Here is a 54,108-nt window from a genome sequence, read left to right as displayed (position 1 = left end):
ACTGTTGCGCGCGTTACAGGGCGGTGCGATCTGCGCGTTGGGCACAGCATTGGGTGCAGTGCCGGTGTTGGTGATCCGGCGCATGCCCCAGGCGCTCAGCGACACGCTGCTCGGCTTTGGTGCCGGTGTGATGCTTGCGGCAACAGCATTTTCGCTGATCGCTCCGGGTATCTCTGCGGCCGAAAACCTCGGGCTGACCCCTTGGGCGGCCAGCGGGCTGATCAGTTTTGGCATCCTGCTGGGCGCGTTCGGGTTGTTCCTGGTGGATCGGAAAGTCTCCGGTGCGTCACCGGAAATGCTCGTTGGTACACCGCAGCGACCGGTCATCCCGCCACGGATCTGGTTGTTCGTGTTTGCCATCGTCGCTCACAACATTCCCGAAGGCATGGCTGTGGGTGTTTCGGCGGGGGGCGGCATGCCCGACGCCGACAGCCTGGCCATGGGCATCGCTTTGCAAGATGTGCCAGAAGGGTTAGTCATCGCGTTGGTATTGGCAGGGGCGGGCATGTCGCGAGTGAAGGCATTCCTGATCGGCGCGGCGTCCGGATTGGTCGAACCGGTCTTTGCCCTGTTGTGCGCCTGGCTGGTCAGCCTGGCCGAGTTGATCTTGCCGTTGGGCCTGGCATTGGCTGCTGGGGCCATGCTGTTGGTGGTCACCCATGAAGTCATCCCGGAGTCGCGCCGCCATGGTCACGACAAGTTGGCGAGCCTTGGCCTGCTGGTCGGGTTCTGTCTGATGATGGTGATGGATACAGCGCTGGCTTAGCGGGGGAGGGTGTAGCAGCGGCACAGGCCCGTTGCTACAGGATGCTCGTTACTCGCCTTCGTCGAAATAGTTGTTGATCAATGCCACCAGCGCATCGAGCGCTTCCTGTTCCTGTTCGCCTTCGGTGCTCAGGTGGATTTTGGTGCCCTTGCCCGCGGCGAGCATCATCATGGCCATGATGCTTTTGCCGTCGACCATGGACGTCGGTGTGCGTCCGGCCCTGATCTGGCAAGGAAACTGGCCCGCCACGCCAACGAACTTGGCGGAAGCGCGGGCATGCAGGCCCAGCTTGTTGATGATTTCAATTTCCAGAGCAGGCATCGCGATGTGAATCCTTTAGCTGAGGTCGCGGTGGCGGACCTGGACGTTCTTCAGAGTTTTTTGCAGGACCTGGCCCAGACGTTCAGTCAGGTAGACGGACCGATGATGTCCGCCTGTGCAACCAATGGCAATGGTGACGTAGGCGCGGTTGCTGGCGGCGAAGCGGGGCAACCATTTGAGCAGGTACGTGGAAATGTCCTGGTACATCTCCTCGACGTCCGGCTGGGCGGCCAGGTATTCGGCTACCGGCTGATCGAGCCCGGATTGCTCGCGCAATTCAGGCTTCCAATAAGGGTTGGGCAGGCAGCGTACGTCGAATACCAGGTCGGCATCTACCGGCATACCGCGCTTGAATCCGAAAGACTCCACGAGGAACGCCGTGCCGGGTTCTGGCTGGTTCAGCAGGCGCAGCTTGATGGTATCGCGCAACTGATACAGGTTAAGACTGGTGGTATTGACCTTGAGGTCAGCGAGGTCGGCAATCGGCCCGAGTAGTGCTGTCTCATCGGTGATTGCCTCGGCCAGTGAGCGATTGGCGCTGCTCAGTGGGTGACGGCGACGGGTTTCCGAAAAACGTTTGAGCAGCGTCTCTTCGTCGGCATCCAGATACAGCACATCCACCTGGATATGCCGGCTGCGGACTTCTTCGAGCAGTTCCGGGAAACGGCTCAAGTGGCTTGGCAGGTTACGTGCGTCAATGGAGACGGCCACCAGCGGTTGCGTCAGTTCGGTGTGGATCAGCGCGCGTTCAGCCAGTTCCGGCAGCAGCCCTGCGGGCAGGTTGTCGATGCAGTAGTAGCCGTTGTCTTCGAGCACATCGAGCGCGGTACTTTTACCTGAGCCGGAGCGGCCACTGACGATGATCAAGCGCATGATTAGTGCCCGTTTTGCTCGTCCAGGACAACCTGATACAAGGCTTCATTGCTCGCGGCGCTGCGCAGGCGATCACGGACTTCCTTGCGATCGAGCATGCTGGCGATCTGGCGGAGCAACTCAAGGTGCGCATCGGTAGCAGCTTCCGGGACCAGCAGCACGAACAACAGGTCTACCGGCGCGCCGTCGATGGCGTCGAAATCGATGGGTGCATCCAGGTGCATCAAGGCGCTGACGGGCGAGGTGCAACCCTTGAGCCGGCAGTGCGGAATGGCGATGCCGTTGCCAAAACCGGTCGAGCCGAGTTTTTCACGGGCGATCAGTGCCTCGAAGACATCTTGCATTTCCAGATCGGGGACTTCCCGTGCGATCAGGTTGGCAATTTGCTCAAGGGCTTTCTTTTTGCTGCCGCCCGGCACGTTCACGAGGGAACGGCCGGGGGTCAGTATGCTTTCAAGTCGGATCATGGGTAGGGAGTGTTAACGACCGGTTGCGCCCTGGAGGAGGCTCTGGGTCTTTTCCTTATGCTTTTTGAGTTGTTTATCCAGCTTGTCGGTCAGTGCGTCGATGGCCGCGTACATATCGGTATGTTCCGCGTTGGCGACCACTTCACCGCCAGGAATATGCAAGGTGGCTTCGATTTTCTGTTTGAGCTTTTCGACGGTCATCGTGACCTGGACATTGGTGATCTTGTCGAAGTGTCGCTCCAGCCGATCGAGTTTTTCGCCGATGTAGGTGCGAAGAGGTTCGGTCACTTCCAGTTGGTGTCCACTGATGTTGACTTGCATACAGCTTCTCCTTCGTTGCCAGTGCATAAAGCGGCAAACAAATGTTTGCCACTGGAACGCTGTGGCGTGGCCCTACATCAACCGCTTGCGTTCGCTCGAAGGCGCGATCCCGAGGGATTCGCGGTACTTGGCGACGGTGCGGCGAGCCACCTGAATGCCTTGTGCCTCCAGTAAACCAGCGATCTTGCTGTCACTCAACGGCTTTTTCTGATTTTCCGCCGCTACCAGTTTTTTGATGATCGCGCGGATCGCCGTGGACGAGCATTCACCGCCTTCGGAGGTGCTGACATGGCTGGAGAAAAAGTATTTCAGCTCATAAATACCCCGCGGGGTATGCATGAACTTTTGCGTCGTCACGCGGGATATCGTCGATTCGTGCATGCCCACCGCTTCGGCGATGTCATGCAACACCAGCGGTTTCATCGCTTCGTCGCCGTACTCCAGAAAACCGCGCTGATGCTCGACGATCTGGGTGGCTACTTTCATCAGTGTTTCGTTTCGGCTCTGCAGGCTCTTGATGAACCAGCGCGCTTCCTGCAACTGATTGCGCATGAAGGTGTTGTCGGCACTGGTGTCGGCGCGGCGCACGAAACCGGCGTACTGGGCGTTGACCCGCAGGCGTGGCACCGATTCCTGGTTCAGCTCCACCAGCCAACGCTCGTTGTCCTTGCGTACGATGACGTCGGGGACGACGTATTCGGCTTCGGTGGACTCGATTTGCGAGCCCGGGCGCGGGTTCAGGCTTTGCACCAGCTCGATCACCTGGCGCAGTTCGTCTTCCTTGAGCTTCATGCGGCGCATCAGCTGGCTGTAGTCGCGGCCGCCGAGCAGGTCGATGTAGTCGGTGACCAGACGCTTGGCCTCTGCCAGCCAGGGTGTCTTGGCGGGGAGCTGGCGCAATTGCAGCAGCAGGCACTCACCCAGGTTTCGGGCGGCGATGCCGGCAGGTTCGAATTGCTGGATGCGGTGCAGGACGGCTTCGATTTCGTCCAGTTCGATGTCCAGTTCCGGATCGAAGGCTTCGAGGATCTCCTCGAGCGTTTCGTCCAGGTAGCCCTGATTGTTGATGCAATCGATCAGGGTCACGGCGATCAAACGATCGGTATCGGACATCGGTGCCAGGTTCAACTGCCACAGCAGGTGACTTTGCAGGCTTTCGCCGGCCGATGTGCGGGTGGTGAAATCCCACTCGTCGTCATCGCTGCTGGGCAGGCTGCTGGCACTGGTCTGATAGACGTCTTCCCAAGCGGTGTCGACGGGCAGTTCGTTGGGAATACGCTCGTTCCAGTCGCCTTCTTCGAGGTTGTCGACCGTCGGCGCGCTTTCCTGGTAGGAGGTTTCCTGAGTGTCGGGGGTGGGCTTCTGTTCGACGTTGTCGGCCATCGGGTCGGTGTTGTCGAAGTCGTCGCCTTCCTCCTGGCGTTCGAGCATCGGATTGGACTCCAAGGCCTCCTGGATTTCCTGTTGCAGGTCCAGGGTCGACAATTGGAGCAGGCGGATGGCCTGTTGCAGCTGCGGTGTCATCGTCAGCTGCTGGCCCATTCTCAAGACTAGCGATGGTTTCATGGCAGGGGCTTAACACCTTTTTCCGGCGCACATGCGCCATCCACTACAGGGCGCCGAAGCGCCAAACATAAGCAAATTATATGCCTGAAACAGCAGCGTTTGCCTAGAGCGCTGTAACAATAAAAAAGCCTTGATTTTTTATTGATACAAGCGCTCGGTAGATCAGCCAGGGACCTCGACGCTTAAAGGCGGAACTCGTGGCCCAGGTACACTTCCTTGACCAGGTCGTTGGCCAGGATGGTTTCAGCGTCACCTTCGGCAATCAGTTGGCCATCGTTGACGATGTAGGCGGTTTCGCAGATATCCAGGGTCTCACGGACGTTGTGGTCGGTGATCAGCACGCCAATGCCTTTGGCCTTGAGGTGATGGATGATCTGCTTGATGTCACCGACCGAGATCGGGTCCACGCCGGCGAAAGGTTCGTCGAGCAGGATGAATTTCGGGCTGGTCGCCAGGGCGCGAGCAATTTCCACGCGGCGGCGTTCACCACCGGACAGGCTCATACCGAGGTTGTCGCGGATGTGGCTGATGTGGAATTCCTGCAACAGGCTTTCCAATTCCTTGCGACGGCCGGCCTTGTCGAGTTCCTTGCGGGTCTCGAGGATCGCCATGATGTTGTCGGCGACCGAGAGCTTGCGAAAGATCGACGCTTCCTGCGGCAGATAGCCGATACCGGCTTTTGCGCGGCCGTGCATCGGCTGGTGGCTGACGTCGAGGTCATCGATCAGGACGCGGCCCTGATCGGCCTGGACCAGGCCAACGATCATGTAGAAGCAGGTGGTCTTGCCGGCGCCGTTAGGGCCAAGCAGGCCGACGATCTGACCGCTGTCGATGGACAGGCTGACGTCGCGCACGACCTGGCGGCTCTTGTAGCTCTTGGCCAGATGCTGAGCTTTCAGAGTTGCCATTTACGGGGCCTTTTGCTCTTCGGTTTTCTTTTTAGGCTGGATCACCATGTCGATACGCGGACGCGACTCTGTCACGTTGGTACCCGTGGCGCGGCCGGCACTGGCAAGTTTCTTGTTGGTGTCATAGACGATTTTCTCGCCCTGGGTCACGTTGCCGTCCTTGTCGATGACCTTGGCGCGGTCGATCAGCACGACGCGGTCCTGCGTGGCGTGGTACTGGATGGTCACGCCGTAGCCCTGCACCGGCTTGGTGTCGCCCGCCGTTTGCAGTTGCTCGAAGTAGGCGAGGTTGCCCACCGAGGTCACCACGTCGATGTCACCGTTGGGCGCCCGGGTCATGGTGACCTTGTTGCCGGTGACCTTCATCGAGCCCTGGGTGATGACCACGTCGCCCGTATAGGTGGCCACGCCGTTCTTGTCGTCCAGTTGGGCGTCGTCGGCCTGGATGCGGATAGGCTGCTGCTGATCGTTCGGCAGAGACCAGGCGCTCACGCTTCCCAGTGCTGCGCTCAGACCGAGCAAAATAGGGAGGGTTTTAACGAGCCTCATACTGTCCTCTTACGTTCGATAGCAGGTGAATCCTGCTGTCCTTCAGATACGCTTTCATTCCTACGCCAGTCGATACGCCGCCAGCGCCGTCGATTCTAACGGGTTGCTGGGTCTGCGCATATTGCTGCTGTGGGAACACTGTCATGCGGGTGGAAGTGATCAGGGTGTCGCGTTTCTTTTCGTCAGTGCGCTTGACGCGTACGTTGTCGATCAGTTCAACCTCGGTACCGCCTGGGTTCACTTCACCGCGATCGCTGGTCACGTGCCATGGAAAATCGGTGCCACGGTACATGTTCAGGTCCGGCTTGGTGACCAGTGTGACGTCGGTGGCTTTCACGTGCTCGGCCTTGTCGGACGTCATTTCGTACTGCACGCGCCCGTCTTCGAGGTATTGCAGGGTGTGCGTGTTGGTCGCATACCAGTCGATGGGACTGTCTTCGGATTTGGCCACCGGCTTGTCGAGGAAGCGTTCCGGGCTGATGTTCCAGTAGCCGACCGCAGCGAAGATGGCTGCGATGCAGGCGAATATCACTATGTTGCGAAATTTCTTGCTCAGCATAATTGGCTCACAGGTACGCGGCGTTAGCCGCATCGAGGCGGCCCTGGGCGCGCAGGATCAGTTCGCAGAACTCGCGAGCGGCACCGTGGCCACCACGGGCCAGGGTAACGCCGTGAGCGTGTTCACGGACAAAACTGGCGGCATTGGCCACCGCGATGCCCAGGCCGACGCGACGAATCACCGGCAGGTCCGGCAGGTCGTCGCCCAGGTAGGCGACTTGCTCGTAGCTCAGGTTGAGCTGGGCCAGCAGCCCGTCCAGCACGACCAGTTTGTCTTCGCGACCTTGATAAACATGGGGAATGCCCAGGTTCATCGCCCGGCGCTCGACCACCGGGCTCTTGCGGCCGCTGATGATCGCTGTTTGCACGCCAGCGGCCATCAGCATCTTGATGCCCTGGCCGTCGAGTGTGCTGAACGACTTGAATTCGCCGCCATCTTCAAGGAAGTACAGGCGCCCATCGGTCAGGACGCCGTCGACATCGAATACCGCCAGTTTGATCTGTTTACCGCGTTGCAGCAGGTCCGCACTCATTACATTACTCCTGCGCGCAGCAAGTCGTGCATGTTCAGGGCGCCGACCGGACGATCGTCACCGTCAACCACGACCAGTGCGCTGATTTTGTTGTCTTCCATGATTTTCAAGGCTTCGGCCGCGAGCATTTCCGCGCGGGCGGTCTTGCCGTGGACGGTCATGATCGCATCGATGGCGGTGTGGTGAACGTCGATGGCGCGGTCCAGGGAGCGGCGCAAGTCGCCGTCAGTGAAAATCCCGGCCAGCTTGCCATCGGCCTCGAGGATGACTGTCATGCCCAGGCCCTTGCGAGTCATTTCCATCAAGGCGTCCTTGAGCAGCGTGCCCCGCTGGACCTTGGGCAGTTCCTCGCCCGCGTGCATGACATGTTCCACTTTAAGCAGCAGGCGTCGGCCCAGTGCGCCGCCCGGATGGGAGAACGCAAAATCTTCGGCGGTGAAGCCGCGGGCTTCGAGCAGTGCGACCGCCAGGGCATCGCCCATCACCAGCGCCGCGGTGGTCGAGGACGTCGGTGCCAGGTTCAGCGGGCAGGCTTCGTGTTCGACGTGCACGTTGAGATTGACTTCGGCGGCCTTGGCCAGCGGTGAAGCGGGATTGCCGGTCATGCTGATCAATTGGATGCCCAGGCGCTTGATCAATGGCAGCAGGGTGACGATTTCATTGGTGGAGCCGGAGTTCGACAGGGCCAGGATGATGTCGTCGCGGGTGATCATGCCCATGTCGCCGTGGCTGGCTTCGGCCGGGTGCACGAAGAAAGCCGTGGTGCCGGTGCTGGCCAGGGTGGCGGCGATCTTGTTGCCGATGTGCCCGGATTTGCCCATGCCGACCACGACCACGCGGCCTTTGCTGGCCAGAATCATCTCGCAAGCGCGTACGAAATCAGCGTCGATATGGGGTAGCAAGCCTTGCACGGCTTCCAGTTCGAGGCGGATGGTGCGTTGTGCTGATTGAATCAGGTCGCTGGATTGGCTCATGTCTGAAATCGTTTAGCCCGATGAAAAGGCGGCGATTATAGCGGTAATGATCAAAACCCTCACGCAAGTTCGTCACGCTTTGTCATTCCTTGTTACGCAATGCGTGTAATTGACGTCATTTATCCATCATCGATTAAACATGGCCGGCTTGACCCTTGGGCGCTCGACCTTTGCAGTGATATAGTTCGCCGCCAGTTCGGTCCGCCCGCACGTATGTGCTTTCGCCAGAAAGTCAGGCGTCCGAGGGAGAGGCTGCATCGCAAGGAGTTTAGATGAGTGCCGATAACGCCTACGCGGTCGAGCTGAAGGGAGTGACCTTCAAGCGCGGTGCGCGCAGCATTTTCAATAACGTCGATATCCGTATTCCGCGCGGCAAGGTCACCGGCATCATGGGGCCTTCCGGGTGTGGCAAGACCACGCTGTTGCGTTTGATGGGCGCCCAGTTGCGTCCGTCCAAGGGCGAAGTCTGGGTCAACGGTCAGAATCTGCCCAAGTTGTCGCGCAGTGATCTGTTCGATGCACGCAAGCACATGGGTGTGCTGTTTCAGAGTGGCGCGCTGTTCACCGATCTCGATGTGTTCGAGAACGTCGCTTTTCCGCTACGAGTTCATACCGAACTTCCCGAGGAAATGATCCGCGACATCGTGTTGCTCAAGTTGCAGGCCGTCGGCCTGCGTGGCGCCATCGACCTGATGCCCGAGGAGTTGTCCGGCGGCATGAAGCGTCGTGTCGCCCTGGCTCGGGCGATTGCCCTGGACCCGCAGATCCTCATGTATGACGAGCCCTTCGTTGGCCAGGACCCGATCGCCATGGGCGTACTGGTGCGTCTGATCCGTCTGCTCAACGATGCCCTGGGCATCACCAGCATCGTGGTTTCCCACGACCTGGCCGAGACCGCGAGCATCGCGGACTACATATATGTGGTCGGCGAGGGCAAGGTGCTGGGGCAGGGTACGCCGCAAGAGTTGATGAACTCCCAGGAACCGCGCATTCGCCAATTCATGACCGGGGAGCCCGACGGCCCGGTTGCATATCACTTTCCAGCGACGGACTACCGCGCAGATCTTCTGGGGAAGCGTTGATGCGCAAGACTTCACTGTTGGAACGCATACGCCGCTTCGGCCACGCCGGCATCGACGTGCTGGCCGCGTTCGGTCGTTCGACCATTTTCCTGTTCCACGCTCTGTTGGGGCGCGGCGGCATCGGCGGTGGTTTCGGGCTTCTGGTCAAGCAACTGCATTCGGTGGGCGTGATGTCCCTGGTGATCATTGTGGTCTCCGGGGTGTTCATCGGCATGGTGCTGGCGCTGCAAGGGTTCAATATCCTGTCCAGCTACGGCTCGGAGCAGGCGGTCGGGCAGATGGTCGCCCTGACGCTGCTGCGCGAACTGGGGCCGGTGGTCACCGCGTTGCTCTTCGCCGGACGTGCCGGTTCGGCCCTGACGGCGGAAATCGGCAACATGAAATCCACCGAGCAGTTGTCCAGCCTGGAAATGATCGGTGTCGACCCGCTCAAGTACATCATTGCCCCGCGCTTGTGGGCCGGTTTCATTTCCCTGCCTGTGCTGGCGATGATTTTCAGCGTGGTGGGGATCTGGGGTGGTTCGTGGGTAGCCGTCGACTGGCTGGGTGTGTATGAAGGGTCCTATTGGTCCAACATGCAAAACAGCGTGACGTTCACCGATGATGTGCTCAACGGCATTATCAAAAGTGTCGTCTTTGCCTTCGTCGTGACCTGGATTGCCGTATTCCAAGGCTATGACTGCGAGCCCACTTCCGAGGGGATCAGTCGTGCCACTACCAAGACCGTTGTGTATGCCTCGTTGGCTGTACTCGGCCTGGACTTTATTCTGACCGCCTTGATGTTTGGAGATTTCTGATGCAAAACCGCACCCTGGAAATCGGTGTCGGCCTTTTCCTGCTGGCTGGCATCCTGGCTTTGCTGCTGTTGGCACTGCGGGTCAGTGGCCTGTCCCCGAGCCCGAGCACCGAGACTTATAAACTTTACGCCTATTTCGACAATATCGCCGGTTTGACGGTCAGAGCTAAAGTGACCATGGCCGGTGTGACCATCGGCAAGGTCACGGCGATCGATCTGGACCGCGACAGTTTCACTGGGCGGGTGACGATGCAGCTGGAAAAGCGTGTGGATAATCTGCCGACTGATTCCACTGCATCTATTCTGACTGCTGGCCTGTTGGGCGAGAAATACATCGGCATCAGCGTGGGTGGCGAGGAGACTCTGCTCAAGGAGGGCGGCACCATTCATGACACCCAGTCGTCACTGGTGCTCGAGGACCTGATCGGTAAATTCCTGCTCAATACCGTTAGCAAAGACGCCAAATGAGGAGCTTTTGAATGATCTCTACCTTGCGACGTGGCCTGTTTGTACTGCTCGCGGCCGTGCCGTTGATGGCTAACGCCGTGGCGGCGCCTTCCGCGCATGATCTGGTCGAGGACACCACGAACCGGTTGCTGGCAGACCTGTCGGCCAATAAGGAACAGTACAAGCAGGACCCGAACGGCTTTTATAAGGCGCTGAACGAAATCGTCGGTCCGGTGGTGGATGCCGAGGGCATCTCCAAAAGCATCATGACGGTCAAGTACTCGCGCAAGGCCACGCCTGCGCAAATGAAGACCTTCGAAGAGAACTTCAAGCGGGGCCTGTTTCAGTTCTATGGCAATGCCCTGCTCGAGTACAACAACCAGGGCATCACCGTCGATCCGGCCAAGGATGAGTCGGGCGACCGTACCAGCGTCGGCATGACCGTCAAAGGCAACAATGGTGCGATCTACCCCGTGTCCTACACCCTGGAGAAGATCAACGGCGAGTGGAAGTTGCGTAACGTGATCATCAACGGCATCAACATCGGCAAGTTGTTCCGCGATCAGTTCGCCGACGCGATGCAGCGCAATGGCAACGACCTGGACAAGACCATCAACGGTTGGGCCGGTGAAGTCGCCAAAGCCAAGCAGGCCAGCGAGAAGTCGTCCCAATGAGTGTATCGGCCATTCGCATGAGCGAAGCCGGCGAGCTGATGCTCAGTGGCATGCTGGACTACATGACCGGCCCCGGCCTGCGCAAGCAGGGTCAGGCGCTGATCAAGGCGAGCAAGGCCGCTGCGCTGGTGGTGGATTGCTCGGCGGTGCTCAAGTCCAGCAGTGTTGGCTTATCGCTGTTACTGTGTTTCATGCGTGACGCACAGGAGGTCGGCAAGACGCTGACCATCCGTGCCATGCCTGAAGACATGCGCGAAATTGCCCAGGTCAGCGAGTTGACCGAGCTGTTGGCGCACCCCTAAACAGCATCGACAGGGAAGCCCCCCGTCAGAGTCCTGCTTCGCGGGGTTCGCAGGCGCGGGGCTTTTTTGTATGATGTCCGACCCGCGCGCACAGGGCGCCGATTGAGGTTGAGCATGCAGGCCGTAGAAGTTAAGAGCTTCCTTGAAGCAAAGCTGCCGAACACGCAAGTGGAAGTTGAAGGCGAAGGCTGCAATTTCCAGTTGAACGTGATCAGCGATGAACTGGCGGCATTGAGCCCGGTGAAGCGTCAGCAGCAGGTCTATGCCCATTTGAACCCATGGATCACCGATGGCAGCATCCATGCGGTCACTATGAAATTTTTCAGCAGCACGGCTTGGGCCGAGCGCACCTGAGCCCAAGGGCGTCGAGATTCTTATGGATAAATTGATTATTACCGGTGGCGCTCGTCTTGATGGCGAGATCCGCATCTCCGGGGCAAAGAACTCTGCCCTGCCGATCCTGGCGGCCACCTTGCTGTGCGATGGCCCGGTCACGGTTGCCAACCTGCCGCACCTGCACGACATCACCACCATGATCGAGCTGTTCGGCCGCATGGGCATTGAGCCGGTGATCGACGAGAAGCTGGCGGTCGAAATCGACCCGCGCACCATCAAGACCCTGATCGCGCCTTACGAACTGGTGAAAACCATGCGTGCGTCGATCCTGGTGCTGGGGCCGATGGTCGCCCGTTTCGGCGAAGCTGAAGTCGCGCTGCCTGGCGGTTGCGCCATCGGTTCGCGTCCGGTTGACCTGCACATCCGTGGCCTTGAAGCCATGGGCGCGGTGATCGACGTCGAAGGCGGCTACATCAAGGCCAAGGCGCCTGAGGGCGGCTTGCGCGGTGCGCACTTCTTCTTCGACACCGTCAGTGTGACCGGTACCGAAAACATCATGATGGCCGCTGCCCTGGCCAAGGGCCGCAGTGTTCTGGCCAACGCCGCGCGCGAGCCGGAAGTGGTCGACCTGGCGAACTTCCTGAACGCCATGGGTGCCAAGGTTTCCGGCGCTGGCACCGACACCATCACCATCGACGGTGTCGAGCGTCTGCACACCACCACCTTCAAGGTCATGCCTGACCGTATCGAAACCGGCACCTACCTGGTGGCCGCAGCTGTGACCGGCGGGCGTGTGAAGGTCAAGGACACCGATCCGACCATCCTCGAAGCCGTCCTCGAGAAGCTGCGTGAAGCCGGCGCCGAGGTCACCACCGGTGATGACTGGATCGAGCTGAACATGCACGGCAAGCGGCCGAAAGCCGTCAACGTGCGGACCGCCCCGTACCCGGCGTTCCCGACCGACATGCAGGCACAGTTCATTTCGCTCAACGCCATTGCCGAAGGTACGGGCGCGGTGATCGAGACGATCTTCGAAAACCGCTTCATGCACGTTTACGAACTGCACCGCATGGGCGCCAAGATCCAGGTCGAGGGCAACACCGCCATCGTCACCGGTACCGAAAAGCTCAAGGGCGCGCCAGTGATGGCCACCGACCTGCGTGCGTCGGCCAGCCTGGTGATTTCGGCCCTGATTGCCGAAGGCGATACCCTGATCGACCGCATCTACCACATAGATCGTGGTTACGAGTGCATCGAAGAGAAACTGCAGATGCTGGGCGCCAAGATCCGTCGCGTTCCGGGCTAGTTGCTGCTGCATGGGCATAAGGACATGCCCGTTGAATTGTTCCGAGTCGAGGGTGGTTGCACCCTCGATCTGTGTCCGGCGCCGTTTGTGACCGGGCATGAGTACCTTGATAAGGACTGACGTTTCCCATGTTGACCATCGCACTGTCCAAGGGCCGCATCCTTGACGACACCCTGCCGCTTCTCGCTGAAGCAGGCATCGTGCCGACCGAGAATCCGGACAAGAGCCGCAAGCTGATCATTCCCACGACCCAGGAAGATGTCCGCCTGTTGATCGTGCGCGCCACCGACGTGCCGACTTATGTCGAGCATGGTGCCGCTGATCTGGGCGTCGCCGGTAAAGATGTGCTGATGGAATATGGCGGCCAGGGCCTGTACGAACCGCTGGACCTGAAAATTGCCCGGTGCAAGCTGATGACCGCTGGCAAGGTCGGCGCCATCGAGCCCAAGGGCCGCCTGCGCATCGCCACCAAATTCGTTAACGTCGCCAAGCGCTACTACGCCGAACAGGGCCGCCAGGTCGACATCATCAAGCTGTACGGCTCGATGGAACTGGCACCGCTGATCGGCCTGGCCGACAAGATCATCGACGTGGTCGACACCGGCAACACGCTACGGGCCAACGGCCTGGAGCCACAGGATTTCATTGCCGACATCAGCTCCCGGCTGATCGTCAACAAGGCTTCGATGAAAATGCAGCACGCCCGTATCCAGGCGTTGATCGACACCCTGCGCAACGCAGTGGAGTCTCGACACCGCGGCTGATTCACCTGCGCGACGTTGAGTCGCGCCGTCTATCCGCCTCATAGCCAGAATTCTCAGGTGCCCAAGCGGATCGAATGTTAGCTTCGGGCGCCTGAGTTTTTTGCCAATCCTATGAGGCTCTCGCTATGACCGCACTGACTGCAATTCGCCGACTCAACGCTGCTGACCCGGATTTCGCGCATCATCTGGATCATCTGCTGAGCTGGGAAAGTGTGTCTGACGACTCGGTCAATCAGCGGGTGCTGGACATCATCAAGGCCGTGCGCGAGCGTGGCGACGCGGCGCTGGTGGATTACACCCGCCAGTTCGACGGGCTTGACGTTGCGTCCATGGCCGACCTGATCCTGCCGCGCGAGCGCCTGGAACTGGCGCTGACCCGGATCACCGTGCCCCAGCGTGAAGCGCTGGAAAAAGCCGCCGCCCGAGTGCGCAGCTACCACGAAAAGCAGAAACAGGACTCTTGGACCTACACCGAAGCCGACGGCACCGTCCTCGGCCAGAAGGTGACGCCGCTGGACCGCGCGGGCCTTTATGTGCCGGGCGGCAAGGCGTCGTACCCGTCGTCAGTGCTGATGAACGCCATTCCGGCCAAGGTCGCCGGTGTGACCGAAGTGGTCATGGTGGTGCCGACCCCGCGTGGTGAAATCAACGAGCTGGTGTTGGCGGCCGCCTGCATCGCCGGTGTCGACCGTGTGTTCACCATCGGGGGGGCCCAGGCTGTCGCCGCATTGGCCTACGGCACTGAAAGCGTACCGCAGGTAGACAAGGTGGTGGGCCCGGGCAACATCTATGTGGCCACCGCCAAGCGCCACGTGTTCGGCCAAGTCGGTATCGACATGATCGCAGGTCCCTCGGAAATTCTCGTGGTGTGCGACGGCAAGACCGACCCGGACTGGATCGCCATGGACCTGTTCTCCCAGGCCGAGCACGACGAAGACGCCCAGGCGATCCTGGTCAGCCCGGACGCCGAGTTCCTCGATCAGGTGGCTGCAAGTATTGCCAAGCTGCTCCCGACCATGGAACGCGCCACCATCATCGAAACCTCGATTAATGGCCGTGGCGCGTTGATTCAGGTGCGTGACATGGAGCAGGCCATCGAAGTCGCCAACCGTATCGCGCCGGAGCACCTGGAATTGTCGGTCGCCGACCCACAGGCCTGGCTGCCGCAGATCCGCCACGCTGGTGCGATCTTCATGGGCCGCCACACCTCCGAGGCGCTGGGCGACTATTGCGCAGGTCCCAACCACGTGTTGCCGACCTCCGGCACCGCACGGTTCTCCTCGCCACTGGGTGTGTACGACTTCCAGAAACGCTCGTCGATCATCTACTGCTCCGAGAGCGGCGCCTCTGAGCTGGGCAAGACTGCCTCGGTGCTGGCCCGTGGCGAATCGCTGAGCGCCCACGCGCGCAGCGCCGAATACCGCATTCTCGATAAAGACTTCAAACCGGGGCAGGGGAACTGAACATGAGTAAATTCTGGAGCCCGTTCGTCAAGAACCTCGTGCCTTATGTGCCGGGCGAGCAGCCGAAACTGGCTAAACTGGTGAAGCTCAACACCAACGAAAACCCTTACGGTCCTTCGCCAAAAGCCTTGGCGGCGATGCAGACCGAGCTGAACGACAACCTGCGCCTGTACCCGGATCCGAACAGTGATCTGCTGAAAAACGCCGTGGCCAACTACTACGGCGTGAAGAGCAATCAGGTGTTCCTGGGCAACGGTTCCGATGAAGTCCTGGCGCATGTTTTCCACGGCTTGCTGCAACACGACAAACCGCTGCTGTTTCCGGACATCAGCTACAGCTTTTATCCGGTGTACGCCGGGCTGTACGGCATCACCTTCGATGCCGTGCCGCTGGATGCGCAGTTCCAGATCAACCCGGCGGACTACGCCAAGCCGAATGGCGGGATCATCTTCCCCAACCCGAACGCGCCGACCGGTTGTCTGCTGGCGCTGGACGCGGTTGAGCAGATCCTCAAGGCCAGCCCGGATTCGGTGGTCGTGGTCGACGAGGCCTACATCGACTTCGGCGGCGAAACCGCGATCAGCCTGGTGGACCGCTACCCGAACCTGCTGGTGACCCAAACCCTGTCCAAGTCCCGTTCCCTGGCCGGCCTGCGGGTTGGCCTGGCGGTGGGGCATCCGGACCTGATCGAAGCGCTGGAGCGCATCAAGAACAGCTTCAACTCCTACCCGCTGGATCGCCTGGCCAATGTCGGCGCTGCTGCTGCCTTCGAGGATCGCGAGTACTTCGATAAGACCTGTCGCCAGGTGATCGAAAGTCGCGAATGGGTGACTGCGCAGTTGCAAGCCAAGGGTTTTGAGGTGCTGCCGTCGGCCGCCAACTTCATCTTCGCCCGCCACCCGCAACATGACGCGGCAGGCCTGGCGGCGAAGTTGCGCGAGCAGGGTGTGATCGTTCGGCACTTCAAGCAGGAGCGGATTGCGCAGTTCCTGCGGATCTCGATCGGCACGCCGGAGCAGAACCAGGCGTTGATCGAGGGGCTTGGAGATCTATAGAACGCTGGAAAACCCTGTAGGAGCGAGCTTGCTCGCGATAGCTATTTTCAATTCAACATGATTGTTGGAGTATTAATCGCATCGCGGGCAAGCCCGCTCCTACAGGGGTATCGCAGGCTGGTTTATTCGTGATGGGGTTCGCCCAGGAACGTCAGCGAACTGAACAAGCCTCGACTGCTGACATCTGGGCTGCCCTTAACCGGCACTTCCACCTGCGCCGCAATCACATTCAACCCTTCGTTACGCACCACCACCTGCGCGCGACCGTCCTTGTCGGTTTCGGTGCTCAAGGTGTTCGGCGCGTTGCGATAGTCGCCGATCAACTTCACTCCGGCGGCCGGTTGGCCATCCACCAGAACCCGGACCGGTAGCGGGTTGCCGGGTCCGACGGTCAGCGGATCGACCTCCGGCAAAATCAGCAGTTTGATCTGATCCAGTTTCGGCAACTTCGCGCCTGCCTGATAAATCGCCAGGCTGTACTTGAAGGTGTGCGTGGCCTCAATCGCACCCGGCACCTTGCTGCGTCCTTCGTTGATCCACTTTTTGTCCGCCGTCTGTGACCACATGCCGTTGTCCAGGACGATCGCCATAACGGCCGGTGGTTTCAGCGGTTGCAGGCGTGCGTGATCGACCAGGCGCCGGACCGTCACCGGGATCATCTTGCCGCCGGCGTCATACGCCCAGGCGCCGCTGATTTTCTGCGCCTTGAAGGCGTTATCTTCGGCACCGTGGCCGTAGACCACTTCGATGTTGCCGCGACGTTGTTCAGTCCACAGGCCGTGGGCTGAAGCCTGGGTGGCGAAAAACAGGCCGAGCACGGCGATGGATTTGAGAGCAAGCATGGTGACGTCCTTTTACAGGTTGAGTGTGAGGCTGAGGGTAAAATTGCGCGGCTCGCCGGGGTTGACCCAGTAGTTGCTGTACGAGCGCTCGAAGTATTTCTCGTCGAAAAGGTTGTTCAGGTTCAGGCCGACGGTGACGTTGTCGCTGGCCTTGTAGTGCGCCAGCAGGTCGACGGTGTGATAGGCGGGCAGTTCGAAGTCACTGCCGGCCTCGCCCGAGCGATCCCCCACATAGGTGAACGCCACACCAACGTCCGAGCCGCGCAGGCGGCCGTCCTGGAATTCATAGACGCCCAACAGGCTGCCACTGCGTTTGGCCACGCCGAGGATGCGGCTGCCGGCGGGGATCACCGCGTCGCCTTGAGTGACTTGCGCGTCGATGTAAGCGAAGGCGCCGATGACACGGATGGCGTCGGTCACTTGCCCGCTCACTTGCCAATCAAAACCCTGGCTGCGGGCCTTGCCCATGGCGCGGCTGGTGTCGGTGCCCGGGTCGAGGGCAAGAACGTTTTCCTTGTCGATGTGGAAGAAGGCGAGGGTGCTGCTCAGGCGGTCGTCGAACAGTTGATTCTTGATGCCGACTTCGTAGCCGACACCTTCCTCCGGGTCGAAGGATTTGCCATTGGCGTCCAGGCCATTGTTCGGTTTGAACGAGGTCGAGGCATTGGCGAACACGCCGGTTTGCGGGGTTAGCTGATAGAGCAAACCGGCGCGTTGGGTCAGGGCGTCATGGTGCTGGCGGCTGGTGGCCGCGCGGGTGTGGTCGTCGATGCGCTGGTCGAAATGCTCGAAGCGCGCGCCGAGCATGCCGCGCAATTTGTCGGTGAAGATGATCTGGTCCTGCAGGTTCAGTGCATGGCTTTGGACGTGTTCTAAAAAATCCGTCCCGGAACGCGCACCGTTGGGTTTCGGTTGGCCATGGATCGGGTGATAGATGTCGATGGGGTAGGCACCCCCAGCGATGGTGGTGACGCGTTCGTCCTTGCGGTAGTTCTCGTATTCGCTGCCGATCAACAGTTCGTGCTGCAAGTTGCCGAGGTCGAACAGGCCCCGAAGTTCGAGCTGGGTGATGCTGTCGTGCCAGTTGTTGTCGCGCTCGCGGTAACGGCGATTGACCGTGTGGCCATCGGCGTTCAGTGCGCGTTGCTCGCTGGCGTTGCCCCAGAGTTTGCCTTCCTTGTAGTGGCTGGCGAGGCGCAGCTTCCAACGGTCGTTCAGGTGATGTTCGAGGGCGGCCTGAAGCATGGTGTTGTGGTTGTCGATGTCACCATCGTTGGGTTCGCCCAGGAAGGTCGAGCGCGAGACACCGTTCCAGCGATTGCCTGGCGCGACGATGCCACGGTCGAACGTCGAGCTGTGGCGCACGAATTCGCTTTCTACCAACAGGTTCGTGTCCGGGTTCAGTTGCCAACTGAAGGAGGGCGCGACAAACACTCGCTTGCTGGTGACGTGGTCGCGAAAGCTGTGGTTGTCTTCAACGGCAAGGTTGACCCGCGACAGCACGTTGCCCTGTTCGTCCAGCGGCGTGTTCACGTCCAGTGCGGTGCGATAGCGATCCCAACTGCCGGCGCTGGTTTGCAGGGTGGTGAAGGCTTCGGGCTGGGGCTTCTTGGTGACGATGTTCACCGTGCCGCCTGGATCGCCCCGGCCATACAGGCTGGCAGCCGGCCCCTTGAGCACTTCGATGCGCTCGATGTTGGCCACGTCCGGGGTGCTCGGGTAGCCGCGGTTGGCGCTGAAACCGTCCTTGTAAAACTCTGATGTCGTGAAGCCGCGCACGCTGTATTCGTACAGCGTCAACCCACCAAAATCGTTCTGCTTCGATACGCCACCCGCGAAATCCAGAGCGCGCTCGACGTTGCTGCTGCCCAGATCCTTGAGCACGCTTGCCGGCACCACGCTGATCGCCTGCGGGATGTCAGCGATTGCAGTGTCGGTTTTCGTGGCGCTGGACGAGCGTGTCGCACGATATCCCTTGACTGGCCCGGTGGGGGATTCGTAGTCGGACTTGATGCTGATGGCGTCGAGTTCCAGACGCAGGGGGTCTTCGGCGAAGGCAGGATCGGCCAGCAATCCAAGGGTCAGGCCCAGCAGCGAGGCCCTTTTTCGAGACGGCATGTTATGTTGTTCCAATTGCGAGAATTGAAACAATATAACATGTCTAATGAGAATGTATTCCAGTAGCGCAAGATTCCTGCGCCCGGTTTAGTTCTCTTCTTTTTCCTTCACCGGTGCCGGTGGTGGGCGCAAGCCGATTTCCGCCGTGAGCTTGAGCTCCTTGCCATTGCGCATGACCTGGATCGTCACCTTGTCGGTTGGCTTGATTCGCGCCACCTGGTTCATCGAACGACGGCCATCGCCCGCGGGCTCGCCATCGATGGTCAGGATCACGTCACCCAGTTGCAGGCCCGCTTTCTGTGCCGGGCCATCGCGGAAAATCCCCGCGACCACAATGCCCGGACGTCCCGACAGGCCAAACGACTCCGCCAACTCCTGAGTCAGCGGCTGCACCTCGATCCCGAGCCAGCCACGGATCACCTGGCCGTGCTCGATGATCGACTTCATCACTTCCATCGCCAGTTTCACTGGGATCGCAAAGCCGATGCCTTGCGAGCCGCCGGACTTGGAGAAGATCGCGGTGTTGATGCCGGTCAGGTTGCCATTGGCGTCTACCAGTGCGCCGCCGGAGTTGCCCGGGTTGATCGCCGCATCGGTCTGGATGAAGTCTTCGTAATTGTTCAGGCCCAGCTGATTGCGGCCGGTGGCGCTGATGATGCCCATGGTCACGGTCTGGCCAACGCCGAACGGGTTGCCGATGGCCAGCGCGACGTCACCGATGCGAATGTTGTCGGAACGGCCGACGGTGATCGAAGGCAGGTTCTTCAAATCGATCTTGAGAACCGCGAGGTCGGTTTCCGGGTCGCTGCCGATGACGCGGGCCAGGGTTTCACGGCCATCCTTTAGGGCGACAACAATCTGGTCCGCGCCGCTGGTCACATGGTTGTTGGTCAGCAGATAGCCTTCCGGGCTCATGATCACGCCGGAGCCGAGGCTCGACTCCATACGCTTCTGCTTGGGTGAGTTGTCACCAAAAAAACGACGGAACTGCGGATCTTCGAACAACGGATGGTTTGGCCGGCTGACCACCTTGGTGGTGTACAGATTGACCACCGAGGGCGCCGCGATGGTCACCGCATCGGCGTAGGACACCGGGCCTTGTTGCACTGTGGTGGTTTGCGGGGCTTGCTGCAGGTTGACGTCGAGACTCGGAAGGCCGACCCACTCCGGGTAACGCTGGATAATCAACAGAGCGATAAGCACGCCGGCCAACAGCGGCCAGCCGGAAAAACGCAGCGCCTTGAGCATTAAGCACGTCCTGAGAGGTTGCAGGCAGCATGAGACCGCCGATAATGTCGCGCATTATACGAGGCCGCGCGCGCCTCTGAACGGGATATTTAGGAGTCTTTTATGGCCGTCGCCCTGAGCACACTTGTAGAAGAAGCCGACCGTTACCTGAACAGCGCCAGGATCGCCGATTATTGCCCCAACGGCTTGCAGGTCGAAGGTCGCCCGCAGGTCATGCGTATCGTCAGTGGCGTCACCGCCAGTCAGGCGTTGCTGGACGCCGCCGTCGAAGCGCAGGCCGACCTGGTGCTGGTGCACCACGGGTATTTCTGGAAGGGTGAGAACCCGTGCATCACCGGCATGAAGCAGCGTCGGTTGAAAACCCTGCTCAAGCACGACATCAGCCTTCTGTCCTATCACCTGCCCCTGGACCTGCATCCGGAAGTCGGCAACAACGTGCAGTTGGCGCGGCAGCTGGACATCACCGTCGAAGGTCCGCTCGATCCGGACAACCTGAAAGTGGTGGGGCTGGTCGGCTCGCTCAATGAGCCCATGACGGCCAGGGATTTTGCCCGCCGCGTTCAGGAAGTCATGGGGCGCGAACCGTTGCTGATCGAAGGCAGCGAGATGATTCGCCGGGTGGGTTGGTGCACCGGCGGCGGTCAGGGCTACATCGATCAGGCGGTGCTGGCCGGTGTCGACCTGTACCTCAGTGGCGAGGCCTCGGAACAGACCTTCCACAGCGCCCGGGAGAACGGCATCAGCTTCATTGCCGCCGGCCACCACGCTACCGAGCGCTACGGCGTGCAAGCGCTGGGCGACTACCTGGCCCGACGCTTCGCCCTGGAGCACATCTTCATCGATTGCCCGAATCCGATCTGACCCTGCTCGCCCCCACAGAAGATCAGGAAGGCAATGATCCCCTGTAGGAGCGAGCTTGCTCGCGATGGCGGTGTGTCAGACGCTGATGAGGCTGGATGTGCCGGCCCCATCGCGAGCATGCTCGCTCCTACAGGAGTCGGTCCTTACTGCCCAAACGCAGGGGTATATTCATATACCCTTTCGATCTAGCGGGCGCCCTGATTAGAAGAGGTCGGTGTGCTAGGATTCCTCGCTCGAACACGGCCCGCTGGCCGTTCATAAAAGTTTTCGTGAGTAGCCATGGTCGACAAACTGACGCATCTGAAACAGCTGGAGGCGGAAAGCATCCACATCATCCGCGAGGTGGCCGCCGAGTTCGACAACCCGGTGATGCTGTACTCCATCGGCAAAGACTCCGCCGTGATGCTGCACCTGGCACGCAAGGCATTTTTCCCCGGCAAGCTGCCGTTCCCGGTGATGCACGTCGACACTCGCTGGAAATTCCAGGAGATGTACGCCTTCCGCGACAAAATGGTTGCGGACCTGGGCCTGGACCTGATCACCCACATCAACCCGGACGGCGTGGCGCAGAACATCAACCCGTTCACCCACGGCAGCGCCAAGCACACCGACATCATGAAGACCGAAGGCCTTAAACAGGCTTTGGACAAGCACGGTTTCGACGCCGCTTTCGGTGGTGCGCGCCGCGATGAAGAGAAGTCCCGCGCCAAGGAACGTGTCTACTCGTTCCGCGACAGCAAGCATCGCTGGGACCCGAAAAACCAGCGCCCGGAACTGTGGAACGTCTACAACGGCAAGGTCAACAAGGGCGAATCCATTCGTGTGTTCCCGTTGTCGAACTGGACCGAGCTGGACATCTGGCAGTACATCTACCTCGAAGGGATCCCGATCGTGCCGCTTTACTTCGCCGCCGAGCGTGAAGTCATCGAGAAGAACGGCACCCTGATCATGATCGACGACGAGCGCATCCTCGAGCACCTGAGCGATGAAGACAAAGCACGCATCGTCAAAAAGAAAGTGCGATTCCGTACCCTTGGCTGCTACCCGTTGACGGGCGCGGTGGAGTCCGAGGCCGAAAGCCTGACGGACATCATTCAGGAAATGCTCCTGACGCGAACTTCCGAGCGCCAGGGCCGTGTCATCGACCATGATGGCGCAGGCTCGATGGAAGACAAAAAACGTCAAGGGTACTTTTAAGCTTCGAGTTACAAGCGGCAAGCTGCAAGTTAAAGGCGGTATGCGTAACTTCGCGGTTTGGTGCTTGCAGCCGGTTGTTGCGAGCCGCGATTGAGTGACTCGTAATGGACTTCGAGAAGTTGGTTGTTTGGCAGAGAAGCAAGTGTCTGGCAGTGGGGATCTACCGAGAGTTTGCCCAATGCGGGGATTTTGGATTCAAGGACCAGATCACCCGCTCAGCACTTTCGGTACCCTCCAACATTGCTGAGGGGATGGAGCGTCGCAGCGCCAAAGAAAAGGTACGTTTTCTTTGGATCGCGAAGGCTTCTTGTGGAGAGTTACGAACCCAGATTCTCATCGGCAGCGACATTGCTTACATCGCCCATCCGCTGGCTGAAAACTGGATTACAGAAACCCGTGAGCTCTCAAAGATGCTCTGCGGCTTGATCAACAAAATTTCTGACTAGCTGTACGCCGACAAGCTTGCCGCTTGAAGCTTACAGCTTGGAGCTTGAACCCGATGAGCCATCAATCTGATTTGATCAGCGAGGACATCCTCGCCTACCTGGGCCAGCACGAACGTAAAGAGCTGCTGCGCTTTTTGACCTGCGGTAACGTCGATGACGGCAAGAGCACCCTGATCGGGCGCCTGCTGCATGACTCCAAGATGATCTACGAAGATCACCTGGAAGCGATCACCCGCGACTCGAAAAAAGTCGGCACCACCGGCGAAGACATCGACCTGGCGTTGCTGGTTGACGGTTTGCAGGCCGAGCGTGAGCAGGGCATCACTATCGATGTTGCCTACCGCTACTTCTCCACGGCCAAGCGCAAGTTCATCATTGCCGACACCCCGGGCCATGAGCAGTACACCCGCAACATGGCCACCGGTGCATCCACCTGTGACCTGGCGATCATCCTGGTTGACGCCCGCTACGGCGTGCAGACCCAGACGCGCCGACACAGCTTCATTGCCTCCTTGCTGGGCATCAAGCACATCGTCGTGGCCATCAACAAGATGGACCTCAAGGGGTTCGACCAGGACGTGTTCGAGGCGATCAAGGCCGATTACCTGAAGTTCGCCGAAGGCCTGAAACTGCAACCGACCAGCCTGCACTTCGTGCCGATGTCGGCCCTCAAGGGCGACAACGTGGTGAACAAGTCCGAGCGTTCGCCGTGGTACACCGGCCAGTCGCTGATGGAAATTCTCGAGACGGTGGAAGTGGCGGGCGATCGCAACTTCACCGACCTGCGTTTCCCGGTGCAGTACGTCAACCGTCCGAACCTGAACTTCCGTGGATTTGCCGGCACCCTGGCCAGCGGCATCGTCAAGAAAGGCGACGAAGTGGTGGTGCTGCCATCAGGCAAGAGCAGTCGCGTGAAATCCATCGTCACCTTTGAGGGTGAGCTGGAGCATGCGGGCCCAGGCCAGGCGGTTACGCTGACCATGGAAGATGAAATCGACATCTCCCGGGGCGACCTGTTGGTGCACGCCGACAACGTTCCGCCAGTGACCGACAGCTTCGAAGCGATGCTGGTGTGGATGGCTGAAGAGCCGATGCTGCCGGGCAAGAAATACGACATCAAGCGTGCCACCAGTTACGTGCCGGGCTCCATCGCCAGCATCGTCAACAAGGTCGACGTCAACACCCTGGAAGAAGGCCCGGCTAGCGCGCTGCAACTGAACGAAATCGGCAAGGTCAAGATCGCGCTCGACGCGCCGATTGCCCTCGACGGTTACGACAGCAACCGCACCACCGGCGCGTTCATCATCATCGACCGCTTGACCAACGGCACCGTTGGCGCGGGCATGATCGTCGCGCAACCTTTGGCGCATGGCACCAGCACCCACCACGGCAAACTGGCTCACGTGGCTACCGAAGAACGTGCCCAGCGCTTCGGCCAGCAGCCCGCTACCGTGCTGTTCAGCGGCCTGTCGGGCGCCGGCAAGAGCACCCTGGCCTACGCGGTTGAGCGCAAGCTGTTCGACCTCGGTCGTGCGGTGTTCGTGCTCGATGGCCAGAACCTGCGTCATGACCTGAACAAAGGGCTGCCGCAGGATCGCGCCGGACGTACCGAGAACTGGCGCCGTGCCGCGCATGTAGCGCGTCAGTTCAACGAAGCCGGCCTGTTGACCCTGGCGGCGTTTGTCGCACCAAGTGCCGAAGGTCGCGAACAGGCCAAGGACCTGATCGGCAAGGAGCGCCTGCTGACGGTCTACGTCCAGGCCTCACCAGCCGTGTGCGCAGAGCGTGACCCACAAGGCCTGTACGCGGCAGCCGGGGATAACATTCCGGGCGAGTCCTTCCCGTACGACGTGCCGCTGGATGCTGATCTCGTGATCGACACCCAGTCCGTGTCGCTGGAAGAGAGCGTCAAACAAGTGCTGGATCTGCTGCGCAAGCGCGGGGCGATCTAGGGCAGGGGCAGCGGCAAGCTTTCAGCTTCAAGCTGCAAGGAAAAGCCCGCGGACAGGTGAATGTCTGCGGGCTTTTTTGTTTCTGGTCGGGCCTCATCGCGACGGTGCGACGATTCGACAAGCCCGCTCCCACAGGGTATAGCGGTGTACACAAAACCTGTAGGAGCGGGCTTGCCCGCGATGGCGCCAGACCAGACAACCCATTACTGGGCTGGATACTCCCGATGCATCTGTTCCAGCAACGCATCCTTGTCCTGCCACAACTGGTTGATCCAGCCCTGGAATTGCAGACGGTACTCGCCGTCCTGGTCGTAGTTCTTGCCGATGAACTGCGGTGGAATGTTCAGCTCATGGAAGTGCACCACCACGTCCTTCACATTGCCACTGAGCAGGTCCCAGAACCCCGGACGCCCTCCCGGATAGTGGATGGTCACGTTAACGATCGATTCCAGTTGTTCGCCCATGGCATCCAGCACGAACGCAATGCCACCGGCCTTGGGTTTGAGCAGGTATTTGAAGGGCGACTGCTGCTGGGCGTGCTTGCCTTCGGTGAAGCGTGTGCCCTCGACGAAGTTGAAAATCCCCACTGGGTTGTTGCGAAACTTCGCGCACGTTTTGCGGGTGGTTTCCAGGTCCTTGCCTTTCTTTTCCGGGTGCTTTTCCAGGTAAGCCTTGGAGTAGCGTTTCATGAACGGAAAGCCCAGCGTCCACCACGCCAGGCCAATGACCGGCACCCAGATCAATTCCTGCTTGAGAAAGAACTTCAGCGGTTGGATACGCCGGTTGAGCACGTATTGCAGGACCAGGATGTCGACCCAGCTCTGGTGGTTGCTGGTGATCAGGTATGAATGCTGGTAGTCGAGACCCTGCAGGCCGCTGACGTGCCAGCGGGTTCGACGGACCAGATTCATCCAGCCCTTGTTCAGGCTGATCCAGGCTTCGTGGGTGTGGCTCATCAGCCAACCGGCCAGGCGCTGGGTAAAGGCAAATGGCAAGACTTTGATCAATGCCACGCAGAACAGAAACGAGCAGAGCGCAATCGTGTTGAAAGCCAACAACAAACAAGCAATCACACCGCGTATCGGTGCAGGGAGAAAGTCCAGCATTTAAACATCCAGAGGTCGGTTGGCGGCTTGGATCGCCGTCAGGGCGATGGTGTACACGATGTCGTCAACCTGCGCACCGCGCGGCAGGTCGTTCACCGGTTTGCGCAGGCCTTGCAGCATCGGCCCGAGGCTGACGCAGTCGGCGCTGCGTTGCACCGCCTTGTGCGTGGTGTTGCCGGTATTGAGGTCGGGGAACACGAACACCGTGGCACGACCGGCCACCTGGCTGTTCGGCGCCAGTTGCCGGGCCACGGTCTCGTTGGCGGCGGCGTCGTATTGCAACGGGCCGTCGATCAGCAGCGAATGCTGTTGCTCGTGGGCGAGCAGGGTCGCCTCGCGCACTTTCTCCACCTCTTCGCCGGTGGCCGATTCGCCGCTGGAGTAGCTGATCATCGCCACGCGTGGGGTAATACCGAAGGCGGCTGCCGAGTCCGCGCTTTGCAGGGCAATTTCGGCCAACTCGCTGGCGCTCGGGTGCGGGTTCATCACGCAGTCGCCATAGACCAACACTTCTTCGGGGAACAGCATGAAGAACACCGACGACACCAGGGTGCAGCCCGGCGCAGTCTTGATCAGTTGCAGGGCCGGGCGGATGGTATTGGCGGTGGAGTGTATGACCCCGGACACCAACCCATCGACTTCATCGAGCGCAAGCATCATGGTGCCGATCACCACCGGATCTTCCAGTTGCTGTTCGGCCATCGGGGCGTTGAGGCTTTTGCTCTTGCGCAGGGACACCATCGGTTCGACGTAGCGATCGCGGATCAGGTCCGGGTCGAGAATCTCCAGTCCCGGCGGCAGCTCGATGCCCTGCGCGCGAGCCACGGCTTCGACATCCGCAGGTTTGGCCAGCAACACGCAGCGAGCGATTCCACGCGCCTGACAGATCGCCGCCGCCTGCACGGTCAGCGGTTCGCTGCCTTCGGGCAGCACGATGCGCTTGTTGGCGCCCTGGGCGCGTTGGATCAGTTGATAACGGAACACGGCCGGCGACAGGCGCATTTCCCGTGGAGTGCCGCACCGCTGGTGCAGCCAGTTGGCGTCGAGATGGCCAGCGACGAAATCGGTGATGATTTCCGCACGTTCGCGGTCGTCGATCGGGATTTCCTTGTTGAGGCCGTTCAACAGGTTGGCTGTGTCGTAGGAACCGGTGCTGACCGACAGTACGGGCAGGCCGGCCTGCAAGGCACCGCGACACAGCTCCATGATGCGCGGGTCGGGCAGGGTGTCGCTGGTCAGGAGCAGGCCCGCCAACGGCACGCCGTTAATGGCAGCGAGGCTGACGGCAAGGATGATGTCGTCGCGATCACCGGGGGTCACCACCAACACGCCGGGCTTGAGCAGCTCCACGGTGTTGCGCATGGTGCGTGCGCAGATGATGATTTTGGTCATCCGCCGGGTTTCGTAATCGCCAGCATTGAGAATCTGCGCGCCCATCAGGTCGGCGACGTCGCGGGTGCGCGGCGCATTCAGTTCCGGCTGGTACGGGATGCAGCCAAGCAGGCGGAAATCACCGCTGCGCAGCAACGGCGAATGTTCCCTCAGGCGCGAGGCGAAGGCCTCCATGCTCTCATCGGTCTTGACCTTGTTGAGGATTACGCCGAGGACTTTCGGATCCTTCGGGCCGCCGAACAACTGCGCCTGCAATTCCACGCGGCCCGAGAGCTCGGTCAGCACTTCGTTTTCCGGTGCCGAGACCAGGATCACTTCGGCGTCGAGGCTCTTGGCCAGGTGCAGGTTGACCCGCGCAGCGTAGCTGGCGCTGCGGGTCGGCACCATGCCTTCGACGATCAGCACGTCCTTGCCGATGGCTGCCTGCTGGTACAGCGTGATGATTTCCTCGAGCAACTCATCGAGCTGCCCGTCGCCCAGCATGCGCTCGACATGGGCCAGGCCCAGGGGTTGCGGCGGTTTCAAACCGTGGGTGCGTGCCACCAGCTCGGTGGAGCGCTCAGGCCCGGTATCCCCCGGATGGGGTTGGGCGATCGGTTTGAAAAAGCCGACCTTGAGGCCGGCGCGCTCAAGGGTACGAACCAGCCCGAGGCTGATGGAGGTCAGGCCCACGCCAAAGTCGGTGGGCGCAATAAAAAAAGTTTGCATGCGAGTTCTCTAAGGGTGCATGGCAAAGGTGAGCGTCTATCGCTGACGATCGACCGGGATTCAGTCGCCAAGGTTATCGCTAACCGAGCCTTGAGCGCACCAACCGCATTCAAAGCGCTGGCCGATTTTTTCCGCCCGCTGCGCAGGGTCCAGCACCCAGGCCCGCGATTGCCACGGCGGCTGGTGGCGCAGGTGCTGCGTATGGCCGCAGGACAGCTCGGCCACCCATTGTCCGTCTTCATCCTGATGAAAACCTGTGATCGTGGAGCCGTCTGTTGCGTTCCGTTTGTCCGGGTTGTGTTCGCTTTCGGACGATGGCTTCGCTAGACTTGGCCCTTCTATATTCTTCTGCAAAAGGTCTCGCCCCATGCTGATCGCCGCCAATAAGGCTGTCTCCATCGACTATACCCTGACCAACGACGCTGGTGAGGTCATCGACAGCTCCGCCGGCGGCGCACCGCTGGTTTACCTGCAAGGCGCAGGCAATATCATCCCTGGCCTGGAAAAAGCCCTGGAAGGCAAAGGCGTTGGCGAAGAGCTGACCGTAGCCGTTGAACCTGAAGATGCCTACGGCGAATACGCTGCCGAACTGGTCAGCACCCTGAGCCGCAGCATGTTCGAAGGCGTCGACGAGCTGGAAGTGGGCATGCAGTTCCACGCTTCCGCTCCGGATGGCCAGATGCAGATCGTCACCATTCGTGACCTGGACGGCGACGACGTCACCGTTGACGGCAACCACCCGCTGGCCGGTCAGCGCCTGAACTTCCAGGTCAAGATCGTTGCCATCCGTGACGCCAGCCAGGAAGAAATCGCTCATGGCCACGTCCATGGCGAAGGTGGCCATCACCACTGATTTTCTGCGCTAAGCTCAGAGAACTGGAGAGGCGCCCGAAGGGCGCCTTTTTAGTCCGCGGCTGTTCTTGGTGACATCGCCAAGAGGCTGTTTCGAGAAAAACACGGGAATCTGGAGTACGTCATGAGTGCTTTTCACGACCTGAAATTGACAGCCCTGAATGGTCAGGAACTTCCGCTGGCGCCTTTCAAGGGCAACGTCGTGCTGGTGGTCAACGTAGCCTCCAAATGTGGCTTGACCCCGCAATACGCCGCGCTGGAAAACCTCTATCAGCAATACAAGGGCAAGGGCTTCACCGTACTGGGATTGCCGTGCAACCAGTTTGCCGGGCAGGAGCCGGGCAGCGAACAGGAAATCCAGGATTTCTGCAGCCTCAACTACGGCGTGACTTTTCCGTTGTCTAGCAAGCTGGAAGTCAACGGCCATGAACGTCACCAGTTGTATCGCCTGCTGGCCGGCGAAGGCGCCGAGTTTCCCGGTGACATCACCTGGAACTTCGAAAAATTCCTGCTGGGCAAGGACGGCCGCGTCCTCGCACGTTTTTCGCCACGTACCGCGCCGGACGATCCTGCGGTCATCCAGGCTATCGAAAAAGCGCTGGGCTGAGCTGAACCTCTATCCCCTGTAGGAGCGAGCATGCTCGCGATGGAATAACGGACACCGTTGGGCATCAGACAGCCAACGTTATCGTTGACGACCATCGCGAGCATGCTCGCTCCTACAGGTTTCGTGAATCCTCACAAGTTTTAACCCTTAATCACGCAAATCAATAATCCTTCCCAGCGCTCGCAAGCCTCCATATTATACTCGTCATAAAGTCTATCCTCGTGGAGCGCACCGATGCCCGTTCAAGCCCTGTTCAAACCGTTCCACCTTGGCACCCTCGAACTGCCGACTCGCGTGGTCATGGCGCCAATGACACGTTCGTTCTCGCCCGGTGGCGTGCCAAATTCCAAGGTCATCGAGTACTACCGTCGTCGCGCTGCGGCCGGCGTTGGCCTGATCATCACCGAGGGCACCACCGTCGGACACAAGGCGTCCAACGGATACCCGAACGTGCCGCATTTCTACGGTGAAGACGCCTTGGCCGGCTGGAAGAAAGTGGTCGACGCCGTGCATGCCGAGGGCGGCAAGATCGTTCCGCAACTGTGGCACGTCGGCAGTGTACGTCGCATCGGCACCGAACCGGATGCGAGCGTGCCGGGTTACGGCCCGTCGGAAAAATTGAAGGACGGCCAGGTCGTGGTTCACGGCATGAGCAAGCAGGATATCCAGGACGTGATCGCCGCGTTCGCCCAGGCCGCCAAGGATGCCAAGAGCATCGGCATGGACGGCGTGGAAATCCACGGTGCCCACGGTTACCTGGTCGACCAGTTTTTCTGGGAAGGCAGCAACCAGCGCACCGACGAATACGGTGGCAGCCTGGCCAACCGTTCGCGTTTTGCCATCGAGTTGATTCAAGCGGTGCGCGCAGCGGTGGGTGAAGGTTTCCCGATCATCTTCCGTTTTTCCCAGTGGAAACAGCAGGATTACACCGCGCGTCTGGTGCAAACCTCGCAGGCACTGGGCGAATTCCTCAAGCCGCTATCCGACGTTGGCGTGGACATTTTCCACTGCTCGACCCGCCGTTTCTGGGAGCCTGAGTTCGACGGTTCCGAGCTGAACCTGGCCGGCTGGACGCGCAAACTCACCGGCAAGCCGACCATCACCGTGGGCAGCGTCGGCCTGGATGGCGAGTTCCTGCAATTCATGGTCAATACCGACAAGATTGCCCAGCCGGCCAGTCTTGAGAAACTGCTGGAACGGCTGAACAATGACGAGTTCGATCTCGTGGCAGTTGGGCGTGCCCTGCTGGTGGACCCGGACTGGGCGCAGAAAGTGCGTGACGGGCGCGAGGAAGATATCTTGCCGTTCAGCCGTGAGGCGTTGATGACGCTGGTTTAAGCGGCGCCTGTCAGGGCCGCCATCGCGGGCAAGCCCGCTCCTATAAGGATCTCATCAACCCGTGTAGGAGCGAGCTTGCTCGCGATGACTGACTTGAATCCAACAAAATTCTCAAGGCAGTGAAGCAGCCCCAGGCACCACCGACTCTCCCCCACAAGCCCCCCGCAATTGCCCCTCAAACGCCTCGACAATCGCGCCCCAGCCCTGGCGGCTTGCATGCTGGCGCGCATTGAGTCGTACACAGCGCAAGGTCTCGCGCTCTTCCAGCAACCACACCGCCGCGTCGCAAAACGCCGCTTCATCCCCCGGCATCGCCAGTACGCCGTTGTAGCCATGGCGAATGTGCTGGGCCGCTGCCGCCTGGTCATAAGCCACCACACCCAACCCCGAAGCCAGGGCCTCCAGCACCACATTGCCGAAGGTTTCGGTCAGGCTGGGAAACACGAAAACATCGCCCGATGCATAGTGGGCAGCCAGGGTTTCGCCACGGTGCGGGCCGCAGAAAATAGCGTCGGGCAGCGCCTTCTCCAGGGCCTTGCGTTGTGGGCCGTCGCCGACGATGACCAGCTTTATTGTTCGTTGTGGATACGTCGTGGTCAGCGTGTCGATGGCGCGCTTGAGCAAACCGAGGTTTTTCTCGGCTGCCAGGCGCCCGACATGAATAACGGCAATGTCCTTCTCGCCCAGGCCCCATTGTTCACGCAGTGATTGTTGGCGTTTGCTCGGATGAAACAACTGACAATCGACCCCCCGCGAGAGCAATGCCAGTCGCTCGAAATGCCGACGCTCCAGCTCCATGCGTTGGCTGACACTTGGGACCAGGGTCAGGTTCGAGCGATTGTGAAACCAGCGCAGGTAATGGGTCAGCAGGCGCGTCAGCAAGCCTAGTCCATACTGGTTGGAGTACTGCTGGAAGTTGGTGTGAAAGCCGCTGACCACGGAAATTCCCAAGCGCCGTGCCGCACGCAACGCGGACAGGCCCAGTGGTCCCTCCGTGGCGATGTACAGCACGTCCGGGCGCTGGCGCGTCCAGCGTCGCAGCAGCTTGTGCATCGATGACTGGCCCCATTGCAGTCCTGGGTAGCCTGGCAGCGGCCAACCACGGCACAACAGCAATTGGTCGTCGCTGCCCAGTTGCAGATCGCAACCCTGGCGCGGCCGCACCAGCTCCACCTGGTGTCCGCGCGCGCGCAAGCCGTCGCACAAGCGACCAAGGGTGTTGGCCACTCCATTGATTTCAGGAGGGAAGGTTTCGGTGATCAGGGTGATGCGCAGAGCTGTCGTCATGACCCCAGTGTCGGCTGGGGCCATGTCGCCAGTGTGGCGATTTGATGATGGATTCGTGACGGGCTCAGCGTTGGCTCACCAGGCTTTCGGCGCCTTGCTCACGGACCCAGAACAAGGTCGCACCGGCTACGGCGGCGGGCATCATCAGCACGTTGACCACCGGAATCAGCAGCACCAGATACACAATCCCGCCGAAGCTCATGCTCTGCCAGCGTTTCTGCCGCAGCCAGGCGAGCATCTCGTTCCAGCCCAGCTTGTGGTTGTCTGCGGGGTAGTCGATGTACTGAATCGCCATCATCCACACCCCGAACAGCAGCCACAGCGGTGCAGCAATGATATTCACCACGGGCACGAACGAGAGGATGAACAAGCCGATGGCACGCGGCAGGAAGTAACCGAGCTTGCGCATTTCCCGGGCGAAGGTGCGCGGGACCATGGCGATCAGTTCGCCCCAGCTGAACGCCGGGAAATCATCGGTGCCGCGCACCACCACTTCGACCTTCTCCGCCAGGAAGCCATTGAACGGCGCGGCGATGATGTTGGCGAGCATTGTGAAGGTGAAAAACACCATCAATACCACCAGCACGACGAAAATCGGCCACAGGATGTAACTGAGAAAACTCAGCCAGTCCGGCAGGGTGGGCATCAGTGTATCGACCCACAGGCTGAATTGATGGCCGGCCAGATAGATCAATCCGACGAACAGCACCAGGTTGATGACCAATGGCAGCAATACGAAAAGCCGCAGGCTGGGACTCAAAACCAGCTTGAGCCCTTCACGCAGGTATTGCGGGCCGGACAGAACAGGGGCGGGCATATCGTGCTCCGAGAAAGGGGAAACGCGCCGACCTTACCGACTTTGCCACTTCGGCGAAAGCGCCGTTACTGGATCGACATCAGCGGTAACAAAGGTGCCTATAAACAAACGGTAACGGGATAGAGACCACCTATGAGCTGGATTGTTAAACCGTATTTCCTTAATCTTCGCCCCCTCGATACGCTGCACCCATTCTTTTACAGGACTGTTGTATTCAAGCCTTCCCCAAGTGCTTTCAATGGTCTTTTTTTATTCACGTCGGCAACCCGGCGTTCCGCGCCAGGTGTTTTGGGCCGGTCAACAGGAGCAGGTCATGTCTGAAGTCCGTCATTCGCGAGTGATTATTCTCGGTTCCGGCCCTGCCGGTTACAGCGCCGCGGTCTATGCCGCCCGTGCCAACCTCAAGCCGCTGCTGATCACCGGCATGCAGGCCGGCGGTCAACTGACGACCACCACCGAAGTCGACAACTGGCCGGGCGACGTCCACGGCCTGACCGGCCCGGCTCTGATGGAGCGCATGCGCGAGCACGCCGAGCGTTTTGAAACCGAGATCGTCTTTGATCACATCAACGCGGTGGATTTTGCTTCCAAGCCTTACACCCTGACCGGCGACAGCGCGACCTATACCTGCGACGCCCTGATCATTGCCACCGGCGCCAGCGCTCGTTACCTGGGCCTGCCCTCGGAAGAAGCGTTCATGGGCAAAGGGGTTTCGGCCTGCGCGACCTGCGACGGTTTCTTCTACCGCAACAAGCCAGTGGCCGTGGTCGGTGGTGGCAACACCGCTGTAGAAGAGGCGCTGTACCTGGCCAACATTGCCAGCACCGTGACCCTGATCCACCGTCGCGATACCTTCCGCGCCGAGAAGATCCTGATCGACAAGCTCAACGCTCGCGTCGCTGAAGGCAAGATCATCCTCAAGCTCAACTCCAACCTGGATGAAGTCCTGGGCGACAACATGGGCGTGACCGGTGCCCGCCTGAAGAACAACGACGGCAGCTTTGACGAAATCAAGGTGGACGGTGTGTTCATCGCCATCGGCCACACCCCGAACACCTCGCTGTTCGAAGGCCAACTGACCTTGAAAGACGGCTACCTGGTGGTGCAGGGCGGCCGTGAAGGCAACGCCACCGCGACCAACGTCGAAGGCATCTTCGCCGCCGGTGACGTGGCTGACCACGTTTACCGCCAGGCAATCACCTCGGCCGGCGCCGGCTGCATGGCCGCACTGGACACCGAACGTTACCTCGACGGCCTGCAGAACGCTTCGTTCTAAGGGTGTTGAAATGAAAAAACCGGCTTAGGCCGGTTTTTTTGTGTCTGGTTTCCGGGTTCCCTGTAGGAGCGAGCTTGCTCGCGATCCTCGTAAACGATAACGCTGGCTGTCTGACACCCAGCGGTGCCTGTTCTTCCATCGCGAGCAAGCTCGCTCCTACAGGGCTTGGGGTGTTCACACCAGTTTCTTGAGGCACGCCTCGAAGATGTCCAGGCCCTCTTCCAGCACCGCTGGCTCTGTGGTCAGCGGCGCCAACAGGCGGATGATGTGTCGCGACTTGCCGCTGGGCATCAGCAACAAGCCAGCGTCCCGCGCCAGGGTCAGCAGTTGCGTCAGTTGTGCCGGGGCGGGTGTGCCGTCGGGGTTGGCCAGTTCGATGCCGCGCATGGCGCCGACACCGGTCAGGCGGCCCAGGTAGGGAGAGACGTTGTTGGCGCGCCAGGTTTCGTAGCGGCTGATGATCGCCTGTTCCTGCTGTAAACCCCACGCGTGCAGGTTGGCATCGGTCATTTCGTCCAGCGTCGCCAACGCCGCCGCACAGGCGATCGGGTTGCCCGAGTAAGTACCGCCAAGCCCGCCTTTGGGCAGGGTGTCGAGCAGCGCCTTGCGGCCGACCACCGCGCCCAGTGGGACGCCGCCGCCAATGCTTTTGCCGAGCAGGATCAGGTCCGGCTCGATGCCCAACCGGGGAAACGCAAAGCGTTCACCGGTGCGGCCAAACCCGGACTGGATCTCGTCGGCGATCAACAGGATGTTCTTTTCATCGCACAAACGGCGCAGCGCCTGCGCAAAATCGACGTCCAACGCGAGGAAGCCCGCTTCACCCTGCACCGGTTCGACGATGAAACAGGCCACGTCCTCTATATCGATTTCGACGCCAAAGAGTCGATCCAGGGCTTTTAGAGCCTCGGCGCAGGTGACGCCGTTGTCTTTACTCGGGAAGGGCAGGTGATATACCGGGCCGGGCAGTGCACCGACCTTCTGTTTGTAGGGCGCCACCTTGCCGTTGAGGTTGAGCGTGGCGAGCGTGCGCCCGTGGAAGGCGCCGTCGAAGGCAATGACAGCGGTTCGCCCCGTCGCGCCACGGACGATCTTCAAGGCGTTCTCCGCTGCTTCCGCGCCGCTGTTGGTGAGCATGCCGCTGACCGGGTAACTCACCGGTATGAAGCCGGCCAGGCGCTCCATGAAGTCGAGGTAAGGCGTGTGGGGCGCGGCATTGAACGCGTAGTGCGTCAGCCGCGTGGCTTGCTCTCGAATGGCCTCGACGATGCGCGGGTGGCAATGGCCGAGGTTCAGTACACCGATACCGCCGACAAAGTCGATATAGCGTTTTCCATCAGTCGACCAGACCTCGGCATTTTTGCCATGGCTGAGGGTGACGGGATGAACGATGTTGATCGACTGACTGATGGATTCGCTGCTCATGGATGACCGGCTCGCAAGAAGGAGAACTTGCGTTTATCTAAGCCGCGAGCAGTGGTGTCGGGCAAACGAAATAAAGTTGCCGGGTCAATCTTAAAAGTCGGGATGTCCTTGTAGGAGCGAGCTTGCTCGCGATCAGTCGCCAATGATGACGCTGTCTGTCTGACACCCAGCGGTGTCTGTGACTCCATCGCGACGGTTCGACGCCTCGACAAGCGCGCTCCTACAGGTTAGGTTGCGGCCGGGCGGGATTAGCGGCGAGTCAGCGGCTGCTCGCCGAACTTCACCCCGGCCAGGCCATGGGCGATCAGTGCGCGGATGTTGCCGTGGTCGCTGCCTTCAGGGGTGGCGACTACCGAGCGGTAGTGTTCGCCGAACGCCAGCAGCGCTTCTTCATCGCTCAGGCCTTCAAGGAGGGCCAGGCCCAGGGTCTTGCACGAGCCTTCGTTTTGCCCGGCGGCGTTTTCCACGCCACCGTTGTTGAAAGCCTGCGGCTGATAGTCGTAGCCGGCCGCGATGAAGGCGAGGGTATCGGCGAAGACGTGTTCGCCGCTCTTGAGGCTGGCGCGCAGGGTGTTCAGGTCAGTCATGGGGTTTTCCTTTGGCGAACGCCGCCTGTTGCTCGGCGCTGGCTTCTTGCTGGTATTGGGCTTTCCACTCGGCGTATGGCATGCCGTAGACGACCTCACGTGCGTTATCGAGGGTGACTTCGATCTGGCGTTCATCGGCGGCGGCCTTGTACCACTTGGAGAGGCAGTTGCGGCAGAAACCCGAGAGGTTCATCAGGTCGATGTTCTGCACATCCTTGCGGCTGTCCAGATGGGCGACGAGCCGGCGGAAGGCGGCGGCTTCGAGTTCGAGGCGTTCTTGATCGGTCATGGAGGTCTCTTCGAGACAGCTTCGAGCGGCAAGCTTCAAGCTGCAAGATGGGTTGCGGTGAGGCGAAGTCTACAGCTTGCGGCTTGAAGCTTGAAGCTTGCAGCTGCTACGCAGTAGCCCGACTCGCTGCAAGCGTAATCGACACCGACTCGGCAAAACGCAGCGCATGGGGTTTGTCGACCTCCACTTCCGCGTACAGCACCGAGGCGTTGGCCATGACCAGGTCGAGAATTTCCTGGGTCAGGCGTTCGAGCAGGGCGAAGCGATTGCCTTCGACGTGGGCGATGATCGCCTTGGTGATGGTTCGGTAATTCAGCGCATGATCGATGTCGTTGTCGCGCACGGCTTCCTGGGCGGCATACAGGATGGTCAGGTTGATCAACACATCCTGCTTGTTGAGGATTTCGTCCTCGTTGATGCCAATGTAGGTCCGCAGGCACAGGTCCTTGACCCGGATGCGTGCCATGCCTGGTTGAAGTTGTGACATTACTTCTTGCTCCGTCCAATCAATTGCAGGAACTCCTGGCGGGTGTTGCTCGACTCGCGGAAGGCGCCGAGCATTACCGAAGTGTTCATGGTCGAATTCTGTTTTTCGACGCCGCGCATCATCATGCACATGTGCTGGGCTTCGATGACCACGGCAACGCCGGCCGCGCCCGTGACTTGCAGCACCGCGTCGGCGATCTGCCGGGTGAGGTTTTCCTGGATCTGCAGGCGACGGGCGAACATGTCCACCAGCCGCGCGATCTTCGACAGGCCCAGCACCTTGCCCGTTGGAATATAAGCCACATGTGCCTTGCCGATGAAGGGCAGCATGTGATGTTCGCAGAGCGAGTACAACTCAATGTTGTCGACGATCACCATTTCATCGCTGTCGGAAGCGAACAACGCGCCGTTGACGACTTCCTCGACAGTCTGTCCATAGCCGTGACACAGGTACTGCATGGCCTTGGCCGCGCGCATCGGGGTGTCGAGCAAACCCTCGCGCTCGGGGTTTTCCCCCAGGCCGATGAGAATGTCGCGATAGCTCTGGGACAGGGCATTGTGGTGCAGGGATAACATCATGGATGATCCTCGCGGGGTCGCCTACTTGAGGTGCCGTCCGCCGTTGACGGTCAGGGTGGTGCCGGTGACATAAGAGTTGTCGAGCAGGTAACGCAAGCTCTGGTAGATCACTTCGCCGCCGGGTTCGATGCCCAGCGCGGACTTGGCGAGCGCCTTGGCGCGATACGTTGCGTCGTCATGCGCATTGAACATTAGCAGGGCCGGGGCGATGCCGTTGACCTTGATGGCGGGCGCATACCTGGCGGCGAATGACAGGGTCAGGCTGTCGAGCCCGGCCTTGCTCGCGCAATAGCCAATGTGTCGGCTGCTGCCCTTGCGCGTGACGTCATCGCTGATGTGCACGATATCGGCAGGCTGTGACCGGTGCAGCAGGTCGGCGCAATGCAGGTTGATCAGGTAGGGCGCCAGCATGTGCACGCTGAACATTCGGCTGAACGCTGCGGCGTCCGTGTCCGGCGATTCAGCCAGCCACTCGGAGGCATTGTGGATGATCGCGCGCAGGCTATCGGTGTGTGTCTTCAGTTCGTGGATAAAGGCTAGGATACCGGCTTCGCTGGACAGGTCGGCGAACAGCGCTGTTGCGCCCAGGTCGCGCAAGACCTGCACGCCGGGGCGTTCGGTACGGTAACTGAAAATCACCGCGTGCCCGTCTTCCAGTAGCCGCTGCGCACAGTGCAGGCCGACGCGCTGGGCAGCGCCGGTGATGAGGATCGGGGCGGAGGAAGAAGTCATGAACGGCTCGCGTCGCGGTGAGAGCAAAACTATACCAGCGCAACGCGGGATCTACCGAACTCCTGTAGGCGCGAGTCAACGAGCCTCGGCGGCCGAGCGGCGGATGGGTGTCGCGTTCAACCACCCCGCCAACAATCGCGTCGACAGCGGAATGAAGAAATAGACCATCAACGGCGTCAGGCACAGGGTGCTCAACAATACTCGCGGCAACAGGGGTAATCCCCCCAGCAGCGGCCCGAGGACGAAGTTGAACAGCAACGACACTGGAAAAAACGCCAGCCAGATTGCGACGGCCTGCTTCCAGCGAGGTGGGCGTGCGCCAGTGGTGCCAAACCAGCCTTCAATGCCGCTCACTCGATGCTCGGTTTTATGCGCAAACAGGTCGCTGCCACGGGCCAGCCACGCGGTACGCGATGCGGAGTGCTCCCACGCGTGCATGGTCTGTTCGTTGGCAAAGCGGAAAATGATCTGGAATTCATCGCCTCCAGGCGGTGGGGCGAGCACACCGGAGCCGAGATAACCCTGGAAATCGGTGGCCAGTTGTTCGCCTTCGCGCAACCAGGTCATGAGGTCCTGGTAGCGTCCATTGGCAACACGGCGCGCGACCATCAGCGTGACGGGGGAGGTAGTCATTGTGTAACTCCAGATTTTTAACGCGTCACTCCGGGTAGGAGTTTCGCCAGGCACAGCGCCGGGGTGGTGGGCTGCGTCTTGGTACAAGCAAGGAATGCGCCGGATTCTACAGGTATCTGCTGACTGCCGTGATTGATCTATACCTTGAATGAAGGAGGGGTAGACGAGTTAATATAGGATCCAATTTGCACGAAAGGGTTGACTGCCCAATGCCTGTTTCGATTGACGATGACACTGGTTCACCTACCGCCGCTTCCATCGAAAAGGAAGATCTGTTCCCAATTCGCGAGGTGTCACGGCTGACGGGCGTCAATCCGGTCACGCTGCGCGCCTGGGAGCGGCGCTATGGCCTGCTCCAGCCAACACGCACCGAAAGCGGGCATCGGTTGTACGCGCTGGCCGATATCGAGCGGGTCCACAGCATTCTCGGCTGGCTCGACCGTGGCGTCGCCGTCAGCAAGGTCGGCAAGATCCTGGCCAAGGCCGCGCCGCTTCAGGCGCTTTCGCACATCATCCCCAACGAACTGGTACAAGCCGACTACGCGCAATGGCAGCAACAGGTGCACGCGGCCGTCAGCGCCTTCGACGATATTCAGCTGGATCAGGTCTACGGACAGATTTTCTCCAGTTATTCCCAGGCGGTGGTTTTCCAGGACATCCTGATTCCGCTCTGGAAACAGTTGCTGCAACGCCAGGATCAGTTCGGACAAACCAGCGAGTGGCTGTTCTACGACGGCTATTTGCGCACACGGGTCCTGCAGCGCTTGCTGCTGATGCGCAGCTCACCCCGTCGGGTGATCATCAGCGCCCTGGCCGGCCAGTGCCGTGAGCTTGAATTGCTCATCGCTGCGCTGTTCCTGAGCGGCAATGACATGGGGGTGCGGCTGCTGACAATTGGTCAGCCGCTGGATGAGCTGACGCTGGTGTGCGAAAAAATAAAGCCAGAGGCGTTGGTGCTCTTTTCCAATCACGTCCCCGCGCCCGACTTGCCTCGACGGCTTAATCGGCTGGCCATGAGCCTGGATTGTCGCTTGATGCTCGCCGGTGATGCGTCTGACCTGGCGGAGGAAAGCTTTGCCGGCTCCTCCATCGGCTGCCTGGGCAACGAGGGCATGGAAATGCGTCAGCGCCTGAGGCAGTTCCTGGCAGGTAGCCTGGACACCTGAATCAGAGGTGCAGGGTGGGGTGGGTCAACCGGTGCTGCTGAAGGATGAACTGGCGCAAACGCTCGGTTTCGTCCGTGTCGCTCTGGCTCAGTTGATAGGCGTAGAAGCCATTCTCGGCCTCTTTTTCGAACGTGCCACGCATCGCAATGCGTTCATAGCCTGACGGGCTGAACCACAGCGCAAAATGCTTGGGCGGTTTGGTCTTGTTGCGGACTTCCAGCAGGACGCCCTTGAATGAAACCTCGTGCACCCACATCGTTCCGGGCTGGCCACTGGCGTTCTCAAGGGCGACCGGCTCTTCGAGGACCAGGCGCCATGGCCGTACCGATGGCCCGTCCTCGTAGATGCTGGGAACACCGAGGCGCAGATGCAACGCATGAAACTCGTCTTCCACCAGATGCAGCGGGAAGGTCATCTGCTGGTTTTCGAAATTGGCCTGGATGGTGACTTGCTCATGCGCAGCCAGGCGCGTGAGCAGGTCACGGATTTGCGAACCGCCGTTGACGAGCAGGCTCGACGTCGCATCCCGCACGTTGAGTTGCGGGTTGTGTTGCATGGACTGGATGTAATCCAGTTCGTCCTGGGTCAGGAGTGCGTCACGGTGCATGATCTGCTCGAAATAAAAAGTTACGAAGGCATCGGTGATTGTAGTTAATGACAATCGATTCTTTATTTTGTTTTAGCCGTTCGTCGCTTTTAGCTCAGCAAGCGCCTTTTGCAGCTGCGCAACTTGCTCCTCCAACTGCGCAACCCGCTGCTGAGCCTTGACCTGAACGGTCACGTCTTTCTGCACGCCCACGAAATAGGTTTGGCCATCGCTCGGGTTTTTTACCGTGGTCAGCGACAGTTCATTCCAGAAGGGGGTGCCGTCCTTGCGGTAGTTGCGCAGGACTTCGCGGCAGGAGCCGTCCCCCTTCAACGTCTCGCGGATCAAGGCCAGCGGTGCCTGGTCGCGATCGCCCGATTGCAGGAAGCGGCAGTCCTGATAGAGGATTTCTTCGCTGCTGTAGCCGGTCAGGCGTTCGAATGCCGGATTCACGTAGATCAGGATATTGTCGTGCTCGCCTTCTCTCTCGGCAATCACGATGCCGTCGCGGGACGCGTTGATCACCATTTGCAGCAGCTGGGCATTGATCATTTAAAGTTGTCTTCCTTGTTGATAGTCCGTCTCAAGTCTAAAAGAACATTCGGGACCGTGCTGTTAATATCCCGGTCTTTTATCCAGTTTCAGGATCAGATTGATGAAAGTCGCCATCCTTTCCGGCTCGGTGTACGGCACTGCCGAAGAAGTCGCCCGTCATGCCGCGCATCTGTTGAAAGCTGCGGGCTTCGACGTTTTCCACAACCCTCGTGCGAGCTTCGCCGACATCCAGGCCTTTGGCCCTGATGCCTTCCTGGCGGTGACTTCAACCACAGGCATGGGTGAATTACCGGACAACCTGCAACCGCTGTACTTCGCCATCCGCGATCAGTTGCCGGCCGCCTGGCGTGGTTTGCCGGGAGCTGTGATCGGCTTGGGCGACGCGAGTTATGGCGACACGTTCTGTGGCGGCGGCGAATTGATGCGCGAGTTACTGGGCGAAATGGGCGTGCGCGAAGTGGTCCCGATGCTGCGCCTGGACGCCAGCGAAAGCGTGACGCCGGAAACCGATGCCGAGCCCTGGCTGGCGGAGCTGATCAGCGCTCTGCGCGACTGACCGGGCGCTCGCGCAACAGCGCCAGCCAGGCTTGGGCGGCTTTGGACAAATAAGCACCCTGGCGCCAGATGAACGCGATGTCCCAGCGCAGGTAATCGGGTGCGTTCAAGGCCAGGCGCACCACGCCTGGCCGCTCCAGCCCACGCGCCACGACTCGCGGCAACAGGACCACGCCTTGCCCGGCCGCCACCAGCGCGGCCAGAAAATCCGCCTGGCCACTGCGCCCGCCTTCCTTTGGCGTAAACCCCGCCTGCTGGCAGGCTTGCAGCACGCGGTCATTGAGCACGAAGCTGCGCTGATAGAGCAGGAAGGGTGTTTCAGCCAATTCCTCCAGGTCGATAACGGACTTCTTCGCCAAGGGATGTTCGCTGGGCAGCAAGGCATCCAGCGGCTCGTCGCAAAACGGTTGAAAGGCGAACTGCGGGTCTTTGGTCAGCAGCCCTCCGCCCAGTTCCAGCTCACCGCTCAAAACGCCTTGCTCAATGTTCAGGCTTCCGCCCTCGAGCAAATGGATGCTGATGTTGGGGTAGCGTCGCCGGTACTCGGCAAACAAGCCCGCAAACAGCGCGTCACTGCCCAATAGAGGCAACCCCAGGCGTAACTCGCCACGGGCCAGATGGCTCAGGTCATCCAGTTCGCTGAGCAATTCATTGTGCAGGCGCAGCATACCTTCGGCGCGCTGCAGCACCACTTTGCCAGCTGCAGTCAGACGCAGTTGCGAACCCAGGCGCTCCAGCAAGGGCGTTCCCAGGCTCTGCTCGAGTTGGGCAACCTGTTTGCTGACGGCCGATTGACTGATGTGCAAGGTCTTGGCGGCTTGGGTAAACCCCCCTTGGTGCATGACCTCGACAAAGCTTCGCAGATGCCTGAATTCCATTACGTAATTCCAATGTGGAATGGCACCGAGTCTAACAATTCGCTTCAGGGATAGCAGCCCGCTCCGTAAAATGAACGGGCGAGGAATGACGACATGAAAGCATCTACCCTGAAATACCTGGGCCGCCTGGCCACCGAGCTGGCCGTGTTGTTGGCCATTTATCTGCTCGGCTGCCAGTTGGCGGCCTGGTCAGGCTGGCCGATTCCCGGTGGTGTCATCGGCATGGCGCTGTTGCTGCTGGCGTTCGCGCTCGGGCTGCTCAAGCCGGCCACGTTACAGAAGGGCGCAGGCCTGCTGATGGCCGAGATGTTGCTGTTTTTCATCCCGGCATTGATGAGCCTGCTCGATTACGGTGGCTTGTTACGTGATGAAGGCTGGCGGATTCTTCTGGTGATCGGTGTCAGCACCTTGATGGTGATGCTGGTCACGGCGTTCACGGTGGAACTGGTCGTGCGGTGGAGCAAGCCCAGTGAAACTTGAATGGATGCCGATGTTCTGGCTGGCCTTCACCTTGCTGGCCTATGGGTTCAGTCGCTGGTTCTATTCGCGCACGGGCCGCTACCTGCTGTCTCCACTGATTTTGGTCCCGGCCCTGCTGCTGGCACTCGCCGTACCGTTGCACACCGCCTATGCCGAATACTCCAGCAACACCCACTGGCTGATGCTGGTACTCGGCCCGGTGACCGTCGCTTTCGCCGTGCCGATCTGGCAGCAGCGGCAACTGTTGATGCGCCATTGGTCGGCTCTCCTGCTCGGCATGCTGGCCGGAAGCGCTGCCTCCATCGGCAGCTCGTTCGGTCTTGCCAAGGCGCTGGCGCTGGACAGTTCGGTGACGATGTCGCTGCTGCCGCGCTCCATCACCACGCCCTTCGCCATGCCGCTGGCTCACGACCTGGGCGGCGTGCCGGAGCTGACGGCCGTGTTCGTCATGTTCACCGGCGTGTTCGGCGCCATGCTGGGCGGCATCCTGCTCAAGTGGCTGCCCTTGCGCAGTGCGCTGGCTCGTGGGGCCTTGTTCGGAGTTGGCGCGCACGGCGCCGGGGTCAGTCGGGCCCATGAAGTCGGGGGTGAGGAGGGCTCGGTGGCGGGGCTGGTGATGGTGCTGACTGGACTGTTGAACCTGTTCGCTGCGCCGTTGCTGGCGGCGGTCCTTTGACATGGATCCATTCCCATCCGTTAACTGACTCGTTCGGTCATCAAGCTGGCTGCCAATGCAACTACTACCCAACGACTATCTGACTAGACTGGTTCACGTGAGCAGAACAATAAGAACAGGAGTTCCTTGCCGTGAGCGTAGCCCCCGTCCAATCGCCCCACAGTGTCAAAGATCAGGTCAGTGCCGCCGAGTGGCAGGCCCGTGTCGATCTGGCTGCCTGTTACCGTTTGGTCGCACTGCATGGCTGGGACGATCTGATCTTCACCCACATTTCCGCCAAGGTGCCTGGCACCGAAGACTTCCTGATCAACCCGTTCGGGCTGATGTTCCACGAGATCACCGCGTCGAGCCTGGTCAAGGTCGATCAGGCGGGCAACAAGCTGATGGACAGCCCTTACGACATCAACCCGGCGGGTTACACCATCCACAGCGCCGTGCATGAAGTCCGTCACGATGTGGCCTGTGTGCTGCATACCCACACGGCGTCAGGCGTGGCGGTGTCGGCGCAGAAACAAGGCATCCTGCCGATCAGCCAGCAGTCGTTGTTCGTTCTTTCCAGCCTGGCCTATCACGCCTATGAAGGGGTTGCGCTGAACCCTGAAGAGAAGGCGCGCCTGCAGGCCGATCTCGGTGAAAACAATTTCCTGATGCTGCACAACCACGGCCTGCTGACCTGTGGCGGCACCATCGCCGATACGTTCCTGATGATGTTTATCTTCCAGCGCACCTGCGACATCCAGGTCATGGCCTCGAGCGGTGGCGCCGAACTGATCGCCATCGAGCCGCAAATTCTGGCAGGTGCCAGGGCAATGATCGCCGGCGTCACCAAAAGTGCTCAAGGGATGGGCGGCACCCTGGCCTGGCCAGCGCTGCTGCGCAAACTCGATCAACAAGACACGGGATACAAACTCTGATGCCTCTTGCCGAGATTCCTCTGAGTGCCTGGCGCAAACGCGGCCAGTCGTTTGTGTTCCAAGGCCAGACCGTACGTTACTGGACGGCGGGGCAGGGGGAGCCGCTGCTGCTGATCCATGGTTTCCCGACCGCGAGTTGGGACTGGCATTACCTGTGGCAACCGCTGTCGCAGCGCTATCGGCTGATCGCCTGCGATATGCTCGGTTTCGGCGATTCGGCCAAGCCGCTGAACCACGAGTACAGCCTGCTCGAGCAGGCCGATCTGCAACAGGCATTGCTGGAGCACTTGAAGGTCCAGCAACCGGTGCACGTGCTGGCCCACGATTACGGTGACAGTGTGGCTCAGGAGTTGCTGGCACGGCATTACGAAGCACGGTTTCACCTGGCCAGTTGCGTGTTTCTGAACGGCGGCCTGTTTCCGGAAACCCATCGCCCGGTGCTGATGCAGAAGCTATTACTCAGTCCGTTGGGCTGGATGATTGGCCGGGCGTTTTCGCGCGATGCGCTGGTGAAGAGTTTCCGCCAGATTTTCGGGCCTCAGACCCGGCCGAGTGAAAGTGAGCTCGATGACTTCTGGAGCCTGGTGGAGAGCAATCGCGGCCCTCGCATCCTGCACAAGTTGATCAGCTACATTCCCGAACGACGCGTTCAGCGCGACCGCTGGGTCAGTGCGATGCAGCGTGGCGAGGTGCCGTTGCGCGTCATCGATGGTGAGGTCGACCCGATTTCCGGCGCGCACATGGTCCAGCGCTATCGCCAACTGATCCCCAACCCCGATACGGTTTTACTGCCCGGAATCGGCCATTACCCGCAGAGTGAGGCTCCAGGGCAAGTGCTGGAACACTACCTGGCATTTCGCGATCGGCTGACACCGACGGTGTTGAAGGTCGCGTCTCTGTAGGCGCTAGCTTGCTGGCGATGGTGGTTAACGATAACGCTGGTGTCCTGCTGCCCCGCGTTGTCTGCGCCACCATCGCGAGCATGCTCGCCCCTACAGGGAAAAGGGCGACCGTGCATCATCCTCAGGCCTTATCACCTACCATTCAGCCTTGCCCCAGATCATTGTGGCGGGTACTCGCATGTCAGACACTCGGACTCATAGTCCCTGGCCTGCTGGAGTCCCGTAATGAACGAGTCTGTGCGCTTCGAAGATAAAGTCGTGATCATCACCGGGGCCGGCGGTGGCCTGGGGCGTGCCCACGCACTGTTGTTCGCGAAGCAGGGGGCCAAAGTGCTGGTCAACGACCTTGGCGGATCAACCCAGGGCGAAGGTGCGAACGCTTCGGCGGCAGACCGGGTGGTGGCCGAGATTCGCGAAGCGGGCGGCATTGCCGAGGCCAACCACGACTCTGTCACCGACGGCGAAAAAATCGTCCAGAACGCCCTCGATACCTTCGGCCGAGTCGACGTGGTGGTCAACAACGCCGGGATCCTGCGCGACAAGACGTTTCACAAAATGGACGACGCCGACTGGGACCTGGTTTACCGCGTCCACGTCGAAGGCGCCTACAAAGTCACCCGCGCCGCGTGGCCACACCTGCGCGAGCAAAACTATGGTCGGGTGATCTTCACCGCGTCGACTTCGGGCATCTACGGCAACTTCGGCCAGTCCAACTACGGTATGGCCAAACTGGGTCTCTACGGCCTGACCCGCACACTGGCCATCGAAGGCCGTAAAAACAATATCCTGGTCAATGCCATTGCCCCTACCGGCGGCACCCGCATGACCGAGGGCTTGATTCCGCCGCAGGTATTCGAACAGCTCAAGCCGGAACTGGTCAGCCCGCTGGTGGTGTACCTCGCCAGCGAGAACTGCCAGGAAACCTCCGGGCTGTTCGAAGTGGGTGGCGGCTGGATGGGCAAGGTGCGCTGGGAGCGCAGCCTCGGTGCCGGTTTCGATCCGCGAGCAGGGTTCACACCCGAAGACGTGGCCGCGCACTGGCAGCAGATCTGCGACTTCGAAGGTGCGGCGCATCCGAAGGACAACATCGAGGCGCTGAAGGAAATGATGAGCAATTTGCAGCGCTACGCCATCTAAAATCCCACACCCCCAACCCTGTAGGGGCGAGCATGTCGAGGCGTCGAACCGTCGCGATGGTCGCTAACGATAACGCGGGCTGTCTGAATGCCAGCGGTGTCTGGACGTTCATCGCGAGCATGCTCGCTCCTACAGGGTTCCAGGTTACGGGAAATACTTACTCACCAACGCCGCCAGATTCGCCGCCGTCTCCACATCCATGACCCCGTTGTAATCAGCCGGGCGAAAGTGCATTTGGAACGCGCGGACCAAAAGGCCGTAGCCCGAATCGCTGCAAGCCAGTGAAGTGTCATAGCCGTAGGTCTTGAACAGCTTGAGCAACTCAGCCCGTTCAGGAATTCCCTTCTCGGCGTATTGGTCCTCAAAGGTCTTTTGGGCGGCCTCATCGAACCAGGCACCCACCCCCTTCAAATACAACGCATGCCAGGGAAACGCCGGCCCCGGATCGCTTTTGCGTCCGATGGAAATGTCGGAGTGGCCCAACACCTGAGTCGGACTGATGTCCGGATAGCGCCCCAGGATGTTCAGTGCCAGTTCTTCAATCGCCACGAGCTGCGCGGGGTCGTAAGGCGGGAAGGTGAATACGCCGTCCTTGTCAGACGCCAGATTGACCATCTCTATACCGATGGACGTGTCGTTCAAACTGGTTCGATTACCCCACGCGCTGACCCCCGCGTGCCACGCCCGATATTGTTCGTCGACAAGGTTGAAGACTTCCTGTTGGGTATAACCCGCCGTCAGGTAACTGGGGTCCGTGATGTCCGGGATCAGATAGTGGGCACTCACGTCAGGACCTGTCAGTAGGGTGAGGGAGCTGGAGAAATTACGGGCGGTGTAGTGAAAAATCAGAAAGCGAACTCGGCTGTTGTAACTTTTGACCGAGCGGGATTTGTTGTAGAGGATCGGCTTCATGAACATGCTCTCGTATGAATCGCTGCTATTGCAGACGGCAGCGGTCAGCTTTGAACATTCGCCATTTCCTGTGTTTACAGAGTTGTGTAGCCACTTTCCTAAAGACATGTAAGCGTACAAAAACGCCAGGCAAAAAAAGGCCGCTGCAAACGCAGCGGCCAAGGTAAGACGTTGGATTAAGGAGCTACAAATCAACGTCCGGTGCACATCGGGCGATGAGTCGAGACTTTCGAGTCATCTGGATTCTGTCGCTGAAGGTGTGGCGTGATCACACGCCTTCGCGCCGTGCTTTGAGGTGGTCTTCATCAAAGCCCGGTTAGAATAAGCCCCTGAACCCAAAGGAAAAATAGCGATTCCAGACATGCAGTATTGCAGGCTGAGCAACAGTACGGTGCAGATCGGGGGCTGGCACGCCACATCATGCGCCTGACTGATCAGGGTCTATCCACCGCACTCATGCGTGGCGCAACCCCGCGTGCGGGCAGCCGATTCATCCTTTCGAGCGACACTGCAAATACCTCCTTCGTGCGCTTATCCCCCCTCGTTGGCGGCAGTAGGGTGTGGCCTTCTGTCACTCACCGGGGAAGACGCATGACAAAAACAACAATGCGCGCCATCTTCAAACCGCAGGCGCTGGCCGCTGCGGTGGCTTTGGGCTGCTGTGCCCAGGCGCAGGCCGTTTCGTTCAACATCGGCGAAATCGAGGGCACGTTCGACTCGTCGCTGTCCGTGGGTGCGAGCTGGGGCATGCGTGATGCCAAGCAGTCGCTGGTGGGGACGGTCAATGGCGGGAGCGGGCAGGCGTCCACCGGGGATGACGGGCGCCAGAACTTCACCAAAGGTGAGACCTTCTCGAAGATCTTCAAGGGGATCCACGACCTCGAGCTGAAGTACGGCGACACGGGCGTGTTCGTGCGGGGCAAATACTGGTACGACTTTGAACTCAAAGACGAGGACCGGCCGTTCAAGCCCATCAGCGATCACAACCGAAAGGAAGGCTCCAAGTCCGCTGGCGGGGAAATCCTTGATGCCTTCGTCTACCACAACTACTCCATCGGCCAATTGCCGGGCACCGTGCGCGCCGGCAAGCAGGTGGTCAGTTGGGGGGAAAGCACGTTCATTGGCAACTCGATCAACAGCATCAACCCCATCGACGTTTCCGCGTTTCGCCGCCCGGGCGCCGAGATCAAGGAAGGCCTGATTCCGGTGAACATGCTGTTCGCCAGCCAGGGCCTGACCGACAAATTGACAGTGGAAGGTTTCTACCAGTTGGAGTGGGACCAGACCGTACTCGATAACTGCGGCACCTTCTTTGGCGGTGACGTGGCGGCGGACGGTTGCACCACCGGATACACTGTAGCAAGCCCGGCGATTGCCCCGTTGCAACCGATTGCCGCAGCGTTTGGCCAGGGATTTGAGGTCGGCAGGGAAGGGGTGATCGTGCCCCGTGGCGGCGACCGTGATGCCCGTGACTCCGGGCAATGGGGCACGGCGTTGCGCTGGCTGGGTGACGACACCGAGTACGGTCTGTACTTCATGAACTATCACAGCCGCTCGCCTTACGTGGGCACCAGCACCGCAGGGTTGGGCACCCTGGCACGGCTGCCGGCCATTATCGCCACCGCTAACGCCATCGCCCCCGGCAGTGGTAATGGATTGGCCCAGAGCGTAATGCTCGGCCGTGGCCAGTATTACCTGGAGTACCCCGAAGACATCCGCCTTTACGGCGCGAGCTTCTCCACCACCTTGCCCACCGGCACCGCCTGGACCGGCGAAATCAGCTACCGGCCCAACCTGCCGATCCAGGTCAACAGCACCGACCTGACCCTGGCCCTGGTCAACCCGATTGCTGGTGGCACGGCTTCACCGATCGCCACGAGGCCTGGTGCCGACAACAAGGGGTATCGTCGCAAGGAAGTGACCCAGATCCAGAGCAGCCTGACGCACTTCATCGATCAGGTCGCCGGCGCAGATCGATTGACCCTGGTGGGTGAAGCGGCAGTGGTGCACGTCGGTGGGCTGGAGGACAAAAGCAAGCTGCGCTATGGCCGCGATTCAGTCTATGGCCAATACGGCTTCGGCGGTGATACCGACGGTTTTGTCACCTCGACTTCCTGGGGTTACCGCGCCCGCGCCATCCTCGACTACAACAACGTCGTCGCCGGCATCAACTTGAAGCCCAACCTGTCGTGGTCTCACGACGTCACCGGCTACGGCCCCAACGGCCTGTTCAACGAAGGCTCCAAGGCGATCAGCGTCGGCGTCGATGCCGACTATCGCAACACCTACACCGCGAGCCTGAGTTACACCGATTTCTTCGGTGGTGACTACAACACCCTGGAAGACCGTGACTTCCTGGCGTTGAGCTTTGGCGTGAACTTCTGATCTGGCTGAGAAGGATGATTTTAATGCGCAAGATGATTTTGCAGTGCGGTGTTCTGGCCTTCGGCCTGCTGGCCGCCAATGTGATGGCAGCGGTTTCCCCCGAAGAAGCCAACAAGCTCGGCACCAGCCTGACGCCGTTGGGCGCTGAGAAGGCCGGCAACGCTGACGGTTCGATCCCGGCGTGGACCGGCGGCCTGCCGAAAAACGCCGGTGCGGTGGACAGCAAAGGCTTTCTGGCGGACCCCTTCGCCAACGAAAAACCGTTGTTCACCATCACCGCGGCGAACGTCGATCAGTACAAGGACAAGCTGTCCGATGGCCAGGTCGCGATGTTCAAGCGCTACCCGCAGACTTACAAGATCCCGGTTTACCCGAGCCATCGCACAGCCGCCGTGCCGACAGAAATCTACGAGTCGGCCAAACGCAGCGCGTTGAACGTAACGCCCATCAACGACGGCAACGGCCTGGCCAATTTCACCGGCAACCGTTACTACGCCTTTCCGATTCCAAAGAACGGCGTCGAAGTGATCTGGAACCACATCACCCGTTATCACGGTGGCAACTTGCGGCGCACCATCACCCAGGCCACGCCGCAGTCCAACGGTGATTTCACCGTGATCCGCTTCAAGGATGAGGTGGCAGTGCCTTCGCTGCTCGGGGACCTGAAGCCGGGTAGCGACGACAATGTGCTCAACTATTTCAAGCAGGAGGTCACGGCGCCCGCGCGGCTGGCGGGCAATGTGCTGCTGGTGCACGAGACCCTCGACCAAGTCAAGGAGCCGCGCAAGGCCTGGATCTACAACGCCGGCCAGCGTCGTGTGCGTCGTGCGCCCCAGGTCGCCTATGACGGCGTCGGTACGTCGTCCGACGGGCTGCGCACCACCGACAACTTCGATATGTTTTCCGGGGCGCCGGATCGCTACGACTGGAAGCTGATTGGCAAGAAGGAAATGTACATTCCCTACAACAGCTACAAGCTCGACTCGCCGGACCTCAAGTACACCGATGTGATCAAGGCCGGGCACATCAATCAGGATCTGACCCGTTACGAACTGCACCGGGTGTGGGAAGTGGTCGCGACGGTCAAGCCCAACGAACGGCATGTGTATGCCAAGCGCCACATGTATATCGACGAAGACACCTGGCAGGTGGCGCTGGCCGATCACTACGACGGACGTGGGCAACTGTGGCGCGTCGCCGAAGGGCACGCGCAAAACTACTACGATCATCAGGTGCCGGCTTACACCGTTGAAGCGCTGTATGACCTGATCGCCGGACGCTACATTGCCCTGGGCATGAAGAACGAAGAGAAGCGCAGTTTCGAGTTCGGTGTTGACGCTAAAGCGGGTGATTACACGCCAGCAGCGCTAAGGAGTACTGGTGTCAGGTGATGCTTCCTACATCGCCGTCGGAAAAAGGTGACTTTACAGTCACCTTTTTTATTGGAGTCGATCAGCGTGTTGAATACTCCTTCAACAAGCTGTGTGGGGAGGGCTAGGGTGAGGCTACAAAAATAACAAGGCCCCCAATATGACCGCCATGACACCATGGCCGGACCGCCCTGGATTCCTGCCCCGTTTATCGACCCACCACCGGTCTCGCGAGCGGCTGGTCGAACCGTTGCTGGCCTCGAACGCACGGGTGAAACTGCTGTGTGCGCCGGCCGGAAGTGGCAAGAGCGCACTGCTCATCGAATGCCTGTTGCGCGCACCAGCGCCATGTCAGGTCTGTTGGCTACCGCTGGCGGGGGCATCGATCAGTGTCGATGAGTTTCTCCAGCGCCTGGCTCAAAGCGTCAGTTCGGACGCGGTGGATGAAGCTGGATTGCTCGCGCATCTGGCCCATTCGCCCACGCCGATCTGGCTGTGCGTGGATGATTATTGCCGCACGCCAAACCCACCGCTGGACGCTTTGCTCGACCGCCTGCTGTCGCTCAGCAGTCCGATGGTCACCTGGTGGCTGAGCGCCCGCCGTCGGCCACTGTGCAACTGGCCGCGACTGTTGCTGGCCGATGAACTTTACGACTGCGAACGCGAAAGCCTGGCCTTCACCCAGGTCGAGATCGCGGGGCTGCTGCATCACCTGGAACCGGAGCATGCCGCCAAGCGTGCCAGCCGGATTGTCGAACTCACTGGCGGTTGGTGCGCAGGCGTACGGATCGCCCTGCTGCAAAAGTGTGATTGGTCGCGTAATGAACAACTGCATGGGCGAGCAGACACCCTGCATAACTACCTCGAACACGAGCTGTTCGGCATGCTCAGCCCGCCCTTGAGCGAGGCCTGGCGAGTGCTGGCGCATTTGCCGCGGTTCAATGCCCGCCTGTGCGAGCACTTGTTTGGCGCAGGCGAGGGCGCACACTACCTGCAAACCTTGCAGGCATTGGGTTGCTTTATCGAGCCTTGGCGCGATTGCGCAGACTGGTTGCAAATCTTCACGCCGCTTACACAGTTGATGCGTGAAGAACAATGGCCGCAAGCGCGCTCCTGGCATCGCCGTGCCTGCCAATGGTTCGCCGCCGAACGCGACTGGAAGGCGGCTTTCGAGCAGGCCTTGCTGGCAGAAGAGTTCGAAGTGGCCGTCAGCCTGTTGCAGCATTTCAATTTCGAGCACCTGTTCGAGGAGCAGACCGTGGTGCTGTTGGTGCGCCTGCATGAGCGCAAGGGCGAGGCGTTGATGCTCGGTTCGCCCCAACTGGTCGGGCTTATCAGCGCGGCCTTGCTGATCGCCGGACGCTTCGAACAGGCGGGCGAATGCATCGACAATCTCTCACGCTTTCTGCCCCAGCCATCGGCGCTGATGCAGCAGCAACTGATCGCCCGCTGGCAGACGTTGCAGGGCTGGCGCCTGCATTTGCAGGGTTGTATACAGGCTTCGCGTGCGCATTTTCTGGCGGCGCTCGAGGTGCTCGGGCCGCCGCTCTGGAGCGTGCGCCTGATGTGCCTGTCGGGGCTGACCCAGCAGGCGCTTTTGACGGGCGAGCTTGACGTCGCGCAGGCGCTTAACCGTGATGCCTTGTGCCTGGCACGTGCGCACGGTTCGCTCGTGTTCGAGGGTTTGCTGGAACTCGACCATGCGCAGTTGCTGGAACAACGAGGCGCGTTCGCCCGGGCAGAACAACTGTTGGCGGACATGCAAAGGTTGCTCATCGAGCAACAACCGCCCGCCGAACCGTTGCTGGGGCGTATTGCCTTGCGTCGGGGGCGGCTATTGCTGTCGCAGGGTGAACAAACGCTGGCGGCTGTGCAGTTCGAGAGCGGCCTCGAACTCTGCCTGCGCAACCATGACAAACGCGCGCTGTACGGTTTTCTCGGCCTGGCGCAACTCGCGGCCAACCGCCAGGACTATGCCCAGGCATTCGTGCTGTTACGTGACGCTGAGCGGCTGATGCAGCAACGACGGATTCCGGAAACGGTCTACCGTGGCGTTCTGTTGCAGGTCAGCAGTCACTTCTGGTTACAGCAGGGCCGCCCGGAACTGGCCAGGGAGGCTCTGAATCGATTGCTGCGCCACTACCGCGGGCCCGATGCAATTCAGGCGCCTCCAGCCACGCTGTCGTTGATCGCGCGGGTCGAGTACCAATTGGTGCTGGCAGAGACGCACCTGCGGCTGACGCAACGGCCACTGGAGCGCTTGCAACCCCTGATCGATCACGCTCGGCACAACGCAATGCTGTCCCTCGAAGCGGAATTGCAGCTGGCGTGCGCTGAAGTGGCGGACCTGATCGGGCACACCGAGCAAGCCAGGGCCTGCATGGCCGCAGGCCTGGCATTGGTCGAGCGCTGCAACGCCCAACAAGCGATGCGTGATTTGACCCTGCGCCAACCGAGCCTGCAGAGCCGCTTGCGTGGTGATGCGCAAGCGGGCGAGCCAGCCACCGATACCACCCGCTTAAGCGCTCGAGAAGTTGAAGTTGTCACGCTGATTGCCCTTGGCAACTCCAACCAGCAGATCGCCGAGCAACTATTTATCTCCTTGCACACGGTGAAAACCCACGCACGGCGTATTTATGGAAAGTTGGGGGTGGAACGGCGTACTCAGGCCGTGGCCAAAGTCAAGGCAATGGGGGTTGTTAGTTGAAGTTTGGCGTGGTGTTAAGTTGAACTTTACGAATGCATACAAGCTG

The 54,108-nt window shown here is 60.2% G+C and carries 58 protein-coding genes (1 of these 58 cut by a window edge); 29 read left to right on the top strand and 29 right to left on the bottom strand.

Annotation, left to right across the window (positions count from 1 at the left end):
- Window positions 1–766: the 3' portion of a ZIP family metal transporter gene (locus AB4N64_RS20965; protein ID WP_460118112.1), read on the top strand. The gene continues 128 nt to the left of window position 1, outside the view; the window shows 766 of its 894 coding nt (coding positions 129–894); its start codon lies beyond the left edge, outside the window; it ends in the stop codon at window positions 764–766.
- A 48-nt stretch (window positions 767–814) separates the two neighbouring features.
- Here the strand turns inward: AB4N64_RS20965 and AB4N64_RS20960 are convergent, their stop codons facing one another.
- From AB4N64_RS20960 to AB4N64_RS20915, 10 genes are all read right to left on the bottom strand, one after another.
- Entirely contained in the window at window positions 815–1,087 is a 273-nt protein-coding gene (locus AB4N64_RS20960; protein WP_192309666.1) for an HPr family phosphocarrier protein, read from the bottom strand.
- A gap of 15 nt (window positions 1,088–1,102) precedes the next feature.
- Window positions 1,103–1,960, bottom strand: coding sequence for an RNase adapter RapZ (gene rapZ, locus AB4N64_RS20955; RefSeq protein WP_460118110.1), 858 nt, complete (start codon window positions 1,958–1,960; stop codon window positions 1,103–1,105).
- Between the two features lie 2 nt (window positions 1,961–1,962).
- Window positions 1,963–2,427: a PTS IIA-like nitrogen regulatory protein PtsN gene (ptsN, locus tag AB4N64_RS20950; RefSeq protein ID WP_460118108.1), complete on the bottom strand. Its 465-nt coding sequence runs from the start codon at window positions 2,425–2,427 to the stop codon at window positions 1,963–1,965.
- Between the two features lie 12 nt (window positions 2,428–2,439).
- Window positions 2,440–2,748, bottom strand: a complete 309-nt coding sequence (gene hpf / locus AB4N64_RS20945; RefSeq protein WP_368557050.1) for a ribosome hibernation-promoting factor, HPF/YfiA family — start codon at window positions 2,746–2,748, stop codon at window positions 2,440–2,442.
- A 72-nt stretch (window positions 2,749–2,820) separates the two neighbouring features.
- Window positions 2,821–4,314 carry an RNA polymerase factor sigma-54 gene (locus AB4N64_RS20940; protein WP_460118106.1) on the bottom strand — a complete coding sequence of 498 codons (1,494 nt, stop codon included), beginning with the start codon at window positions 4,312–4,314 and terminating at the stop codon, window positions 2,821–2,823.
- Between the two features lie 182 nt (window positions 4,315–4,496).
- Window positions 4,497–5,222, bottom strand: coding sequence for an LPS export ABC transporter ATP-binding protein (gene lptB / locus AB4N64_RS20935; RefSeq protein ID WP_460118103.1), 726 nt, complete (start codon window positions 5,220–5,222; stop codon window positions 4,497–4,499).
- Entirely contained in the window at window positions 5,223–5,771 is a 549-nt protein-coding gene (gene lptA / locus AB4N64_RS20930; protein ID WP_460118101.1) for a lipopolysaccharide transport periplasmic protein LptA, read from the bottom strand. It lies immediately after the preceding gene.
- On the bottom strand, window positions 5,758–6,330 hold the full coding sequence (lptC, locus tag AB4N64_RS20925) for an LPS export ABC transporter periplasmic protein LptC (RefSeq protein WP_460118099.1): 573 nt from the start codon (window positions 6,328–6,330) through the stop codon (window positions 5,758–5,760). The genes lptA and lptC overlap by 14 nt, the downstream gene beginning before the upstream one ends.
- Before the next feature lie 7 nt (window positions 6,331–6,337).
- A complete protein-coding gene (locus AB4N64_RS20920) occupies window positions 6,338–6,862 on the bottom strand; it encodes a KdsC family phosphatase (RefSeq protein ID WP_460118097.1) in 525 nt (174 codons plus the stop codon).
- A complete protein-coding gene (locus tag AB4N64_RS20915) occupies window positions 6,862–7,836 on the bottom strand; it encodes a KpsF/GutQ family sugar-phosphate isomerase (protein WP_460118095.1) in 975 nt (324 codons plus the stop codon). Before AB4N64_RS20915 ends, AB4N64_RS20920 begins: the two co-directional genes overlap by 1 nt.
- A gap of 272 nt (window positions 7,837–8,108) precedes the next feature.
- Here AB4N64_RS20915 and AB4N64_RS20910 point away from each other — a divergent pair, with 272 nt between their 5' ends.
- From AB4N64_RS20910 to hisC, 10 genes are all read left to right on the top strand, one after another.
- Complete coding sequence (locus tag AB4N64_RS20910; protein WP_460118093.1) at window positions 8,109–8,918, top strand: ATP-binding cassette domain-containing protein; 810 nt, start codon at window positions 8,109–8,111, stop codon at window positions 8,916–8,918.
- The gene (mlaE, locus tag AB4N64_RS20905; protein ID WP_460118091.1) at window positions 8,918–9,715 is read left to right on the top strand and encodes a lipid asymmetry maintenance ABC transporter permease subunit MlaE; all 798 of its coding nucleotides are present in this window, start codon (window positions 8,918–8,920) and stop codon (window positions 9,713–9,715) included. Before AB4N64_RS20910 ends, mlaE begins: the two co-directional genes overlap by 1 nt.
- Entirely contained in the window at window positions 9,715–10,182 is a 468-nt protein-coding gene (gene mlaD, locus AB4N64_RS20900; RefSeq protein WP_460118089.1) for an outer membrane lipid asymmetry maintenance protein MlaD, read from the top strand. Before mlaE ends, mlaD begins: the two co-directional genes overlap by 1 nt.
- 11 nt (window positions 10,183–10,193) lie before the next feature.
- A complete protein-coding gene (locus AB4N64_RS20895; RefSeq protein WP_460118087.1) occupies window positions 10,194–10,835 on the top strand; it encodes an MlaC/ttg2D family ABC transporter substrate-binding protein in 642 nt (213 codons plus the stop codon).
- Window positions 10,832–11,137 (top strand): STAS domain-containing protein, encoded by a 306-nt coding sequence (locus tag AB4N64_RS20890; RefSeq protein ID WP_460118085.1) that lies wholly within the window; start codon window positions 10,832–10,834, stop codon window positions 11,135–11,137. The genes AB4N64_RS20895 and AB4N64_RS20890 overlap by 4 nt, the downstream gene beginning before the upstream one ends.
- Window positions 11,138–11,251: 114 nt before the next feature.
- Window positions 11,252–11,491, top strand: coding sequence for a BolA family protein (locus AB4N64_RS20885; protein ID WP_460118082.1), 240 nt, complete (start codon window positions 11,252–11,254; stop codon window positions 11,489–11,491).
- 22 nt (window positions 11,492–11,513) lie between these two features.
- Window positions 11,514–12,779 (top strand): UDP-N-acetylglucosamine 1-carboxyvinyltransferase, encoded by a 1,266-nt coding sequence (murA, locus tag AB4N64_RS20880; protein ID WP_460118079.1) that lies wholly within the window; start codon window positions 11,514–11,516, stop codon window positions 12,777–12,779.
- A gap of 128 nt (window positions 12,780–12,907) precedes the next feature.
- Window positions 12,908–13,543 carry an ATP phosphoribosyltransferase gene (hisG, locus tag AB4N64_RS20875; RefSeq protein ID WP_460118076.1) on the top strand — a complete coding sequence of 212 codons (636 nt, stop codon included), beginning with the start codon at window positions 12,908–12,910 and terminating at the stop codon, window positions 13,541–13,543.
- A gap of 125 nt (window positions 13,544–13,668) precedes the next feature.
- A complete protein-coding gene (gene hisD, locus AB4N64_RS20870) occupies window positions 13,669–15,006 on the top strand; it encodes a histidinol dehydrogenase (protein ID WP_460118073.1) in 1,338 nt (445 codons plus the stop codon).
- A 2-nt stretch (window positions 15,007–15,008) separates the two neighbouring features.
- Window positions 15,009–16,061 (top strand): histidinol-phosphate transaminase, encoded by a 1,053-nt coding sequence (hisC, locus tag AB4N64_RS20865; protein ID WP_460118070.1) that lies wholly within the window; start codon window positions 15,009–15,011, stop codon window positions 16,059–16,061.
- A 122-nt stretch (window positions 16,062–16,183) separates the two neighbouring features.
- Here the strand turns inward: hisC and AB4N64_RS20860 are convergent, their stop codons facing one another.
- The 3 genes from AB4N64_RS20860 to algW form a co-directional block, all read right to left on the bottom strand.
- On the bottom strand, window positions 16,184–16,903 hold the full coding sequence (locus AB4N64_RS20860) for a DUF4198 domain-containing protein (RefSeq protein ID WP_460118067.1): 720 nt from the start codon (window positions 16,901–16,903) through the stop codon (window positions 16,184–16,186).
- Between the two features lie 12 nt (window positions 16,904–16,915).
- The gene (locus tag AB4N64_RS20855; protein ID WP_460118064.1) at window positions 16,916–19,021 is read right to left on the bottom strand and encodes a TonB-dependent siderophore receptor; all 2,106 of its coding nucleotides are present in this window, start codon (window positions 19,019–19,021) and stop codon (window positions 16,916–16,918) included.
- 87 nt (window positions 19,022–19,108) lie between these two features.
- Window positions 19,109–20,269 carry a Do family serine endopeptidase AlgW gene (gene algW, locus AB4N64_RS20850; RefSeq protein ID WP_460118061.1) on the bottom strand — a complete coding sequence of 387 codons (1,161 nt, stop codon included), beginning with the start codon at window positions 20,267–20,269 and terminating at the stop codon, window positions 19,109–19,111.
- 102 nt (window positions 20,270–20,371) lie between these two features.
- Here algW and AB4N64_RS20845 point away from each other — a divergent pair, with 102 nt between their 5' ends.
- The 4 genes from AB4N64_RS20845 to cysN all read left to right on the top strand — a co-directional run bounded on the left by AB4N64_RS20845 (window position 20,372) and on the right by cysN (window position 24,725).
- Window positions 20,372–21,130 carry a Nif3-like dinuclear metal center hexameric protein gene (locus tag AB4N64_RS20845; protein ID WP_460118058.1) on the top strand — a complete coding sequence of 253 codons (759 nt, stop codon included), beginning with the start codon at window positions 20,372–20,374 and terminating at the stop codon, window positions 21,128–21,130.
- Window positions 21,131–21,409: 279 nt separating this feature from the next.
- Window positions 21,410–22,327: a sulfate adenylyltransferase subunit CysD gene (cysD, locus tag AB4N64_RS20840; RefSeq protein WP_093226702.1), complete on the top strand. Its 918-nt coding sequence runs from the start codon at window positions 21,410–21,412 to the stop codon at window positions 22,325–22,327.
- Between the two features lie 104 nt (window positions 22,328–22,431).
- Window positions 22,432–22,773: a four helix bundle protein gene (locus tag AB4N64_RS20835; protein WP_460118055.1), complete on the top strand. Its 342-nt coding sequence runs from the start codon at window positions 22,432–22,434 to the stop codon at window positions 22,771–22,773.
- Between the two features lie 53 nt (window positions 22,774–22,826).
- Complete coding sequence (gene cysN / locus AB4N64_RS20830) at window positions 22,827–24,725, top strand: sulfate adenylyltransferase subunit CysN (protein ID WP_460118052.1); 1,899 nt, start codon at window positions 22,827–22,829, stop codon at window positions 24,723–24,725.
- Between the two features lie 203 nt (window positions 24,726–24,928).
- Here the strand turns inward: cysN and AB4N64_RS20825 are convergent, their stop codons facing one another.
- From AB4N64_RS20825 to AB4N64_RS20815, 3 genes are read right to left on the bottom strand one after another with little or no spacing between them, the layout of a single operon-like run.
- A complete protein-coding gene (locus AB4N64_RS20825; RefSeq protein ID WP_460118049.1) occupies window positions 24,929–25,831 on the bottom strand; it encodes an acyltransferase in 903 nt (300 codons plus the stop codon).
- Window positions 25,832–27,931 carry a phosphate acetyltransferase gene (gene pta, locus AB4N64_RS20820; protein ID WP_460118046.1) on the bottom strand — a complete coding sequence of 700 codons (2,100 nt, stop codon included), beginning with the start codon at window positions 27,929–27,931 and terminating at the stop codon, window positions 25,832–25,834. It abuts the gene before it with no gap.
- Between the two features lie 60 nt (window positions 27,932–27,991).
- A complete protein-coding gene (locus AB4N64_RS20815; protein WP_460118043.1) occupies window positions 27,992–28,330 on the bottom strand; it encodes a DUF3565 domain-containing protein in 339 nt (112 codons plus the stop codon).
- Between AB4N64_RS20815 and AB4N64_RS20810 the strand changes: the two genes are divergently transcribed.
- The 3 genes from AB4N64_RS20810 to AB4N64_RS20800 all read left to right on the top strand — a co-directional run bounded on the left by AB4N64_RS20810 (window position 28,299) and on the right by AB4N64_RS20800 (window position 30,728).
- Window positions 28,299–28,784 carry an FKBP-type peptidyl-prolyl cis-trans isomerase gene (locus tag AB4N64_RS20810; protein ID WP_192309741.1) on the top strand — a complete coding sequence of 162 codons (486 nt, stop codon included), beginning with the start codon at window positions 28,299–28,301 and terminating at the stop codon, window positions 28,782–28,784. The two genes, AB4N64_RS20815 and AB4N64_RS20810, sit on opposite strands and share 32 nt — an antisense overlap.
- Window positions 28,785–28,907: 123 nt before the next feature.
- Window positions 28,908–29,390, top strand: a complete 483-nt coding sequence (locus tag AB4N64_RS20805; protein ID WP_460118038.1) for a glutathione peroxidase — start codon at window positions 28,908–28,910, stop codon at window positions 29,388–29,390.
- 234 nt (window positions 29,391–29,624) lie between these two features.
- Complete coding sequence (locus AB4N64_RS20800; RefSeq protein ID WP_460118035.1) at window positions 29,625–30,728, top strand: NADH:flavin oxidoreductase; 1,104 nt, start codon at window positions 29,625–29,627, stop codon at window positions 30,726–30,728.
- A gap of 111 nt (window positions 30,729–30,839) precedes the next feature.
- Here AB4N64_RS20800 and AB4N64_RS20795 read toward each other — a convergent pair whose 3' ends face one another.
- Together AB4N64_RS20795 and cysZ are read right to left on the bottom strand one after the other, a co-directional pair.
- A complete protein-coding gene (locus AB4N64_RS20795) occupies window positions 30,840–32,039 on the bottom strand; it encodes a glycosyltransferase family 4 protein (protein WP_460118032.1) in 1,200 nt (399 codons plus the stop codon).
- A 40-nt stretch (window positions 32,040–32,079) separates the two neighbouring features.
- Complete coding sequence (gene cysZ / locus AB4N64_RS20790) at window positions 32,080–32,832, bottom strand: sulfate transporter CysZ (RefSeq protein ID WP_460118029.1); 753 nt, start codon at window positions 32,830–32,832, stop codon at window positions 32,080–32,082.
- Window positions 32,833–33,145: 313 nt separating this feature from the next.
- Here cysZ and trxB point away from each other — a divergent pair, with 313 nt between their 5' ends.
- Complete coding sequence (gene trxB / locus AB4N64_RS20785; protein ID WP_460118026.1) at window positions 33,146–34,108, top strand: thioredoxin-disulfide reductase; 963 nt, start codon at window positions 33,146–33,148, stop codon at window positions 34,106–34,108.
- Window positions 34,109–34,282: 174 nt separating this feature from the next.
- Here the strand turns inward: trxB and AB4N64_RS20780 are convergent, their stop codons facing one another.
- The 7 genes from AB4N64_RS20780 to AB4N64_RS20750 form a co-directional block, all read right to left on the bottom strand.
- Window positions 34,283–35,533: a 2-aminoadipate transaminase gene (locus AB4N64_RS20780; protein ID WP_460118023.1), complete on the bottom strand. Its 1,251-nt coding sequence runs from the start codon at window positions 35,531–35,533 to the stop codon at window positions 34,283–34,285.
- Window positions 35,534–35,781: 248 nt separating this feature from the next.
- Window positions 35,782–36,120 (bottom strand): HopJ type III effector protein, encoded by a 339-nt coding sequence (locus tag AB4N64_RS20775; protein ID WP_460118021.1) that lies wholly within the window; start codon window positions 36,118–36,120, stop codon window positions 35,782–35,784.
- Complete coding sequence (locus tag AB4N64_RS20770) at window positions 36,113–36,409, bottom strand: DUF1244 domain-containing protein (RefSeq protein WP_460118018.1); 297 nt, start codon at window positions 36,407–36,409, stop codon at window positions 36,113–36,115. Before AB4N64_RS20770 ends, AB4N64_RS20775 begins: the two co-directional genes overlap by 8 nt.
- 106 nt (window positions 36,410–36,515) lie before the next feature.
- Complete coding sequence (gene folX / locus AB4N64_RS20765) at window positions 36,516–36,896, bottom strand: dihydroneopterin triphosphate 2'-epimerase (protein ID WP_460118015.1); 381 nt, start codon at window positions 36,894–36,896, stop codon at window positions 36,516–36,518.
- Complete coding sequence (gene folE, locus AB4N64_RS20760) at window positions 36,896–37,474, bottom strand: GTP cyclohydrolase I FolE (RefSeq protein ID WP_460118012.1); 579 nt, start codon at window positions 37,472–37,474, stop codon at window positions 36,896–36,898. Before folE ends, folX begins: the two co-directional genes overlap by 1 nt.
- A 21-nt stretch (window positions 37,475–37,495) precedes the next feature.
- Window positions 37,496–38,206, bottom strand: coding sequence for a dihydromonapterin reductase (gene folM / locus AB4N64_RS20755; RefSeq protein WP_460118010.1), 711 nt, complete (start codon window positions 38,204–38,206; stop codon window positions 37,496–37,498).
- 75 nt (window positions 38,207–38,281) lie between these two features.
- Entirely contained in the window at window positions 38,282–38,839 is a 558-nt protein-coding gene (locus AB4N64_RS20750; RefSeq protein ID WP_460118007.1) for an antibiotic biosynthesis monooxygenase, read from the bottom strand.
- A gap of 209 nt (window positions 38,840–39,048) precedes the next feature.
- Here AB4N64_RS20750 and AB4N64_RS20745 point away from each other — a divergent pair, with 209 nt between their 5' ends.
- Window positions 39,049–40,005 carry a MerR family transcriptional regulator gene (locus tag AB4N64_RS20745; protein ID WP_460118004.1) on the top strand — a complete coding sequence of 319 codons (957 nt, stop codon included), beginning with the start codon at window positions 39,049–39,051 and terminating at the stop codon, window positions 40,003–40,005.
- Between the two features lies 1 nt (window position 40,006).
- Here AB4N64_RS20745 and AB4N64_RS20740 read toward each other — a convergent pair whose 3' ends face one another.
- The gene (locus tag AB4N64_RS20740; protein WP_460118001.1) at window positions 40,007–40,612 is read right to left on the bottom strand and encodes a hypothetical protein; all 606 of its coding nucleotides are present in this window, start codon (window positions 40,610–40,612) and stop codon (window positions 40,007–40,009) included.
- Window positions 40,613–40,684: 72 nt separating this feature from the next.
- Window positions 40,685–41,143 (bottom strand): PAS domain-containing protein, encoded by a 459-nt coding sequence (locus AB4N64_RS20735; RefSeq protein ID WP_460117998.1) that lies wholly within the window; start codon window positions 41,141–41,143, stop codon window positions 40,685–40,687.
- A gap of 103 nt (window positions 41,144–41,246) precedes the next feature.
- Between AB4N64_RS20735 and AB4N64_RS20730 the strand changes: the two genes are divergently transcribed.
- Window positions 41,247–41,702 (top strand): flavodoxin, encoded by a 456-nt coding sequence (locus tag AB4N64_RS20730; protein WP_460117995.1) that lies wholly within the window; start codon window positions 41,247–41,249, stop codon window positions 41,700–41,702.
- Here AB4N64_RS20730 and AB4N64_RS20725 read toward each other — a convergent pair.
- Entirely contained in the window at window positions 41,683–42,579 is an 897-nt protein-coding gene (locus AB4N64_RS20725; RefSeq protein WP_460117992.1) for a LysR family transcriptional regulator, read from the bottom strand. The two genes, AB4N64_RS20730 and AB4N64_RS20725, sit on opposite strands and share 20 nt — an antisense overlap.
- A 93-nt stretch (window positions 42,580–42,672) precedes the next feature.
- On the opposite strand from AB4N64_RS20725, the gene AB4N64_RS20720 reads away from it, so the two are divergent.
- The 5 genes from AB4N64_RS20720 to AB4N64_RS20700 all read left to right on the top strand — a co-directional run bounded on the left by AB4N64_RS20720 (window position 42,673) and on the right by AB4N64_RS20700 (window position 46,688).
- A complete protein-coding gene (locus tag AB4N64_RS20720) occupies window positions 42,673–43,059 on the top strand; it encodes a CidA/LrgA family protein (RefSeq protein ID WP_460117990.1) in 387 nt (128 codons plus the stop codon).
- Entirely contained in the window at window positions 43,049–43,735 is a 687-nt protein-coding gene (locus AB4N64_RS20715) for an LrgB family protein (protein ID WP_460117987.1), read from the top strand. The genes AB4N64_RS20720 and AB4N64_RS20715 overlap by 11 nt, the downstream gene beginning before the upstream one ends.
- A 131-nt stretch (window positions 43,736–43,866) precedes the next feature.
- Window positions 43,867–44,649, top strand: coding sequence for a class II aldolase/adducin family protein (locus tag AB4N64_RS20710; protein WP_460117985.1), 783 nt, complete (start codon window positions 43,867–43,869; stop codon window positions 44,647–44,649).
- A complete protein-coding gene (locus AB4N64_RS20705) occupies window positions 44,649–45,551 on the top strand; it encodes an alpha/beta fold hydrolase (RefSeq protein WP_460117982.1) in 903 nt (300 codons plus the stop codon). Before AB4N64_RS20710 ends, AB4N64_RS20705 begins: the two co-directional genes overlap by 1 nt.
- Before the next feature lie 225 nt (window positions 45,552–45,776).
- Window positions 45,777–46,688 carry an SDR family oxidoreductase gene (locus tag AB4N64_RS20700; RefSeq protein ID WP_460117979.1) on the top strand — a complete coding sequence of 304 codons (912 nt, stop codon included), beginning with the start codon at window positions 45,777–45,779 and terminating at the stop codon, window positions 46,686–46,688.
- A 144-nt stretch (window positions 46,689–46,832) separates the two neighbouring features.
- Here AB4N64_RS20700 and AB4N64_RS20695 read toward each other — a convergent pair whose 3' ends face one another.
- On the bottom strand, window positions 46,833–47,600 hold the full coding sequence (locus AB4N64_RS20695) for an N-acetylmuramoyl-L-alanine amidase (protein WP_460117976.1): 768 nt from the start codon (window positions 47,598–47,600) through the stop codon (window positions 46,833–46,835).
- A gap of 591 nt (window positions 47,601–48,191) precedes the next feature.
- On the opposite strand from AB4N64_RS20695, the gene AB4N64_RS20690 reads away from it, so the two are divergent.
- The 3 genes from AB4N64_RS20690 to AB4N64_RS20680 all read left to right on the top strand — a co-directional run bounded on the left by AB4N64_RS20690 (window position 48,192) and on the right by AB4N64_RS20680 (window position 54,062).
- Complete coding sequence (locus tag AB4N64_RS20690; RefSeq protein ID WP_460117974.1) at window positions 48,192–49,985, top strand: DUF1302 domain-containing protein; 1,794 nt, start codon at window positions 48,192–48,194, stop codon at window positions 49,983–49,985.
- Window positions 49,986–50,008: 23 nt separating this feature from the next.
- Window positions 50,009–51,376, top strand: a complete 1,368-nt coding sequence (locus tag AB4N64_RS20685; protein WP_460117971.1) for a DUF1329 domain-containing protein — start codon at window positions 50,009–50,011, stop codon at window positions 51,374–51,376.
- 139 nt (window positions 51,377–51,515) lie between these two features.
- Window positions 51,516–54,062, top strand: a complete 2,547-nt coding sequence (locus AB4N64_RS20680) for a helix-turn-helix transcriptional regulator (protein ID WP_460117968.1) — start codon at window positions 51,516–51,518, stop codon at window positions 54,060–54,062.
- Window positions 54,063–54,108 lie beyond the last annotated feature (46 nt).

The sequence above is a fragment of the Pseudomonas sp. S2_C03 genome, assembly GCF_054668405.1.
The sequence above is the reverse complement of the archived record's forward strand: the minus strand, read 5'-3'. Positions and strand labels throughout refer to the sequence as shown.

Bases quoted from the DNA above. Each gene is read 5' to 3' on its own strand.
- AB4N64_RS20960 (WP_192309666.1), bottom strand. From the start codon at position 1,087: ATGCCTGCTCTGGAAATTGAAATCATCAACAAGCTGGGCCTGCATGCC.
- rapZ (WP_460118110.1), bottom strand. From the start codon at position 1,960: ATGCGCTTGATCATCGTCAGTGGCCGCTCCGGCTCAGGTAAAAGTACC.
- ptsN (WP_460118108.1), bottom strand. From the start codon at position 2,427: ATGATCCGACTTGAAAGCATACTGACCCCCGGCCGTTCCCTCGTGAAC.
- hpf (WP_368557050.1), bottom strand. From the start codon at position 2,748: ATGCAAGTCAACATCAGTGGACACCAACTGGAAGTGACCGAACCTCTT.
- AB4N64_RS20940 (WP_460118106.1), bottom strand. From the start codon at position 4,314: ATGAAACCATCGCTAGTCTTGAGAATGGGCCAGCAGCTGACGATGACA.
- lptB (WP_460118103.1), bottom strand. From the start codon at position 5,222: ATGGCAACTCTGAAAGCTCAGCATCTGGCCAAGAGCTACAAGAGCCGC.
- lptA (WP_460118101.1), bottom strand. From the start codon at position 5,771: ATGAGGCTCGTTAAAACCCTCCCTATTTTGCTCGGTCTGAGCGCAGCA.
- lptC (WP_460118099.1), bottom strand. From the start codon at position 6,330: ATGCTGAGCAAGAAATTTCGCAACATAGTGATATTCGCCTGCATCGCA.
- AB4N64_RS20920 (WP_460118097.1), bottom strand. From the start codon at position 6,862: ATGAGTGCGGACCTGCTGCAACGCGGTAAACAGATCAAACTGGCGGTA.
- AB4N64_RS20915 (WP_460118095.1), bottom strand. From the start codon at position 7,836: ATGAGCCAATCCAGCGACCTGATTCAATCAGCACAACGCACCATCCGC.
- AB4N64_RS20910 (WP_460118093.1), top strand. From the start codon at position 8,109: ATGAGTGCCGATAACGCCTACGCGGTCGAGCTGAAGGGAGTGACCTTC.
- mlaE (WP_460118091.1), top strand. From the start codon at position 8,918: ATGCGCAAGACTTCACTGTTGGAACGCATACGCCGCTTCGGCCACGCC.
- mlaD (WP_460118089.1), top strand. From the start codon at position 9,715: ATGCAAAACCGCACCCTGGAAATCGGTGTCGGCCTTTTCCTGCTGGCT.
- AB4N64_RS20895 (WP_460118087.1), top strand. From the start codon at position 10,194: ATGATCTCTACCTTGCGACGTGGCCTGTTTGTACTGCTCGCGGCCGTG.
- AB4N64_RS20890 (WP_460118085.1), top strand. From the start codon at position 10,832: ATGAGTGTATCGGCCATTCGCATGAGCGAAGCCGGCGAGCTGATGCTC.
- AB4N64_RS20885 (WP_460118082.1), top strand. From the start codon at position 11,252: ATGCAGGCCGTAGAAGTTAAGAGCTTCCTTGAAGCAAAGCTGCCGAAC.
- murA (WP_460118079.1), top strand. From the start codon at position 11,514: ATGGATAAATTGATTATTACCGGTGGCGCTCGTCTTGATGGCGAGATC.
- hisG (WP_460118076.1), top strand. From the start codon at position 12,908: ATGTTGACCATCGCACTGTCCAAGGGCCGCATCCTTGACGACACCCTG.
- hisD (WP_460118073.1), top strand. From the start codon at position 13,669: ATGACCGCACTGACTGCAATTCGCCGACTCAACGCTGCTGACCCGGAT.
- hisC (WP_460118070.1), top strand. From the start codon at position 15,009: ATGAGTAAATTCTGGAGCCCGTTCGTCAAGAACCTCGTGCCTTATGTG.
- AB4N64_RS20860 (WP_460118067.1), bottom strand. From the start codon at position 16,903: ATGCTTGCTCTCAAATCCATCGCCGTGCTCGGCCTGTTTTTCGCCACC.
- AB4N64_RS20855 (WP_460118064.1), bottom strand. From the start codon at position 19,021: ATGCCGTCTCGAAAAAGGGCCTCGCTGCTGGGCCTGACCCTTGGATTG.
- algW (WP_460118061.1), bottom strand. From the start codon at position 20,269: ATGCTCAAGGCGCTGCGTTTTTCCGGCTGGCCGCTGTTGGCCGGCGTG.
- AB4N64_RS20845 (WP_460118058.1), top strand. From the start codon at position 20,372: ATGGCCGTCGCCCTGAGCACACTTGTAGAAGAAGCCGACCGTTACCTG.
- cysD (WP_093226702.1), top strand. From the start codon at position 21,410: ATGGTCGACAAACTGACGCATCTGAAACAGCTGGAGGCGGAAAGCATC.
- AB4N64_RS20835 (WP_460118055.1), top strand. From the start codon at position 22,432: ATGGACTTCGAGAAGTTGGTTGTTTGGCAGAGAAGCAAGTGTCTGGCA.
- cysN (WP_460118052.1), top strand. From the start codon at position 22,827: ATGAGCCATCAATCTGATTTGATCAGCGAGGACATCCTCGCCTACCTG.
- AB4N64_RS20825 (WP_460118049.1), bottom strand. From the start codon at position 25,831: ATGCTGGACTTTCTCCCTGCACCGATACGCGGTGTGATTGCTTGTTTG.
- pta (WP_460118046.1), bottom strand. From the start codon at position 27,931: ATGCAAACTTTTTTTATTGCGCCCACCGACTTTGGCGTGGGCCTGACC.
- AB4N64_RS20810 (WP_192309741.1), top strand. From the start codon at position 28,299: ATGCTGATCGCCGCCAATAAGGCTGTCTCCATCGACTATACCCTGACC.
- AB4N64_RS20815 (WP_460118043.1), bottom strand. From the start codon at position 28,330: ATGGAGACAGCCTTATTGGCGGCGATCAGCATGGGGCGAGACCTTTTG.
- AB4N64_RS20805 (WP_460118038.1), top strand. From the start codon at position 28,908: ATGAGTGCTTTTCACGACCTGAAATTGACAGCCCTGAATGGTCAGGAA.
- AB4N64_RS20800 (WP_460118035.1), top strand. From the start codon at position 29,625: ATGCCCGTTCAAGCCCTGTTCAAACCGTTCCACCTTGGCACCCTCGAA.
- AB4N64_RS20795 (WP_460118032.1), bottom strand. From the start codon at position 32,039: ATGGCCCCAGCCGACACTGGGGTCATGACGACAGCTCTGCGCATCACC.
- cysZ (WP_460118029.1), bottom strand. From the start codon at position 32,832: ATGCCCGCCCCTGTTCTGTCCGGCCCGCAATACCTGCGTGAAGGGCTC.
- trxB (WP_460118026.1), top strand. From the start codon at position 33,146: ATGTCTGAAGTCCGTCATTCGCGAGTGATTATTCTCGGTTCCGGCCCT.
- AB4N64_RS20780 (WP_460118023.1), bottom strand. From the start codon at position 35,533: ATGAGCAGCGAATCCATCAGTCAGTCGATCAACATCGTTCATCCCGTC.
- AB4N64_RS20775 (WP_460118021.1), bottom strand. From the start codon at position 36,120: ATGACTGACCTGAACACCCTGCGCGCCAGCCTCAAGAGCGGCGAACAC.
- AB4N64_RS20770 (WP_460118018.1), bottom strand. From the start codon at position 36,409: ATGACCGATCAAGAACGCCTCGAACTCGAAGCCGCCGCCTTCCGCCGG.
- folX (WP_460118015.1), bottom strand. From the start codon at position 36,896: ATGTCACAACTTCAACCAGGCATGGCACGCATCCGGGTCAAGGACCTG.
- folE (WP_460118012.1), bottom strand. From the start codon at position 37,474: ATGATGTTATCCCTGCACCACAATGCCCTGTCCCAGAGCTATCGCGAC.
- folM (WP_460118010.1), bottom strand. From the start codon at position 38,206: ATGACTTCTTCCTCCGCCCCGATCCTCATCACCGGCGCTGCCCAGCGC.
- AB4N64_RS20750 (WP_460118007.1), bottom strand. From the start codon at position 38,839: ATGACTACCTCCCCCGTCACGCTGATGGTCGCGCGCCGTGTTGCCAAT.
- AB4N64_RS20745 (WP_460118004.1), top strand. From the start codon at position 39,049: ATGCCTGTTTCGATTGACGATGACACTGGTTCACCTACCGCCGCTTCC.
- AB4N64_RS20740 (WP_460118001.1), bottom strand. From the start codon at position 40,612: ATGCACCGTGACGCACTCCTGACCCAGGACGAACTGGATTACATCCAG.
- AB4N64_RS20735 (WP_460117998.1), bottom strand. From the start codon at position 41,143: ATGATCAATGCCCAGCTGCTGCAAATGGTGATCAACGCGTCCCGCGAC.
- AB4N64_RS20730 (WP_460117995.1), top strand. From the start codon at position 41,247: ATGAAAGTCGCCATCCTTTCCGGCTCGGTGTACGGCACTGCCGAAGAA.
- AB4N64_RS20725 (WP_460117992.1), bottom strand. From the start codon at position 42,579: ATGGAATTCAGGCATCTGCGAAGCTTTGTCGAGGTCATGCACCAAGGG.
- AB4N64_RS20720 (WP_460117990.1), top strand. From the start codon at position 42,673: ATGAAAGCATCTACCCTGAAATACCTGGGCCGCCTGGCCACCGAGCTG.
- AB4N64_RS20705 (WP_460117982.1), top strand. From the start codon at position 44,649: ATGCCTCTTGCCGAGATTCCTCTGAGTGCCTGGCGCAAACGCGGCCAG.
- AB4N64_RS20700 (WP_460117979.1), top strand. From the start codon at position 45,777: ATGAACGAGTCTGTGCGCTTCGAAGATAAAGTCGTGATCATCACCGGG.
- AB4N64_RS20695 (WP_460117976.1), bottom strand. From the start codon at position 47,600: ATGAAGCCGATCCTCTACAACAAATCCCGCTCGGTCAAAAGTTACAAC.
- AB4N64_RS20690 (WP_460117974.1), top strand. From the start codon at position 48,192: ATGACAAAAACAACAATGCGCGCCATCTTCAAACCGCAGGCGCTGGCC.
- AB4N64_RS20685 (WP_460117971.1), top strand. From the start codon at position 50,009: ATGCGCAAGATGATTTTGCAGTGCGGTGTTCTGGCCTTCGGCCTGCTG.
- AB4N64_RS20680 (WP_460117968.1), top strand. From the start codon at position 51,516: ATGACCGCCATGACACCATGGCCGGACCGCCCTGGATTCCTGCCCCGT.